Origin of the sequence: Streptomyces sp. NBC_01320, assembly GCF_035974375.1 — a bacterium.
GTDB classification, from domain to species: domain Bacteria; phylum Actinomycetota; class Actinomycetes; order Streptomycetales; family Streptomycetaceae; genus Streptomyces; species Streptomyces yanii.
In genome coordinates this window covers 8,309,744-8,367,414 of record NZ_CP108390.1, presented here as the reverse complement: position 1 = coordinate 8,367,414, position 57,671 = coordinate 8,309,744, and the positions used below count along the sequence as shown (strand labels likewise).

At 68.8% G+C, this 57,671-nt stretch carries 41 protein-coding genes and 1 tRNA gene (2 of these 42 running past the window's edge); 20 read left to right on the top strand and 22 right to left on the bottom strand.

The annotated features are described in order from the left end of the window. Both OG395_RS38040 and OG395_RS38035 read right to left on the bottom strand, forming a co-directional pair. Positions 1-694, bottom strand: partial view of a class I SAM-dependent methyltransferase gene (locus OG395_RS38040; protein ID WP_327246983.1) — the 5' portion only. The gene continues 2 nt to the left of window position 1, outside the view; the window shows 694 of its 696 coding nt (coding positions 1-694); it begins with the start codon at positions 692-694; only part of the stop codon is in view: it crosses the left edge, with 1 base visible at position 1. Between the two features lie 83 nt (positions 695-777). Next, positions 778-1,896, bottom strand: coding sequence for an ADP-ribosylglycohydrolase family protein (locus OG395_RS38035; RefSeq protein ID WP_327246982.1), 1,119 nt, complete (start codon positions 1,894-1,896; stop codon positions 778-780). A 100-nt stretch (positions 1,897-1,996) separates the two neighbouring features. Here OG395_RS38035 and OG395_RS38030 point away from each other — a divergent pair, with 100 nt between their 5' ends. Next, on the top strand, positions 1,997-2,254 hold the full coding sequence (locus OG395_RS38030) for a DUF6343 family protein (RefSeq protein ID WP_442818639.1): 258 nt from the start codon (positions 1,997-1,999) through the stop codon (positions 2,252-2,254). 200 nt (positions 2,255-2,454) lie between these two features. Here the strand turns inward: OG395_RS38030 and OG395_RS38025 are convergent, their stop codons facing one another. The 4 genes from OG395_RS38025 to OG395_RS38010 form a co-directional block, all read right to left on the bottom strand. Then, positions 2,455-2,823 (bottom strand): tetratricopeptide repeat protein, encoded by a 369-nt coding sequence (locus OG395_RS38025; RefSeq protein WP_266986854.1) that lies wholly within the window; start codon positions 2,821-2,823, stop codon positions 2,455-2,457. 91 nt (positions 2,824-2,914) lie between these two features. Further along, on the bottom strand, positions 2,915-3,529 hold the full coding sequence (gene coaE, locus OG395_RS38020) for a dephospho-CoA kinase (protein WP_327246980.1): 615 nt from the start codon (positions 3,527-3,529) through the stop codon (positions 2,915-2,917). A gap of 64 nt (positions 3,530-3,593) precedes the next feature. Further along, positions 3,594-4,532, bottom strand: coding sequence for a PAC2 family protein (locus tag OG395_RS38015; RefSeq protein WP_327246979.1), 939 nt, complete (start codon positions 4,530-4,532; stop codon positions 3,594-3,596). Between the two features lie 83 nt (positions 4,533-4,615). After that, a complete protein-coding gene (locus tag OG395_RS38010) occupies positions 4,616-6,139 on the bottom strand; it encodes a flavin monoamine oxidase family protein (protein WP_327249585.1) in 1,524 nt (507 codons plus the stop codon). A gap of 269 nt (positions 6,140-6,408) precedes the next feature. Here OG395_RS38010 and OG395_RS38005 point away from each other — a divergent pair, with 269 nt between their 5' ends. Next, on the top strand, positions 6,409-6,915 hold the full coding sequence (locus OG395_RS38005) for a right-handed parallel beta-helix repeat-containing protein (RefSeq protein WP_327246978.1): 507 nt from the start codon (positions 6,409-6,411) through the stop codon (positions 6,913-6,915). A gap of 96 nt (positions 6,916-7,011) precedes the next feature. Here OG395_RS38005 and rpsA read toward each other — a convergent pair whose 3' ends face one another. Then, the gene (gene rpsA, locus OG395_RS38000; protein WP_030919647.1) at positions 7,012-8,523 is read right to left on the bottom strand and encodes a 30S ribosomal protein S1; all 1,512 of its coding nucleotides are present in this window, start codon (positions 8,521-8,523) and stop codon (positions 7,012-7,014) included. 397 nt (positions 8,524-8,920) lie between these two features. Here rpsA and OG395_RS37995 point away from each other — a divergent pair, with 397 nt between their 5' ends. After that, positions 8,921-9,733, top strand: a complete 813-nt coding sequence (locus OG395_RS37995) for a class I SAM-dependent methyltransferase (RefSeq protein WP_266986846.1) — start codon at positions 8,921-8,923, stop codon at positions 9,731-9,733. 38 nt (positions 9,734-9,771) lie between these two features. Beyond that, entirely contained in the window at positions 9,772-12,270 is a 2,499-nt protein-coding gene (hrpB, locus tag OG395_RS37990) for an ATP-dependent helicase HrpB (protein ID WP_327246977.1), read from the top strand. On the opposite strand, the gene OG395_RS37985 is transcribed toward hrpB, so the two are convergent. From OG395_RS37985 to OG395_RS37975, 3 genes are all read right to left on the bottom strand, one after another. Beyond that, a complete protein-coding gene (locus OG395_RS37985) occupies positions 12,257-13,267 on the bottom strand; it encodes a DUF3068 domain-containing protein (protein WP_327246976.1) in 1,011 nt (336 codons plus the stop codon). The genes hrpB and OG395_RS37985 overlap by 14 nt on opposite strands. A 13-nt stretch (positions 13,268-13,280) precedes the next feature. Continuing rightward, on the bottom strand, positions 13,281-13,418 hold the full coding sequence (locus OG395_RS37980; protein WP_266986840.1) for an SPW_0924 family protein: 138 nt from the start codon (positions 13,416-13,418) through the stop codon (positions 13,281-13,283). Between the two features lie 317 nt (positions 13,419-13,735). After that, positions 13,736-15,421, bottom strand: a complete 1,686-nt coding sequence (locus OG395_RS37975) for a lytic transglycosylase domain-containing protein (protein WP_327246975.1) — start codon at positions 15,419-15,421, stop codon at positions 13,736-13,738. A 210-nt stretch (positions 15,422-15,631) separates the two neighbouring features. On the opposite strand from OG395_RS37975, the gene OG395_RS37970 reads away from it, so the two are divergent. Then, positions 15,632-16,501, top strand: a complete 870-nt coding sequence (locus OG395_RS37970) for a DUF4184 family protein (protein WP_327246974.1) — start codon at positions 15,632-15,634, stop codon at positions 16,499-16,501. 34 nt (positions 16,502-16,535) lie between these two features. Here the strand turns inward: OG395_RS37970 and polA are convergent, their stop codons facing one another. After that, entirely contained in the window at positions 16,536-19,247 is a 2,712-nt protein-coding gene (gene polA, locus OG395_RS37965) for a DNA polymerase I (protein WP_327246973.1), read from the bottom strand. 157 nt (positions 19,248-19,404) lie between these two features. On the opposite strand from polA, the gene OG395_RS37960 reads away from it, so the two are divergent. From OG395_RS37960 to OG395_RS37930, 7 genes are all read left to right on the top strand, one after another. Then, a complete protein-coding gene (locus OG395_RS37960) occupies positions 19,405-21,681 on the top strand; it encodes an FdhF/YdeP family oxidoreductase (RefSeq protein ID WP_327246972.1) in 2,277 nt (758 codons plus the stop codon). Between the two features lie 147 nt (positions 21,682-21,828). Next, positions 21,829-22,299, top strand: a complete 471-nt coding sequence (locus tag OG395_RS37955; protein ID WP_266986830.1) for a PaaI family thioesterase — start codon at positions 21,829-21,831, stop codon at positions 22,297-22,299. A 634-nt stretch (positions 22,300-22,933) separates the two neighbouring features. After that, positions 22,934-24,148 carry a branched-chain amino acid ABC transporter substrate-binding protein gene (locus tag OG395_RS37950; protein WP_327249584.1) on the top strand — a complete coding sequence of 405 codons (1,215 nt, stop codon included), beginning with the start codon at positions 22,934-22,936 and terminating at the stop codon, positions 24,146-24,148. 101 nt (positions 24,149-24,249) lie between these two features. Further along, on the top strand, positions 24,250-25,179 hold the full coding sequence (locus OG395_RS37945; protein WP_266986828.1) for a branched-chain amino acid ABC transporter permease: 930 nt from the start codon (positions 24,250-24,252) through the stop codon (positions 25,177-25,179). Positions 25,180-25,184: 5 nt separating this feature from the next. After that, on the top strand, positions 25,185-26,984 hold the full coding sequence (locus OG395_RS37940) for a branched-chain amino acid ABC transporter permease (RefSeq protein ID WP_327246971.1): 1,800 nt from the start codon (positions 25,185-25,187) through the stop codon (positions 26,982-26,984). 5 nt (positions 26,985-26,989) lie between these two features. Continuing rightward, a complete protein-coding gene (locus OG395_RS37935; RefSeq protein ID WP_327249583.1) occupies positions 26,990-27,889 on the top strand; it encodes an ABC transporter ATP-binding protein in 900 nt (299 codons plus the stop codon). Continuing rightward, on the top strand, positions 27,886-28,602 hold the full coding sequence (locus tag OG395_RS37930) for an ABC transporter ATP-binding protein (RefSeq protein ID WP_327246970.1): 717 nt from the start codon (positions 27,886-27,888) through the stop codon (positions 28,600-28,602). The genes OG395_RS37935 and OG395_RS37930 overlap by 4 nt, the downstream gene beginning before the upstream one ends. A gap of 78 nt (positions 28,603-28,680) precedes the next feature. On the opposite strand, the gene OG395_RS37925 is transcribed toward OG395_RS37930, so the two are convergent. Next, positions 28,681-29,340, bottom strand: a complete 660-nt coding sequence (locus tag OG395_RS37925) for an ANTAR domain-containing response regulator (RefSeq protein ID WP_327246969.1) — start codon at positions 29,338-29,340, stop codon at positions 28,681-28,683. Positions 29,341-29,440: 100 nt separating this feature from the next. Here OG395_RS37925 and OG395_RS37920 point away from each other — a divergent pair. Together OG395_RS37920 and OG395_RS37915 are read left to right on the top strand one after the other, a co-directional pair. Further along, positions 29,441-29,513: transfer RNA gene (locus tag OG395_RS37920), tRNA-Leu, on the top strand. A gap of 111 nt (positions 29,514-29,624) precedes the next feature. Next, positions 29,625-30,404 carry a helix-turn-helix domain-containing protein gene (locus tag OG395_RS37915; RefSeq protein WP_327246968.1) on the top strand — a complete coding sequence of 260 codons (780 nt, stop codon included), beginning with the start codon at positions 29,625-29,627 and terminating at the stop codon, positions 30,402-30,404. A gap of 8 nt (positions 30,405-30,412) precedes the next feature. Here OG395_RS37915 and pyk read toward each other — a convergent pair whose 3' ends face one another. Together pyk and OG395_RS37905 are read right to left on the bottom strand one after the other, a co-directional pair. Beyond that, complete coding sequence (gene pyk, locus OG395_RS37910) at positions 30,413-31,846, bottom strand: pyruvate kinase (RefSeq protein WP_327246967.1); 1,434 nt, start codon at positions 31,844-31,846, stop codon at positions 30,413-30,415. A gap of 125 nt (positions 31,847-31,971) precedes the next feature. Then, on the bottom strand, positions 31,972-32,676 hold the full coding sequence (locus tag OG395_RS37905; RefSeq protein ID WP_327246966.1) for an SIMPL domain-containing protein: 705 nt from the start codon (positions 32,674-32,676) through the stop codon (positions 31,972-31,974). A 134-nt stretch (positions 32,677-32,810) separates the two neighbouring features. On the opposite strand from OG395_RS37905, the gene OG395_RS37900 reads away from it, so the two are divergent. Continuing rightward, positions 32,811-34,610, top strand: a complete 1,800-nt coding sequence (locus OG395_RS37900) for a bifunctional metallophosphatase/5'-nucleotidase (RefSeq protein WP_327246965.1) — start codon at positions 32,811-32,813, stop codon at positions 34,608-34,610. An 86-nt stretch (positions 34,611-34,696) separates the two neighbouring features. On the opposite strand, the gene OG395_RS37895 is transcribed toward OG395_RS37900, so the two are convergent. The 5 genes from OG395_RS37895 to OG395_RS37875 form a co-directional block, all read right to left on the bottom strand. Further along, positions 34,697-36,106 (bottom strand): lysine N(6)-hydroxylase/L-ornithine N(5)-oxygenase family protein, encoded by a 1,410-nt coding sequence (locus tag OG395_RS37895; RefSeq protein ID WP_327246964.1) that lies wholly within the window; start codon positions 36,104-36,106, stop codon positions 34,697-34,699. Next, entirely contained in the window at positions 36,103-37,509 is a 1,407-nt protein-coding gene (locus tag OG395_RS37890) for a pyridoxal phosphate-dependent decarboxylase family protein (protein ID WP_327246963.1), read from the bottom strand. The genes OG395_RS37895 and OG395_RS37890 overlap by 4 nt, the downstream gene beginning before the upstream one ends. Positions 37,510-37,733: 224 nt before the next feature. Further along, positions 37,734-40,238 (bottom strand): aminopeptidase N, encoded by a 2,505-nt coding sequence (pepN, locus tag OG395_RS37885; protein WP_327246962.1) that lies wholly within the window; start codon positions 40,236-40,238, stop codon positions 37,734-37,736. 647 nt (positions 40,239-40,885) lie between these two features. Further along, positions 40,886-42,046, bottom strand: coding sequence for an ROK family protein (locus tag OG395_RS37880; protein WP_327246961.1), 1,161 nt, complete (start codon positions 42,044-42,046; stop codon positions 40,886-40,888). A gap of 346 nt (positions 42,047-42,392) precedes the next feature. Next, positions 42,393-44,798: an OmpL47-type beta-barrel domain-containing protein gene (locus OG395_RS37875; RefSeq protein ID WP_442818638.1), complete on the bottom strand. Its 2,406-nt coding sequence runs from the start codon at positions 44,796-44,798 to the stop codon at positions 42,393-42,395. Between the two features lie 755 nt (positions 44,799-45,553). On the opposite strand from OG395_RS37875, the gene OG395_RS37870 reads away from it, so the two are divergent. Both OG395_RS37870 and OG395_RS58515 read left to right on the top strand, forming a co-directional pair. Then, on the top strand, positions 45,554-46,531 hold the full coding sequence (locus OG395_RS37870; RefSeq protein ID WP_327246960.1) for a multicopper oxidase domain-containing protein: 978 nt from the start codon (positions 45,554-45,556) through the stop codon (positions 46,529-46,531). 283 nt (positions 46,532-46,814) lie between these two features. Continuing rightward, positions 46,815-50,858 (top strand): ThuA domain-containing protein, encoded by a 4,044-nt coding sequence (locus tag OG395_RS58515; protein ID WP_442818637.1) that lies wholly within the window; start codon positions 46,815-46,817, stop codon positions 50,856-50,858. A gap of 285 nt (positions 50,859-51,143) precedes the next feature. Here OG395_RS58515 and OG395_RS37845 read toward each other — a convergent pair whose 3' ends face one another. Further along, positions 51,144-51,479, bottom strand: coding sequence for a chorismate mutase (locus OG395_RS37845; protein WP_327246959.1), 336 nt, complete (start codon positions 51,477-51,479; stop codon positions 51,144-51,146). A gap of 11 nt (positions 51,480-51,490) precedes the next feature. Next, on the bottom strand, positions 51,491-52,390 hold the full coding sequence (locus OG395_RS37840; protein ID WP_327246958.1) for a helix-turn-helix domain-containing protein: 900 nt from the start codon (positions 52,388-52,390) through the stop codon (positions 51,491-51,493). 253 nt (positions 52,391-52,643) lie between these two features. Between OG395_RS37840 and OG395_RS37835 the strand changes: the two genes are divergently transcribed. Then, the gene (locus OG395_RS37835; RefSeq protein ID WP_327246957.1) at positions 52,644-54,458 is read left to right on the top strand and encodes a glycoside hydrolase family 35 protein; all 1,815 of its coding nucleotides are present in this window, start codon (positions 52,644-52,646) and stop codon (positions 54,456-54,458) included. 22 nt (positions 54,459-54,480) lie between these two features. Here the strand turns inward: OG395_RS37835 and OG395_RS37830 are convergent, their stop codons facing one another. Then, on the bottom strand, positions 54,481-55,257 hold the full coding sequence (locus OG395_RS37830) for a S1 family peptidase (RefSeq protein ID WP_327246956.1): 777 nt from the start codon (positions 55,255-55,257) through the stop codon (positions 54,481-54,483). A gap of 189 nt (positions 55,258-55,446) precedes the next feature. Between OG395_RS37830 and OG395_RS37825 the strand changes: the two genes are divergently transcribed. Continuing rightward, positions 55,447-56,355, top strand: coding sequence for a hypothetical protein (locus OG395_RS37825; RefSeq protein WP_327246955.1), 909 nt, complete (start codon positions 55,447-55,449; stop codon positions 56,353-56,355). A 48-nt stretch (positions 56,356-56,403) separates the two neighbouring features. After that, positions 56,404-57,671, top strand: partial view of an ankyrin repeat domain-containing protein gene (locus OG395_RS37820; protein ID WP_327246954.1) — the 5' portion only. The gene runs 235 nt beyond the window's last position; 1,268 of the gene's 1,503 nt are visible here — the first part of the coding sequence; the start codon lies at positions 56,404-56,406; the stop codon falls past the right edge of the window.

Sequence of the window (57,671 nt, the reverse complement as noted above, 5' to 3'; positions counted from 1 at the left end):
ACGTGGGCAGGGCCCGCACCCACACCCCGTCGGCCGTGAGATACCGGTCCACGGTCAGCCTCGCCGCCTCCAGATGCCCCTCGAACTGCTCCTTCGTCAGCTCTCGCGACAGGAAGGTCTGGGTCCATCGCGCATCGTCGAAGACGTACTCCGCGCGCACCGCGTTCACCTCGTCGCCGACGGGGTCCGCCGAGACGATCCGCACGATGCAGCCGGACGCATCGACACGCTCCCGCGGCAGATCGGTGTGGTAGTCGGGACCCTCACGCTGCAGCAGCACGACGCCGCCCTCCCCGACGTGCCGTCGGCAGGCGCGCAGCATTCCGTCGCGCACCCGGTGTTCGCTCGTGTGCACCAGATACGACGCCAGCATCACCACGTCGAAGGTCTCGTCGCCGAGATCGAGGGACTCGACGGGGCTCTGCACCGTACGCGCGCCCCGTACGTGTTCCAGCATCTGCGGCGACTCGTCCACGGCCGTGACCTCGAAGCCACGCTCGACCAGCGCATGGGTCACGCGGCCCGCCCCGCAGCCGAGTTCGAGAATGCTCGCACCGGCGGGCACCGCCGACGCGATCACATCCGGTTCGTCGCCGACGGAAAGCCGTCTGTACAGCTCGACCGCGCAACCGTCCGGAGTGATCGAGCCGGGTCCCGTCCCCGAATATCCCTCACGCACCCGTCGTCCGCTCATATGCAGTCGAACGAACGGCCGTTGGGCACGGTTCCCGGCACGCGACGCCCTCCCGCGCCGGGTTCCTCGACGTCCGGCGTCCGTCAGCACACCGGATAGCGCTCCTGCGGCCATGCCACGGCCTGCTCGAACTCCAGGCACAGATCATCCGCCAGCTCGGCTATCACGGCCCGTCCCTCCGTCAGCACGAGCCAGGAGGGCGGGAGTTGCACGTCACCGTGGTGGGCACCGAGCAGATTGCCGCAGACCGAGCCGGTGGAGTCGCTGTCGCCCGAGTGGTTGACCGAGAGCAACAGCGACTCCGCCACGTCGTCGGCGCCGGGCAGCACCAGGGCGCAGTACACGGCGATGGCGAGGGCCTCCTCGGCCACCCAGCCCGCCCCCAGCGACTCCACCTTCTCGGCAGTCGGCGCCCCCTGCGCGGCCAGGTCGACGGCCGCGCGCATCACCGCCGTCGTCTCCTCGTGCCCCGGGTGGCGGGCCAGCAGCTCCATGGCGCGCAGCACGGCACCCGCCATCGAGTCGCCCTCCAGCAGATGGGCGGTGATCGCGGCGAGGGCCCCGGCAGCGAACGCACCGGTCGGATGCCCATGGGTGATCTGGGCACAGCGGGCGGCGAGCGCGAAGCCGGTCGCCGCTCCCTCGCCGATCAGGCCGAAAGGCGCGGACCGCATCACCGTGCCGCACCCCTTGGACCCGGTGTTGACCGGGCCCGGCAGGCCGATCGGTCCCGTCGGGTCGGGGATGTGGCCGGCCGCGAGTCCGGTGAGGCAGGCGTTGCCGGGGGCCCGCCGGGCGTACAGGAAGGGCTGCTGCCGCAGCCACCCGGTCCGTACGAGGTCGTCCCCGCCGCGGGCGGGCGGTGCCGGATGGTTCTGGGTGTCGAGCCAGCGCAGATAGGCGTTGCGGACAATCGCGGTCTCGGCGCCGCCGATCCCCTTCGCCATGGCCCGGGAGTGCGCCCTGATCAGCCCCTCCGCGGTGAACAGGGTCATCTGCGTGTCGTCGGTGACCCGGCCGACGACCCCGTCCCCGTCCGCGACAGGTTCCCGGACGCCCTGCTCCCCGTATGTCCGGCGGATACCGGAGAGCGACAGGAATTCCACCGGGTTTCCCAGGGCGTCCCCGATCGCACCGCCGAGCAGCGACCCGCGGACCCGGGCCCGGCGGGTGGCACTGTGCCCCCATGGTGTGCCGTTCACGGACGGTCCCCCACATTCTGTCGTCGTCGTTACTCAAAACCGCCGCCGCGGGTCCATCCTGGGAGGAGAGGCGATCACTATGCGTACCGGCAATGAACCGATGACCGCACGTAGCCCGCTGCGCCTGCGGCTGTTCCTGAGTCTATGGGGCATGGCCTGGGCGCTCTTCGGCCTGACAGCCTTCAGCCTGGTCGGCCGCCCGGGCTGGGCCGCGGCCTGCGGCCTGCTGCTTCTGCTGACGCTGGTGGATCTGGCAGTGATCGTCCACCACATCCACCAGGGCCCGCACTACCAGCCGGGCCGCAACATCCCCCCGTACGAACCGGACCACGGTGGACGCGGCCGGTACGGGCACTGACCTCCGGGTCCCGACGCGGGGCTCCGTCATCGGGGACAGGAATCAGGGACCGGCCGGTAGGGGCAGACGTCGATGCCGCACAGCCCCGGCCGACCTACGGGCAGGCATGCATCACCGCTCCGCAGGACCGGGTCCGGCCCCGATCGGATCCGTGGATGGCCCGTCCTGAGAGCCGTGATCCTCATGGACGGGACCGGGCGTCAGCCGTCCGTGTCGAAGCGGGCCGCCCGCAGATACTCCGGGTTCGGATCGAGCGCGGCGGCCAGCCGGAAGTGACGCACGGCCTGCTCCGAACGGCCGGACCGCTGGAAGGTACGGGCCAGTGCGAAGTGCGCGAACGCGTTGTCCGGTTCACGCTCCAGGACGAGTTCGAATTCCAGCTCGGCCGGGCGCAGCTGGGCGGCGGCGAAGAAGGCGCGTGCGCGCAGCAGACGGGCAGCCGTGTTCTCCGGATGGGCGGCGATCACCGAGTCCAGCAGCTTGACCGCGCCGCGCGGGTCGCGCGCGGCCAGCAGGCGTTCGGCCGCGCGGAAGTCGATGACATGGGTTTCCGGGGTCCTCTCGAGCACGGTCGCATCCTTCCCTTCGTCAACCCGTTTCCAACGTCCGGCCGGGTGCAGGTATTCCGGTCGGTGGACCGGCCCGCGGCGGCCCGCCGCGTCAGTCCCGTCCGGAGGCGGCAGCGGCCCGCTGCGTCAGTTCCTCCCAGACCTTGCGGACCTGCGGCTCCAGCGCCTTGAGCGGTCCGTCGTTGTCGACGATCAGATCGGCGACGGCCCGACGCTGCTCGCGGGTGGCCTGCGCGGACATCCGGGCGCGAGCCTCGGGCTCCGTCATGCCGCGCAGCCGTACGAGCCGGTCGAGTTGGGTCCCGGGGGCGGCGTCCACGACGACGACCAGGTCGTAGAGGGGGGCGAGTCCGTTCTCGGTGAGGAGGGGGACGTCGTGGACGACGACGGAGTCGGGGCCCGCAGCCCTCTCCAGTTCGGCGGAGCGGGCGCCGACGAGCGGGTGCACGATCGCGTTGAGCGTGGCGAGCCGGTCGGCGTCGGAGAACACGATGGAGCCGAGCTTCGGCCGGTCCAGGGTGCCGTCGGCGGTGAGGATGCCGTCGCCGAAGGCCTCGACGACGGCCGCGAGCCCGGGGGTCCCGGGCTCGACGACCTCACGCGCGATCCGGTCGGCGTCGATCAGTACCGCTCCGTACGAGACGAGCAGTCGTGACACTTCGCTCTTGCCGGCGCCGATTCCGCCGGTCAGGCCCACTTTCAGCATGGTCGAGAGATTAGCCCCGCCTCCGGGCGCGGTCATGGCCCGGTCACGCCGTCCGCGCCGACGGTCAGCCGTCGCCCTCCCGCTCGGCGAGGAATCGTTCGAATTCGAGGCCGATCTCGTCGGCGGACGGCAGGTCGACCGGCTCCGCGACCAGGTTGCCTCGCGTCTCGGAGCCCGCGAGCGCGTCGTACTGGTGCTCAAGCCCCTCGACGAGCGAGACGAGCTCCTCGTCTCCCTGATCGATCTGGCGGTCGATCTCCGTCTGCGTGCGGTGGGCCTCCGTGCGCAGGGAGTGCGCGATGCCCGGCAGAACCAGGCCGGTCGCGGCCGTGATCGCCTCCAGTGCCGTGAGCGCGGCATCCGGGTACGCGGAGCGGGCGACGTAGTGCGGCACATGGGCGGCGACGCCGAGGACGTCGTGCCCGGCCTCCATCAGCCGGTACTCCACCAGTGCCTCGGCGGAGCCGGGGACCTGTGCCTCGTCGAAGGGGCTGCGGTGGCCGGGCATCAGGTCCGTGCGGTTGCCGTGCGGCGTGATGCCGACCGGCCGGGTGTGTGGGACGCCCATCGGGATGCCGTGGAAGTTGACGGCGAGACGCACCCCCAGCCGCTCGACGATCTGCTCGACGGCGGAGGCGAACCTCTCCCACTCCACGTCCGGCTCGGGCCCGGACAGCAGCAGGAAGGGCGCCCCGGTGGCGTCCTGGACCACCCGGACGTCCAGCGTCGGGGTCTCGTACGCCGCCCAGCGGTCACGCCGGAAGGTCAGCAGCGGGCGCCGTGCGCGGTAGTCGACGAGCCGGTCGTGGTCGAAGCGGGCCACGACCTGGTGCGGCAGAGTCTCGAGGAGGCCGTCCACGATCTGCTCGCCGGCCTCACCCGCGTCGATGTACCCCTCGAAGTGGTAGAGCATGACCAGGCCGGCCGACTCCTGGGCGAGCGCCATGTCGACGACGGCCAGGCCCTTCGGCTCCCATTCGTACAAACTCTGCGGATCAGGCACGGTTACCGCTCCTCCTCGTGTTCCTGGGGGACAACGCCCGGCGGGGCACAGGCATTCCCAGCCTGTGCCCTTTCACAGGGTGGTTACGCCAGGACGCGCGCGTGCAGTGCGGTGACCGCCTTCCTCGCGGAGGTGAACGCTCCGTGCTGCCAGGCATCGGTGTGGCTGAGGTAGTCACCGGCGAAGTAGACGCGGCCCGCAGCCTGGTTGAGGGGTGCGAAGGCAGGGGCGTCGGGGCCGTCGGACAGGGAGTGCCAGGCGGCCTCGAGGTGCGGGGTCTGGCGCCAGTGGTGGGAGAACGACGAGGCGAGTTCCGTACGGTACTTCTCGCCGTGGATCTTCACGCCCTGGGCGACGGCGCGCGCCTCCCGCTCGCGCGGGGTGAGCGCCGCGTACGCGTCGGCCTGCGCGCCGTAGTTGTAGTACCCGATGACGGTGCCACGCTCCCCGTGGTGCCCGTACGACGGGTACCAGATGTGTGCGAGGTCCATGTCCGTCTCGGTGATGCCGCCGTAGATCCGATGATCGGTCTCCCACCAGCGGCTGCGGTACTCCAGACCGATCTTGCCGGCGGAGGACGGCTTGCACGCCTCCAGGGCGGCCTGTACGGCGGGGCCGAGGTTGTGGGCGGTCTTGGCGAGGATGTTGGGCGGCAGGGCGGCGATGCAGTAGTCGGCATCGATGGTGCGGGTGCGCCCGCCCTGGGTGTACGTGACGGTGACACCGTGGGCCGTGTCGGTGATGTCGCCGACGACGGCTCCGGTACGGATCCGGCGCTCGCCTGTCGCCCGGGTGAGCGCGGCGGGTATCCGGTCCATGCCGCCGACCGGCTGGAACATCAGCATCGCCTGGTCGTACTCGAACTCGAAGGAGAAGTAGCGTCCGACGCCGCTGGCGAAGACCTCGGAGGCGGACGGTACGGATCCGAGTTCCTCGCCGGGGGTTCCGGCGGCCGCGGGGTCGATGCGGTAGCCACGCCGGGCGCTGCCGGTGTAGTCGAGGGTGTCGCCGATGTCGCCGAAGTCCTTGAGGAATTCCAGGAGTCGCTCCTGGTCCTCGGCGGTGATCTGCCGGTCGAGGGCGCCCTTGTCGGTGGCCTTGGCGAGGAGTTCGGCGACGTAGCCGTACACATCGGCCTTCGCGGTGCGGTAGCGCACCGGGGCCTTCATGCCGGCCTTCTCGTTGAAGATATACGCATGGGCGTTCACATTGGTGAACACCTCAATGGGGACGCCGAGTTCGCGGCAGTAGTCGAGGGTGACCATCCACTGCGGGATCCGGGCGGGACCCGCGTTCATGTACTGCCCGTCGGTGAACCGGGCGGTCTGCGTGTTGCCGTAGGCATCGGTGGTGGAATCGCCGCCGCGCACGGTGAAGTTACGGCCGCCGGTACGACTCCGGGCCTCCAGGACCGTACAGTCGTAGCCGCCCTTGCCCAGTTCGTACGCGGCGGCCAGTCCGGCGATGCCACCTCCCACGACGACGACCTTGGCCGCGGCCTTCCCCTTCAGCGTGAAGTCGCCCTTACTGGGGGCATGGAAAGCGGGTTCGCGCTGTGCGGCCCGGGCGGTGGGGGCGAGGCCGAGGGCCCCCATGGTCGCGAACATCGCGCCCGCCCCACCGGTGATCCCGACCTGACGGAGAAAGCTGCGACGGCTCGCGCCCGTGACGACGGGCGGGTTGTACGACGTGTGCGTCATGTCCCTGCTCCCCTTCGGATCTTGAGGTTGCCGGGATCCTGGCAAGCGTGTGTTACGGCCCGTCAGTTACTCGTGTATCTCGCACGTTTCTCTCCGTTCACGGCAGCGCGGCCACCGGAGACCGGTGGTTCAGACCTTGACCGGGGCACACCCCATCCCTACCGCCACAAGGTGACATGTCCACACATGCACCCCGCATTCACGTACGAGAACGACTCGAACCCTTCGACGGGAAGGCACCCGCACGCCGCTCCCCGCCCTGCCGGCCACGGCGCTCGGCCGGGGCGGTCCTCACCGCAGGCGGCGGCTACGGACTCCGCCTCAACGGCGCGTCCCACTGGACCGCCCAGGGCGTCACCGTCACCGACGGCCAGAAGGGCATCGTGGCCGACGCCGACGACGACGTCGTCATCGACTCCGTGACCGTGCACGACCTGGATATGGAGGGCGAGCACTTCCGCACGTCCAGTGCGAACGGCGTCACCAGGAACTCGCGGATCCACGAGACCGGGCGCGACGGCCGCGGCATGGGCGAGGGCGTCTCGGACCTGACCGGCTCCACCGGCGACAAGCAGATCGCGTTCAACGTCACCAGCTACAGCGCGAGCTGCCCGTCCACCGTCCACAGCAGCAACACCGTCATCGATGGCAGGGGCCTGACCAACATCACGGTCACCCCGTAGAACCGGACCCCGGACGCAAGTGAGGCCCGCTCCCCGAAGGGAGCGGGCCTCACTTGTCAGCTACTGCAGTCGATGACCGACCGGAGGGTCAGAGCGTCAGCTCTGGCCGCCCGCCAGCTTCTCGCGCAGGGCAGCCAGGGCCTCGTCCGACGCCAGGGCGCCGGAGTTGTCCGCGGACTCCGAGGAGTACGAACCGCCACCGGTGCCGCCGGAGGCAGCCGGGGCACCGCCGGCCGGGGCAGCAGCGCCCTCGGCCGCAGCGGCCTCGTCGGCCTCGCGGGACTTGATGACCTGGGCCTGGTGCTGCTCGAAGCGCTGCTGCGCCTCGGCGTACTGCGTCTCCCACGCCTCGCGCTGGGTCTCGTAGCCCTCGAGCCAGTCGTTGGTCTCGGGGTCGAAGCCCTCGGGGTAGATGTAGTTGCCCTGGTCGTCGTAGGACGCGGCCATGCCGTACAGGGTCGGGTCGAACTCGACCGAGGCCGGGTCGGCACCGAAGGACTCGTTGGCCTGCTTCAGCGAGAGGCTGATGCGACGGCGCTCGAGGTCGATGTCGATGACCTTGACGAAGATCTCGTCGTTGACCTGGACGACCTGCTCCGGGATCTCCACGTGGCGCTCGGCCAGCTCGGAGATGTGGACCAGACCCTCGATGCCCTCGTCGACGCGCACGAACGCACCGAACGGAACGAGCTTCGTGACCTTACCGGGAACGACCTGCCCGATCTGGTGCGTACGGGCGAACTGCTGCCACGGGTCTTCCTGCGTCGCCTTGAGCGACAGCGAGACGCGCTCGCGGTCCATGTCGACGTCGAGGACCTCGACGGTGACTTCCTGGCCGACCTCGACAACCTCGGAGGGGTGGTCGATGTGCTTCCAGGACAGCTCGGAGACGTGCACGAGACCGTCGACGCCACCGAGGTCCACGAAGGCACCGAAGTTGACGATCGAGGAGACGACGCCGGAGCGGACCTGACCCTTCTGCAGGGTCGTGAGGAAGGTCTGACGGACCTCGCTCTGGGTCTGCTCGAGCCAGGCACGGCGGGACAGGACCACGTTGTTGCGGTTCTTGTCCAGCTCGATGATCTTGGCCTCGAGCTCCTTGCCCACGTAGGGCTGGAGGTCGCGGACACGACGCATCTCGACGAGCGACGCCGGGAGGAAGCCGCGGAGGCCGATGTCGAGGATGAGACCACCCTTGACGACCTCGATGACGGTACCGGTGACGATGCCGTCTTCTTCCTTGATCTTCTCGATGGTGCCCCAGGCACGCTCGTACTGAGCGCGCTTCTTCGAGAGGATCAGGCGGCCTTCCTTGTCCTCCTTCTGGAGAACCAGGGCCTCGATCTCGTCGCCGACCTTGACGACCTCGTTCGGGTCGACGTCGTGCTTGATCGAGAGCTCGCGGCTCGGGATGACACCTTCGGTCTTGTAACCGATGTCGAGGAGAACCTCGTCCCGGTCAACCTTGACGATGACACCGTCAACGATGTCGCCGTCGTTGAAGTACTTGATCGTCTCGTCGATCGCCGCGAGGAACGCGTCCGCGTCGCCGATGTCGTTGACCGCAACCTGCGGAGTGGTGGCGGTGGTCTCGGTGCTGCTCGTCATGTGGGAAAGGGCTCCGGTACGGACAGTGAGTCGTAGGTACTGCTACGCCGAGAGCCCGTATCGCCTCTGCAGAAGCCGGACAGCCTGGGAAGCACCCGACCCGCGGAACGGGAGGCACCTCGTGAACCGAGGGGACATGCAACAGATGCAAGCGCGGCCTGCTAGGTCTGAGGCGCGCAGGCTCGCAGCGCAACTTGTAGCATACGGGGGCAGCCGGGCAGGGTCAATGCGCGAAGGCGCACACGGGGGACATAAGGGCCCAAACCCGGCACAGTTCATGTTCTCCGAGGCCACATCGGTCCCGGCCGTGTTGCGTGACTACGGTTCCGTACTCACAGGTGCCCCTAGGTACGTACCGCGTGCAGTGGGGTGAAGGCAAACTACAACGACGGACACGATGAGCCAAGAGATCTACACCACCGAACCGGAAGCGACCCGCCGCAGCGCCGGGGAAGCGGAGAGCAGCCGGGCAAGTCGCGGCTGGTGGGACCGGAACGCCGACGAGTACCAGAGCGACCACGGCGCGTTTCTCGGCGACGACCGTTTCGTCTGGGGCCCGGAGGGTCTCGACGAGGCCGAGGCCGGCCTGCTCGGCCCCGCGGAGTCGCTGAGCGGCCTGGACATCCTGGAGATCGGTGCGGGCGCGGCGCAGTGCTCGCGCTGGCTGGCCGCCCAGGGCGCCCGTCCCGTCGCCCTCGACCTCTCCCACCGCCAGCTCCAGCACGCGCTGCGGATCGGCGACGAGGTCCCGCTGGTGGAGGCGGACGCCGGGGTGCTGCCGTTCCGGGACGGCTCCTTCGACCTGGCCTGCTCCGCCTATGGCGCGGTGCCGTTCGTCGCCGACCCCGTGCAGGTCTTCCGGGAGGTGCACCGGGTGCTGCGCCCGGGGGGCCGCTGGGTCTTCTCGGTGACGCATCCGATCCGCTGGGCGTTCCCGGACGAGCCCGGGCCCGAGGGCCTGTCCGTCGCGGCCTCCTACTTCGACCGCACCCCGTACGTCGAGCAGGACGAGCAGGGCAACGCCGTGTACGTCGAGCACCACCGGACCGTGGGCGACCGGGTGCGGGACGTGGTGGCCGGCGGGTTCCGCCTGGTCGACCTGGTCGAGCCGGAGTGGCCCGCCTGGAACAACCAGGAGTGGGGCGGCTGGTCCCCGCTGCGCGGAAACCTGATTCCGGGCACGGCGATCTTCGTCTGCGTGCGGGACTGAGCGCGGGCCCGAAGGACCGGAGTACGACACTGGGGGGCGTGATCCGTACCGACGCCCTCGACCGGCTGCCCGTCCGTACCGCCGTGCCCGCGCTCCGGCAGGCGCTCGACGACCGGGGTGTCGCGGTGCTCTGCGCACCGCCCGGCACCGGCAAGACGACGCTGGTCCCGCTGGTCCTCGCCGGCCTGGTCGGCGACGGCCCCGCGCGCCGCGTGGTGGTCGCCGAACCGCGCCGGATCGCGGCCCGCGCGGCGGCCCGGCGCATGGCGTGGCTCCTCGGGGAGCGGACCGGGGAGCGTGTGGGGTTCACGGTCCGCGGGGAGCGTGTGGTGGGGCGCGACACGGTGGTGGAGGTGGTGACCACCGGTGTGCTCCTGCAACGGCTCCAGCGCGACCAGGAGCTCGCCGGGGTCGATGCGGTGATCATCGACGAGTGTCATGAACGGCATCTGGACGCGGACACGGTCGCCGCCTTCCTCCTCGACGTACGGGAGGCGATCCGGCCCGATCTGCGGCTGGTCGCCGCGTCGGCGACGACGGACGCGGAGGGGTGGGCGCGACTGCTCGGCGATGCGCCGGTGGTCGAGGCGCAGGGCGTGTCGCACTCGGTGGAGGTGGTGTGGGCGCCGCCGGTGAGACCGGTCGGGCCGCCGCACGGGATGCGGGTCGACCCGGCGCTGCTGACGCATGTCGCCTCGATGGTGCGCCGGGCGCTCGCCGAGCGGGACGGCGACGTGCTCTGCTTCCTGCCGGGCGTCGGTGAGATCGGCCGGGTGGCGGGACAGCTGGCGGGGGTGCCCGCGGAGGTGCTGCAGGTGCACGGGCGGGCACCGGCGGCAGTGCAGGACGCCGTGCTGGCGGGCTCGTCCGAGGGGCGCCGGGTGGTGCTGGCGACCTCCGTCGCGGAGTCGTCGCTGACGGTGCCGGGGGTGCGGATCGTCGTCGACTCGGGCCTGGCCAGGGAGCCGCGTACCGATCATGCCCGCGGACTGAGTGCGCTGACGACCGTGCGGGCCTCGCAGGCCACCGGGAGGCAGCGGGCGGGCCGGGCGGGGCGTGAGGCCCCGGGCGCGGTGTACCGGTGCTGGGAGCAGGCGGAGGACGGGCGGCTCGCCCGGTTCCCGTCGCCGGAGATCAAGGTGGCCGATCTGGCGGCGTTCGCCCTGCAGGCGGCCTGCTGGGGCGATCCGGACGCGTCGGGGCTGGCGCTGCTCGACCCGCCACCCGCCGGGGCGATGGGGGCGGCCCGCGAGGTCCTGACGGCCGTCGGCGCGGTGGACGCGGTCGGCCGGGTGACCGACCGGGGCGTACGGATGTCGCGTCTCGGCCTGCATCCCCGGCTCGCCCGTGCGCTGCTGGACGGCGCGGACGAGGTGGGCGGGCGCCGGGCGGCGGAGGTGGTGGCGCTGCTGAGCGAGGAGCCGCCCCGGGAGTACGGGGACGACCTGGCGGCGGCGCTGCGTACCGCCCGGCGGGGCGGCGACGGCTACGCGGCGCGCTGGCGGCAGGAGGTACGGCGGCTGTCGTCGTCCCTGGAAGGCGCCCGCGAGGGTTCCGGCACGGATGATGCCGCCGTCGGCCTGGTGGCCGCGCTGGCGTTCCCGGAGCGGGTGGCACGGGCCCGCGGCGAAGGAGCGTTCCTGATGGCGTCGGGGACGGGCGCGCAGCTGCGTGACGGATCGCGGCTGCGCAGCGCACCCTGGCTGGCCGTCGCGGTCGCTGACCGCCCGGCGCACGCGGCGTCCGCACGGGTGCGGCTCGCAGCCGTCATCGACGAGGACACGGCGCGGCTGGCCGCCGGGCATCTGCGGTTCGCGGGCGAGGAGGTCCGGTGGGACGGCCAGGACGTGGTGGCCCGCTCCGTGGAACGCCTGGGCGCTGTCGAACTGTCCGTGCGGGCGCTGAAGCAGCCGGACCCCACGCTGGTGCGGGCAGCGCTCGTCGACGGGTTGCGGCGCGAGGGACTCGGCCTGCTGCGCTGGACCCGGGAGACCGGGCAGCTGCGTGCGCGGCTCACCTTCCTGCACCGGGAGCTGGGGCTCCCGTGGCCCGATGTGTCGGACGATGCGCTGCTGTCGCGTACCGAGGAATGGCTGGAGCCCGAGTTGTCACGGGCCCGCCGCCGCTCCGACCTGGCCCGCATCGACGCCGGGCAGGCGTTGCGGCGGCTCCTGCCGTGGGCGACGGGCGAGGCCGCCCGGCTGGACGAGCTGGCGCCCGAGCGGATCGAGGTGCCGAGCGGGTCCCGGATCCGGGTCGAGTACGGCGGGGCGCAGCCCGTACTCGCGGTGAAACTCCAGGAACTGTTCGGTCTCACCGAGACGCCGGAGGTGGCCGGGATGCCGGTTCTCGTGCACCTGCTCTCCCCCGCCGGCCGCCCGGCGGCGGTCACCGCCGATCTGGCGTCGTTCTGGCAGGACGGATACCGGGCGGTGCGGGCGGAGCTGCGCGGCCGCTATCCGAAGCATCCGTGGCCGGAGGACCCGACGACGGTCGCGGCGACCCGGTACACCTCGGCGCGGCTCAGGCGGGAGTAGGCGCCGGATCCGGCGCGGGTGCGGTCGCCGCCTCCGGCTCCCGGCCGCCCGGCCGCCGGGACCGTGCCTCCAGCCACAGTGCGAGCGCCAGCAGCCCGACGGCAAGGATCAGGAATCCCCGAGGCAGGTACGAGGTGAGCAGCAGGATCAGCACACGCTGGGACGTGACCAGCGCGACGGTGGACTCGATGTAGTCCTCGCGCATCTTCACGTGTCCGGCGAACGCGGTGACCGTGTCCTCGGGCATGCCCATCGCCTTCGCGTTGCGCAACTCCTCCTTGTGGATCTCCTCGCCGTTGACGGGCGCGCCGGTGACCGGGTCGACCCAGAACATCCGCTTGGTGGTGTACCAGCGGGTCATGCCCGTCTTGGCGACCTGCGCGGCGGTCACGCCCGCGATCGGCATCTTCTTCGGCATCGGGACCTTGGTCCACGGGATCGTCTGCTCGAAGTAGTACACGTCCATGCCGCGGAACGTCCGGGTGCCCCTGTAGTGGATCGGTGAGCTGGTACGGGTCTGGGCGTCGAAGTACTCGTAGTCGCGCTTCTCGGTGAGGAACGGCCATTTGAACTCGATGCCCTCGCGCTCGACGGGGTCGCCGTCGACACTCTCGCCGGTGGCGTGGACGGGGGCCTGGCTGTGCGCGTCGAAGATGTAGCGCTCGGGGATCTGCGAGACCATCGCGCCGTTCGGGTCGACCACGTAGCTGAGGGCGTCCCAGACGACGACGTCGCGGCCGGCGCTGCGCTCGATCTTCTCGGACTCCTCCACATTGCCCTTGAGGGTCTGCACGATGGTGACCTCGGGGACCTGCTTGACCTTCATGCCGTCGTTGTAGTCGAGGAGCGTGGCGGGCTTCGCCTCCAGAACCACCTCCTGGTACTGGCTCGGCGGGATCTTCGCCAGCCTCGGGAAGGCGTACCAACGCAGCAGTGGCGACAGGGCGGCGAAGAAGACGGCGAAGGCCAGGAGTACGAGTCCGGCTCGGCGGCGCATGGTGTCCTCCCCACTACTTCTTGGGTCCGGGGACGGTGGTCAGCAGGGGTTTGGGCGAGGTCTCGCCGGGTGGTGCGCCGATCGCGGTGACCGTGAACACGAGGGCGAGGGCCGCGGCCAGCCCGATGGCGGCGGCGATGACGGCACGCATGCTCGGCCTCCCGGAGAGCGCGGATCTGACAGGTCGTCAGGGTTGGGGCACCGTAGCAATGGAGACGCGAGATGAGAACACGTAGGACCGACCGGCCATTGGGGGGTGGGTGAAGGAGCGGGGCCGGGGTACGTGCATCGCAAGGCGGAGGGTCGTCCTCGTACTGGACGTACTCGGGCGAGCCCGACAACGCAGCGAGCGTGCGTGCCAGGCGTCGCGGGGCAGGCGTGACTTCCGACACACGCCCTGAAGCAGCCCCTGTGCCGGGTGGTGGCACAGGGGCTGCTTGAGAGCGCGGTACGGCTCCGGGGCTGCCGTCAGGCGGCGGGCGCCTCGACCTCGAGCTCGATGACGACGGTGGCGCCGCCCTCGGTGGTCAGGCGGAGCCTGTACGTGCCCGTGGTGTCGTCGGCGTAGATCTTCGGGAGCGTCAGCGTGCCGTCGGCGCCGGTCTTCAGGTCCGTCAGGGTGCGGACCGTGTTGCCGTCCGCGTCCTTGAAGTACGGGCCCTTGTCGTTCTCCACCGGCGTGTCCCCGTCGGTGATCATTGTCGCGGTGACGGCGACACCGGACGCGACCGCACCCCCGTACGTGGCCTTGACCGCGACGGTGTCGGCGAACTCGGCGCCGGGGGCGGCGGTCAGTGCCTTGTCATCGGTCCTGGCGATCGCGTCGGCCTGCCGGGCCGTCACGGTCGCGGTGTACGGGACAGCCGGCAGCGAACGTCCGGTGGCGATGGCGCGGACCATGAACCGGCCCGTCTTCTCGCCCGCTTGCAGCACCGGAGTCGTCACCGTGCCGTCGGCACCGGTGGCCAGGGTGACCGAGTTCTTCCCGCCCTCGAAGCGGGTGTCGGTGTCACCGGCGATGGTGAATGTGACGGACACCTTGGCGAGCGGGCCGCCCAGACTGTTCTTCGCCCGCACCTTGATCCGTTCGGCGAACGCGTCGCCCGCGGTGGCGGTCAGCTTGCCGGTGCCCGCGTCCTCCACGGCGCCGAGGGTCTGCGCCGGCTTCGGCTTGGGAGTCGGCTCGGGGCTCGTCGAACCGCCGCCCGGCTTCGAAGGCTTCGGGTCCGGCTTCGGGTCCGGCTTCGGCTTCGGACTCGGACTCGGACTCGCCGGCGGGGTCGGAGACGGCGAGGTGCCGGGGTTCCTGCTCGAATCCGTACCACCGTCGAGGGGCGGCGGGACGGCGCCGCTGCCGTCGGGGACCTCGTGCGTGCCGCGCCTGTAGTAGTCGAACCAGGAACGGACCGTACGGAGGTATTCGTTCGAGTGGTTGTAGCTGAGGACCGCCCGGTCGAGATCGGCTGCCACCGACAGGTCGCGCGAGCCGGCGCAGAGATAGCGCCCGGCGGCGAGCGCCGCGTCGTAGATGTTGTTGGGGTCCTTGCGGCCGTCGCCGTTGCCGTCCTGGCCCCACGTCGCCCACGTCGACGGGATGAACTGCATCGGGCCGACCGCACGGTCGTGCGTCGAATCCCCGTCGTACGCCCCGTTGTCGGTGTCCTTGATCATGGCGAAGCCCTGACCGTTGAGGACCGGGCCGAGAATCGGGGAGAACGTGGTGCCGTTCGCGTCGACCCGGCCACCGCGGGCCTGGCCGGACTCGACCTTCCCGATCGCGGCGAGGAGCTGCCACGGCAGCCTGCAGGCCGCGTCGGTGTCCGCGAGAGACCGCTCGGCCTTCTTGTACGCGGCCAGTACCGAAGCCGGTATGCCCGATTGCGCACTGCCGGTGATCGGCAGATTCGTCGACGTACCGGGCTTGTTGGGGCTGACCAGCGGGGGCAGGTCCGTGTAGTACGGCGAGTTGCCGGTGGCCACTGAGTCGTCGGACGGTGTGGAACCGGCGGCCGGCTGGTCACCACCGGCGCCGCCGCCGTCCGATGCGAGGACCGCGCCGGGGCCCTGCGAGGCGGCGAGCGCCGCCACAGCAACTGCGGCCACCGCAGTGGTGGTCGCCCCTCGGCGCAGTCGGCGGCCGAATTGCGCTGCCATACGTCTGGTCCCTCCCCGTCGACGGCTGCCCGCGCTCCCCAGCGCGAGGACTCAGGCGACCCTACGGCAACTTGTGCCGCTCGAACACAGGGACCTGACCGCTTCTCACCGGTATTTCACGTTGCAGACCGCAAGTTGTACAGGGGGCGTCGACTGTGCATCGGACGAGCACCGGATCTTCGTCCGGCGCACTGGCGCATACTTGCCGCCATGCCGTTCACCCTGAGCCATGCCGCCGCCGTCCTCCCGGTGATCCGCCGGAACGGCACCGGGCGCGGGCCGCTCCTCGCCTCGGCGCTGGTCGCCGGTTCGTTCGCCCCCGACATGACGTACTACGCGGACACGGCGATCCCCGGCGCGATGGAGTTCGGGGAGGTCACCCATGCCGTGTGGGGTGTTTTCACGGTGGACGTGCTCATCACGGCGGCACTCGTGGCGCTGTGGCTGCTGCTGCGCGAACCACTGGTGGCACTGCTCCCGCAGCCCTGGCAGGGGCGCGTGCACACCTTCGTACGGGGAGAGCGGCAGGGCCCCCGGGGCGCACGGGACATTGCCTGGTTCGTCCTGTCGGCGGTCCTCGGGGCGGGCAGCCATGTGGTGTGGGACGCGTTCACCCATCACGACCGGTGGGGCACCCGGCTGGTACCGGTACTCAGTGGGAGCGCCGGCGGATTCCCGGTGTTCCAGCTGGTGCAGTACGGCAGTTCGGCCGTGGCACTGACCGTCCTCGGCTGGTTCACCGTGTCGGGGCTGCGGCGGACCGGGACCCGGCCCGCCCCGCGGTCCGTACCCGTCCTCGACCACCGGGACCGGTGGTACGCGGGCGCCCTGCTGAGCCTCTGCGTGCTGCTCGGCATCGTCCACCGGTGCGCCCGCTGGTATGCGTACTTCGGGCACATCGACACACCACTGGACATCATCCCCACCGCCTGCTTCGGCGCCGGAGCAGGGCTCGCCGTCGGACTGGTGCTGTACGCGGCGTGGATTCGGCTGCGGGAACGGAAGCAGAACCGGCCGCCGACCGGGACCGGGGAGCCCGGCCGCCGGACGGGCCTGGTGTCGAGCCCGCCCGGCGACTGAGCCCCGTACGACCGCCGGGACCGCCCCGCTCACGTCAGTGCGCGGCGGACTCCCAGTCCGCACCCACACCGACCGACACATCCAGCGGGGCGCGCAGCTGCACCGCCGTCGACATCTCGTGGCGCAGGATCTCCTCCACCTGCTTCCGCTCGCCCTTGGCGATCTCCAGCACGATTTCGTCATGGACCTGGAGCAGCATCCGGGACTTCAGCCGCGCCTTCGTCAGCGCCCGGTCGACCTGGAGCATGGCGACCTTGACGATGTCCGCCGCCGTGCCCTGGATCGGTGCGTTCAGCGCCATCCGCTCGGCCATCTCACGGCGCTGCCGGTTGTCGCTGTTCAGGTCCGGGAGGTAACGGCGGCGCCCGAACACCGTCTCCGTGTAACCGGTGGAACGCGCCTCCTCCACCACCCGGTGCAGATAGTCACGGACCCCGCCGAACCGCTCGAAGTACGTGTCCATCAGACCGCGCGCCTCGCCCGCCTCGATGTTCAGCTGCTGCGACAGACCGAACGCGGACAGCCCGTACGCGAGCCCGTAACTCATCGCCTTGATCTTGCGGCGCATCTCCGCGTCCACCGCGGACTTGTCGACACCGAAGACCTGCGAAGCGACCGTGGTGTGCAGGTCCTCACCGGACGTGAACGCCTCGATCAGCCCCGCGTCCTCCGACAGGTGGGCCATCACGCGCAGTTCGATCTGGCTGTAGTCGGCCGTCATCAGCGTCTCGAACCCGTCGCCGACGACGAAACCGCGGCGGATCGCCCGGCCCTCGTCCGTCCGGACCGGAATGTTCTGCAGATTGGGGTCGGTCGACGACAGCCGGCCGGTCGCCGCGACCGTCTGGTTGAACGTGGTGTGGATACGGCCGTCCGCCGCGATCGTCTTGACCAAACCCTCGACCGTGACCCGCAGCTTCGCCTGCTCGCGATGGCGCAGCATGATGATCGGCAGCTCGTGCTCCGTCTGCACCGCCAGCCACGCCAGCGCATCCGCGTCCGTCGTGTAACCCGTCTTCGTCTTCTTCGTCTTCGGCAGCCCCAGCTCACCGAAGAGAACCTCCTGAAGCTGCTTGGGCGACCCGAGGTTGAACTCCCGGCCCACCGCGGCGTGCGCCTCCTTCACCGCCTGCTGCACCGCACCGGCGAACTGCTGCTCCATGCCTTCCAGATGCTCCCGGTCCGCTGCGATGCCGTACCGCTCCAGGCGGGCCAGCAGCGCGGACGTCGGCAGCTCCATGTCGTGCAGCAGCTCCGCGGCGCCGACCTCCTGCAGCCGCACGGTGAACGCCTCGCCCAGATCCAGGACCGCACGGGCCTGCGCCATCAGCGCCTCGGCCTCCGCCTGATCGTCCGCACCGAACGCCAGCTGCCCGTCGGACGCCGCCGCGGGGGCCAGCTCACGGCCCAGATACTCCACCGACAGGGCGTCCAGCGCGAAGGAACGGCGGCCGGGCTTGACCAGATACGCGGCCAGCGCCGTGTCCATCGCGACGCCGTCGACCTGCCAGCCGTGCTCGGGGAAGACCCGCATCACACTCTTCGCGTTGTGCATGACCTTCGGCCGCCCGGCGTCCGCGATCCACGCGGCGAACGCCCGCTCGTCCGCCTCGTCGAGCCGCGCCGGGTCGAACCACGCCGCCGCCCCGCCGCCTGCGGCCAGTGCGACCTCCGTGACACTGCCGGTGCCCAGCGCCCAGGTGTCCACCGTGGCGACACCCAGCGGCTGCCCGCCGTGCTCGGCCAGCCACGGCGCGAGCTCGCCCGCACCCAGCACCGCACCGTCCAGCTCGATGCCCGCGGCCGGCGCCGGGGCCTCGGCCTCCGCAGCACCCGGGTCCACGGCGAGCAGCCGCTCGCGCAGGCTCGGGTTACGGATCTCCAGAACATCGAGCACACCCGTGACCGCCGAGCGGTCGTACGGTGCACGCTCCAGGTCCTGCGGAGTCTTCGGCAGCTCCACGTCGCGGACCATCTCGGTCAGCCGGCGGTTCAGCTTCACCGACTCCAGATGGTCCCGGAAATTCTGCCCGGCCTTCCCCTTGACCTCGTCGGCACGCGAGACAAGGTCGTCGAACGAACCGAACTGGTTGATCCACTTCGCGGCCGTCTTCTCCCCGACGCCCGGAATTCCCGGCAGATTGTCCGACGGGTCCCCGCGCAGCGCCGCGAAGTCCGGGTACTGCTGCGGCGTCAGCCCGTACTTCTCCTCGACCTTCTCCGGAGTGAACCGCGTGAGCTCCGACACACCCTTCGTCGGGTACAGCACCGTGACGTTGTCCGTGATCAGCTGGAACGAATCCCGGTCACCGGTGACGATCAGCACCTCGAACCCGGCCGCCTCCGCCTGCGTCGCCAGCGTGGCGATCACATCGTCCGCCTCGAAACCGTCGACCGCGAAACGCTCGGCACGCATCGCGTCCAGCAGCTCGCCGATCAGCTCGACCTGCCCCTTGAACTCGTCCGGCGTCTTCGAACGGGTCGCCTTGTACTCCGGGAACTCCTGCGAACGCCACGTCTTGCGCGAGACATCGAAAGCCACCGCGAAATGCGTGGGCGCCTCGTCGCGCAGCGTGTTCGCCAGCATCGACGCGAAGCCGTACACCGCGTTCGTCGGCTGCCCCGCTCCTGTCGTGAAATTCTCCGCAGGCAGCGCAAAGAACGCCCGGTACGCCAGGGAGTGCCCGTCCATCAGGAGCAGGCGCGGTCGGTTGTCTGCCGTCTTCTTCGATGCCGTCTCAGCCACGCACCCGATCCTGCCACGGACCACCGACAATCCGGACCGCAGACCACTCGCCCGGCACACGCCCGGCGCCGCGTGACACGATCGACGGCAGGAACAACCACAGGAACGCATGCCGCGGCACCGCGCAGGTTCGCCGCCGGCTCAAAGGGGAGCAGACATGGCCACCAAGCCGCCCACCGGTGACCCGGTCCAGGACGCACCACACGTCGAACCGGCCCAGCACGCCGCCGCCGGACTGCCCGCCGTCGCCCACAGCCTGCGCATCGCCCAACAGCAGATGGGCGTCCGCCGCACAGCCCGGACCCTCCTCAAGGTCAACCAGAAGGACGGCTTCGACTGCCCCGGCTGCGCCTGGCCCGAGGGCGACAAACGACACACTGCCGAATTCTGCGAGAACGGCGCCAAGGCCGTCGCCGAAGAAGCCACCCTGCGCCGCGTCACCCCCGACTTCTTCGCCGCCCACCCCGTGGCCGACCTGGCCACCCGCAGCGGCTACTGGCTCGGCCAGCAGGGCCGCATCACCCAGCCGATGTACCTGCCCGAAGGCGCCGACCGGTACGAGGCAGTGAGCTGGGAGCACGCCTTCGAGATCATCGCCGGGGAACTGCGCGCCCTCGACTCCCCCGACGAAGCGCTCTTCTACACCTCGGGCCGCACCAGCAACGAAGCCGCGTTCCTGCTACAGCTGTTCGCCCGCGAATTCGGCACCAACAACCTGCCGGACTGCTCCAACATGTGCCACGAGTCCTCCGGCTCCGCCCTCACGGAGACTATCGGCATCGGCAAGGGCAGCGTCTCCCTCGAAGACCTCCACCAGGCCGACCTGATCATCGTCGCCGGGCAGAACCCCGGCACCAACCACCCCCGGATGCTCTCCGCCCTGGAGAAGGCCAAATCCGCAGGCGCCAGGATCATCTCGGTGAACCCGCTGCCCGAAGCCGGCCTGGAGCGCTTCAAGAACCCGCAGACACCCCAGGGAATGATCAGGGGCAGCGCCCTCAACGACCTCTTCCTGCAGATCCGCATCGGCGGCGACCAGGCCCTCTTCCGGCTCCTCAACAAGATGATCCTGGAGACCGAAGGCGCCGTCGACGACGCCTTCGTACGCGAACACACCCATGGATACGAGGAATTCGCCGCCGCCGCCCGCGCCGCCGACTGGGACGAGACCCTCACCGCCACCGGGCTCGACCGCGCCGCCATCGAGCAGGCCCTCACCATGATCCTCGCCTCGAAGCGCACCATCGTCTGCTGGGCCATGGGCCTCACCCAGCACAAACACTCCGTCCCCACCATCCGCGAAGTCGTCAACTTCCTCCTGCTCCGCGGCAACATCGGACGGCCCGGCGCCGGAGTCTGCCCCGTCCGCGGTCACTCCAACGTCCAGGGCGACCGCACGATGGGGATCTTCGAACGACCCGCCCCCGAATTCCTCGACGCCCTCGACAAGGAATTCGACATCACCTCACCACGCCACCACGGCTACGACGTCGTCCGCTCCATCCAGGCCCTCCGCGACGGCGACGCCAAGATCTTCTTCGCCATGGGCGGCAACTTCGTCGCGGCCACCCCCGACACCACCGTCACCGAGGCCGCCATGCGCCGCGCCCGCCTCACCGTCCACGTATCGACCAAGCTCAACCGCTCGCACGCCGTCACCGGCACCCGCGCCCTGATCCTGCCCACCCTCGGCCGCACCGACAAGGACGTCCAGGCAAGCGGCAAGCAGTTCGTCACCGTCGAGGACTCCATGAGCATGGTCCACGCCTCCCGCGGCAACCTCACTCCCGCAAGCCCCCACCTGCTCTCCGAACCCGCCATCGTCGCCCGCCTCGCCCGCGCCGTCCTCGGCCCCGGATCCACCACCCCCTGGGAAGAGTTCGAGAAGGACTACGCGACGATCCGCGACCGCATCTCCCGCGTCGTCCCCGGCTTCGAGAACTTCAACGCCCGCGTCGCCCGCCCCGGCGGATTCACCCTCCCGCACGCCCCGCGCGACTCCCGCCGCTTCCCCACCGCCACCGGCAGGGCCAACTTCACCGCGGCACCCGTCGAATACCCCGAACTCCCCGAAGGCAGACTGCTGTTGCAGACTCTGCGCTCCCACGACCAGTACAACACCACGGTCTACGGCCTCGACGACCGCTACCGCGGAATCAAGGGCGGCCGCCGCATCGTCATGGTCAACCCCGACGACGCCCGCGCCCTCGGCCTCACCGACGGCGCCTACACCGACCTCGTCAGCGAATGGAAGGACGGCGTCGAGCGCCGCGCCGCCGGCTTCCGCATCGTCCACTACCCCACCGCCCGGGGCTGCGCCGCCGCCTACTACCCCGAGACCAATGTGCTGGTCCCGCTCGACTCCACCGCCGACACCAGCAACACCCCCGCCAGCAAGTCCGTCGTCGTCCGCTTCGAGAACATCAAGGGGTAGAACGTCCGGAGGCGGAACGTCCGGGAGCAGGGCATCCGGAGACAATCCGCACACCCAACCCACTAAGCGTTCGCTCAGTCGTCTGATAAGAACGATGCGCACAGCAAGAGAACGACGAACCACCGCAGACGATCGGAGCCGGACCCCATGGGCGAGCACACCGCACCCAAGTTCCCCCAGGAGATCATCGACGAGTACGCCACCCTCGGCGTCGACCTGCCCGCACTCTTCTCCGCCGGACACCTCGGCGAACGCATGGGCATCCAGATCGTCGAAGCCTCCGCGGACCGCGTCGTCGGCACCATGCCCGTCGAAGGCAACACCCAGCCCTACGGACTCCTGCACGGCGGCGCCTCCGCCGTCCTCGCCGAAACCCTCGGCTCCGTCGGCACCATGCTCCACGGCGGCGCCACCAAGCTCGCCGTCGGCGTCGACCTGAACTGCACCCATCACCGAGGGGTACGAAGCGGACTCGTCACGGGCACCGCCACCCCCGTACACCGCGGCCGCTCCACCGCCACCTACGAGATCGTCATCACCGACGAACAGGACAAGAGGGTCTGCACCGCCCGCCTCACCTGCCTGCTCCGCGACGCCCCCAAGGCTGCCGCCGCCTGACCCACCGACACCGAAACACACCCCTGCCCGGCCGGACCACAAATCCGGTCGGGCAGAGCCATATCCGCCCACAACAACCCGCCCACACAAGACCGTTGAAGAACATTCACAGCCAACACCCTTGACCCCGCAACCCCTTGCATGGCCCACTCAGCAGCCATACGAAGCCCACGGACACCACAGGGCGTGGACCACACACCCCCTCGGCGTAACACTGCGTAACTTGCGCGCAATGCCGGAGCGCCGCAGGGCACCCACAGAGCCCGGCCCCGCAGACACCGGGCACCCCGTCGCGCCCTCACACCCCCCACCGCGTGACAGCACCAAGATCGCTTCAAGCCCCTTAGCAGAGCTGCGCGTTCTCAGAATGCGGTCACTTCACCGTCCGGCAAAAAGCCGTACATGTCCCCACAGCCACCTCAAGCCTTCCTCAACGGCATAACAAGACAGTCACATCCTCCGCCGACCCATCCCCGACCCCGCCACCTGCGCCTAGAGTCACGGCCAGTCACCGCGCCGCCGGGCGCGTCTGCAGCACGGCCCTGTACCAACCCAGTACGGCCCGGCGAACGACACGGCACCTCAAGCAGAGGAGGCCGCGCCAGGGAAAGGACTTTTCGTGCGACACCGTTCTTTGCTCATCCTCACCACAGTGCTCACCACCGGAGCACTGACGCTCACCGCCTGCGGGTCGCGCGACGACAGCAAGAACAGCAGCGGCGGCGGCGACAACCAGACCGTCGTCATCGGCGTCGACGCGCCCCTGACCGGCGACCTCTCCGCCCTCGGCCTCGGCATCAAGAACTCCGCCGACCTCGCCGCCAAGACGGCCAACAAGGACAAGACCGTCCCCGGCATCACCTTCGAGGTCCAGCCGCTCGACGACCAGGCGCAGCCCTCCGTCGGCCAGCAGAACGCCACCAAGTTCATCGACAACAAGAAGGTCGTCGGCGTCGTCGGCCCCCTGAACTCGGGCGTCTCCCAGTCGATGCAGAAGCCGCTCAACGACGCCGGCCTCACCCAGATCTCCCCCGCCAACACGGGCACCGAGCTGACCCAGGGCGACAACTGGAAGACCGGCGACAAGAAGCGCCCCTACAAGACCTACTTCCGCACCGCCACCACGGACCAGATCCAGGGCGCCTTCGCGGCGAAGTACCTCTTCAACAACGCGAAGATCAAGCAGGTCTACCTGATCGACGACCAGAAGCCCTACGGCGCCGGTCTCGCCGCCTCCTTCAAGGCGACGTTCACCGAACTCGGCGGCAAGATCGCCGGTTCCGACCACGTCAACCCCGACGACCGCGACTTCAACGCCGTCGTCACCAAGGTCAAGAAGTCCGGCGCCAAGGCCGTCTACTACGGCGGTGAGTACCCCGCCGGCGCACCCCTGAGCCAGCAGCTCAAGGACAGCGTCCAGATCCCCCTCATGGGCGGCGACGGCATGTACAGCGCCGACTTCATCAAGCTCAACAAGAAGGCCCAGGGCGACATCGCCACCTCCGTCGGCAAGCCCGTCGAGGAACTCGACTCCGCCAAGAAGTTCATCGCGGACTACAAGACGGCCGGCTACAAGGACGCCTACGAGGCCTACGGCGGCGGTACCTACGACGCCACCTGGGCCATCATCGAGGCCGTCAAAGCCGTCGTCGCGGCCAACGACGGCAAGCTCCCCGCCGACGCCCGCGCCAAGGTCCTCGAGGCCGTCGGCAAGGTCAGCTTCGACGGCGTCACCGGCCCCGTCTCCTTCGACGAATTCGGCGACACCACCAACACCATGATGACCGCCTACCAGGTCGACGGCGGCAAGTGGGTCTCCAAGCTCAGCGAGACCTACAAGAAGGACTGACCAAGCCCTCCCGGTCAGAACAGAGAAAACCAGACCGCGCGGGAGCGCTACCAGCGCTCCCGCGCGGTGCCATATCCGAACCACTCCACGGAGGCCCTGCGGTGAACGAACTGCCGCAACAGCTGGCCAATGGACTCATCCTCGGCGCGATGTACGGTCTCATCGCGATCGGCTACACGATGGTCTACGGAATCATCCAGCTCATCAACTTCGCCCACGGCGAGATCTTCATGATCGGAGGCTTCGGAGCTCTCACCGTGTACCTCTGGATGCCGGCCGGCTCCAACCTCCTCGCAATCGTCCCCCTCATGATCATCGGCGGCGTCATATGCTCCGTCGCCATCAGCGTCGCAGCCGAACGCTTCGCCTACCGGCCCCTGCGCACCGCACCCAGACTCGCCCCGCTGATCACCGCGATCGGACTCTCCCTCGCACTCCAGCAGGCCATCTGGAAGTGGTACCCCAACGCCACGAAGGACCACCCCTTCCCCCAGTTCAAGGGCGACGCCTTCGACATCCTCGGCGCCAACATCCAGCGCGGTGACCTCTTCGTCCTCATCGCCGCACCCGTCTGCATGATCGCCCTCGGCCTCTTCGTCTCCAAGACCCGCTCCGGCCGCGGCATGCAGGCAACCTCGCAGGACCCGGACACCGCCAAGCTCATGGGCATCAACACCGACCGCATCATCGTCATGGCCTTCGCCATCGGCGCCGCGTTCGCAGCCGTCGCAGCCGTCGCCTACGGACTCAAGAACGGCCAGATCGGCTTCCGCATGGGCTTCATCATGGGCCTCAAGGCGTTCACCGCAGCCGTACTCGGCGGCATCGGCAACATCTACGGCGCCATGCTCGGCGGAGTCGTACTCGGCGTCGCCGAATCCCTCGCCACCGGCTACATGAGCGACGTCCCCGGCATGGACCTCTTCGGCGGCGGCGCCTGGAAGGACGTGTGGGCCTTCGTCCTCCTCATCATCGTCCTGCTGCTCCGGCCCCAGGGCCTGCTCGGCGAACGCGTCGCGGATCGGGCGTGATACGGATGACCACCCACACCACACCGGCCCGGGACACGCTCATCCCGCTGCCCGCCCCCGTCGCCCGCGCCCTCACCGCCGCAGGCGCCGCCATCGCCCTCGCCGGCACCTTCCTCGCCTGGACCTGGACCACCGACTTCCCCGGCGACCTCACCGTCACCGGCTACCCCGGCGGCCTCCAGATCCTCACCCTCACCAGCGCCGCCCTCACCCTCCTCTTCGTACTCAGCGGATACGGAATCCGAGGACTCGGCTGGCTCACCCCCGGCGGCACCAACAGCCCCGTCCGGCTCCTCGCCCTCGGCACCCTCGGCACCACCGGCTACACCATGGGAGCCATCGCCTACGAGCTCGGCGGCGTCGTCAACCTCGAACCCGGCGCATGGGTCAGCGGCATCGGCGCACTCATCTCCACCATCGCCGCACTCGCACTCCCCAGCGACGATCCACTCCCCCAGCACGACCCCCGGCCCGGCGCCTGGCAGCGCTTCCGCAACAGCCTCACCGCACCCGCAGCACCCCGCGCCAAAACACTCCCCGCCTGGGCCGAAATCCTCATCATCACCGCGGCCTTCGGCGCCATGCTGTACGTCTTCACCTACGGCATCGACATCCCCACCGAAGAATCCGAACAGTTCATCGGGTTCCTCATCACCGCAGCCTTCGCGTTCACCGCAATCACCCGCGCCGGACTCATCTCCCGCATCACCGCGCTGACCACGAAACACCGCAACGTCACCCTCACCGCAGCCCTGGTCGCAGCACTCTGCTTCCCCTTCACCCAGGACACCGCGGAATACGCCCTCATCGGCGTCAACATCCTCATCTTCGCGACCGTCGCCCTCGGCCTCAACGTCGTCGTCGGCCTCGCCGGCCTCCTCGACCTCGGCTACGTCGCCTTCCTCGGCGTCGGCGCCTACGCCGCGGCCCTCGTCTCCGGCGCACCACTCTCCGCCATCGGCGTCCACTTCCCCTTCTGGGCCGCCGTCCTCACCGGAGCCGCTGTCTCACTCGTCTTCGGCGTCCTCATCGGCGCCCCCACACTCCGACTGCGCGGCGACTACCTCGCCATCGTCACCCTCGGCTTCGGAGAGATCTTCCGCGTCACCGTCAACAACCTCAACGGCAACAGCGGACCCGACCTCACCAACGGCTCCCAAGGCATCCCCAGCATCCCCGACCTCAACATCTTCGGGATCGACTTCGGACTCAGCCACGACATCGGCCCCTTCACCCTCAGCAGGCCCGCCAACTACTACCTGCTGATGCTCGTCGTCACCGCCGTCGTCGTCCTCGTCTTCCGCCGCTCCGGAGACTCCCGCATCGGCCGCGCCTGGGTCGCCATCCGCGAAGACGAAACCGCCGCCACCGCCATGGGCATCAACGCCTTCCGGCTCAAGCTCCTGGCTTTCGCCCTCGGCGCCACCCTCGCCGGCCTCGCCGGCACCGTCCAGGCACACGTCAACTACACCGTGACACCCGAGCAGTACCAGTTCGCCGGCTCCGTACCCCCCAACTCCGCCTTCCTGCTCGCCGCCGTCATCCTCGGCGGCATGGGCACCCTCAGCGGACCCTTCGTCGGCGCGGCACTGCTCTACCTGATCCCGGCCAAACTGCAGTTCATGAAGGACTACCAGCTGTTCCTCTTCGGCGTCGCGCTCATCCTCCTGATGCGCTTCCGCCCCGAAGGCCTCGTCGCCGACCGCAGGAAACAGCTCGAATTCCACGAGAACGACCCGATCGACGTACCGGAACCACGGCAGTCCGAAGAAACCGGCGCCGGCATCGCCAAGGCGGGGGCGTGACCACCATGACCACCACCACGAAAACCGCCACCACCGTCCTCGACGCAAGCGGCGTCACCATGCGCTTCGGCGGCCTCACCGCCGTACGCAACGTCGACCTCACCGTCAACACAGGCGAAATCGTCGGCCTCATCGGACCCAACGGCGCCGGCAAAACCACCTTCTTCAACTGCCTCACCGGGCTCTACGTCCCCACCGAAGGCAAAGTCAGCTACAAAGGCACCGTCCTGCCGCCCAAGCCCCACCTCGTCACCCAGGCAGGCATCGCCCGCACCTTCCAGAACATCCGGCTCTTCGCCAACATGACCGTCCTGGAAAACGTCCTCGTCGGACGCCACACCCGCACCAAAGAAGGCCTCTGGTCCGCCCTCCTGCGCCTCCCCGGCTTCACCAAGGCCGAGAACGCCAGCCGGGAACGCGCCATGGAACTCCTGGAATTCATCGGCCTCCACACCAAGGCCGACCACCTCGCGCGCAACCTCCCCTACGGAGACCAGCGCAAGCTGGAAATCACCCGCGCCCTCGCCAGCGACCCCGGACTTCTCCTCCTCGACGAGCCCACCGCCGGCATGAACCCCCAGGAAACCCGCGTCACCGAAGAACTCATCTTCGCCATCCGCGACCAAGGCATCGCCGTCCTCGTCATCGAGCACGACATGCGGTTCATCTTCAACCTCTGCGACCGCGTCGCCGTCCTCGTACAGGGCGAAAAGCTCGTCGAAGGCACCTCCGACGTCGTCCAGAGCGACGAACGCGTCGTCGCCGCCTACCTCGGCACCCCCTTCGAAGGCGCCCCCGGCGCCGAAGAAGTCGCCGAAGTCGAAGCAGCGGAAGCCGAAGCACACGCCGAAGCCCCCGCCGACGACACCAGCACCACCCGCACCGAAGAGGAGGACACCCGATGACCGCACTGCTCCAGGTCGAAGACCTCCGCGTCGCCTACGGCAAGATCGAAGCCGTCAAAGGCATCTCCTTCACCGTCGAAGCCGGCCAGGTCGTCACCCTCATCGGCACCAACGGCGCAGGCAAAACCACCACCCTGCGCACCCTCTCCGGCCTCCTCAAGCCCATCGGCGGCCAGATCCTCTTCGAGGGCAAACCACTCACCAACATCCCCGCCCACAAGATCGTCTCCCTGGGCCTCGCCCACTCCCCCGAGGGACGCCACATCTTCCCCCGGCTGACGATCACCGAGAACCTCCTCCTCGGCGCCTACCTCCGCAACGACAAAGCAGGCATCGAAAAGGACATCCAGCGCGCCTACGACCTCTTCCCCATCCTCGGAGAACGCCGGAAGCAGGCCGCAGGAACCCTCTCGGGCGGCGAGCAGCAAATGCTCGCCATGGGCCGCGCCCTCATGTCCCAGCCCAAACTGCTCATGCTCGACGAGCCCTCCATGGGCCTCTCCCCGATCATGATGCAGAAGATCATGCAGACCATCGTCGAGCTGAAGGCCCAGGGCACCACCATCCTGCTCGTCGAGCAGAACGCCCAGGCCGCACTCTCACTCGCCGACCAGGGCCACGTCATGGAGGTCGGCAAGATCGTCCTCTCCGGCACCGGCCAGAACCTCCTCCACGACGAATCCGTCCGCAAGGCGTACCTCGGCGAGGACTGACCCGTACCGCTTCACACGGATGAGGCCCGCACCCCGATCAATCCGGGGTGCGGGCCTCATCCGTACCTACCTACGCGGCTACTCGCCGTCCTTCGCCGCCCGCTTCTTCTCCTCGGCATCCTCGATCAACGCCTCGGCAAGCTGCTGCATCGACAGCCGACGATCCATCGACGTCTTCTGGATCCACCGGAACGCCGCCGGCTCCGACAGCCCGTAATCCGTCTGCAGAATGCTCTTCGCCCGGTCCACCAGCTTCCGCGTCTCCAGCCGCTGCGCGAGGTCCGCGACCTCGTTCTCCAGCGCCTTCAGCTCCGCGAACCGGGACACGGCCATCTCGATGGCCGGCACCACGTCGCTCTTGCTGAACGGCTTCACGAGGTACGCCATCGCCCCGGCGTCCCGGGCCCGCTCGACCAGGTCGCGCTGCGAGAACGCGGTGAGCATCAGGACGGGCGCGATGGACTCCTCGGAGATGCGCTCGGCGGCGGAGATGCCGTCGAGAATCGGCATCTTCACATCGAGGATGACGAGGTCGGGCCGGTGCTCACGGGCGAGCTCGACCGCCTTCTCGCCGTCACCGGCTTCGCCGACGACCGCGTAGCCCTCTTCTTCGAGCATTTCCTTGAGGTCGAGACGGATGAGAGCCTCGTCCTCGGCGATGACGACGCGGGTCGTCAGCGGCGGGACGTGCGACTTGTCGTCGTCGGCGACGGGCTGGGGCGACTCGGGCGTGGTCACGGGGCTCCTCGTTCAAGACAGGGGTACTGCTGCCAAGAGCCTACCTAGTTACGGTATGTTTGAGGCACGGAGGTTCTTCGAGGTCCTTCGTTTCGAAGGGGCCCCGGTAGCCCAGCGGTAGAGGCCATGGATTCAAAACCCATCCAGCGTCGGTTCGAATCCGACTCGGGGCACTTCTCCTTCGATTCCAAGGCGGAACAACCTGTTGGTGATCTTCACCCTTGATGGTGAACGAACCTTCGATCCGAGCACGCGCCAGCGAAGCATGGACGAAACTCCGCCCCATGGCACAGCACAACCCTTCAATACGTGAAGAAGCTCTCGTCCTGTTGCGGCGTGGAGCAACCAATAGAGCGGCTGCAGAGCAGCTGAACGTGCCCCGCGGGACGGTCGGCTGGTGGCGTCACGAAGATCGCAAGAAGCGCGGGGAAAAGTACGAGCAGCCCACGGACTGCCCGATATGCACGGGCCGGGCCTTCGACCACGCCGCCTACGCATACCTACTGGGGCTGTACCTCGGCGACGGGCACATCATCTCGAAGCCCAAGCAACACCACTTGTCGATCTTCTGCGCAGACGCCTGGCCCGGTCTGCTCGATGAGGCCGAATCGGCAATGCGCAAGGTGATGCCCTTGCCCCGGACCGGACAACGCCAAAAGAAGGGCTGCGTCGAGGTCAAGTCCTATACAAGGCACTGGACTTGCATGTTCCCCCAGCACGGCCCCGGAAAGAAGCACGACCGCCCGATCATCCTCGAAGACTGGCAGCAGGAGATCGTGGACGCGTACCCCTGGGAACTCATCCGCGGCCTCATCCACTCGGACGGATGCCGGAACATGAACTGGACAACCCGTCTCGTAGGCGGCGAGCGGAAGCGGTACGAGTACCCGAGGTACTGGTTCACCAACGTCTCGAACGACATCAGGCAGCTCTACACCGACACGCTCGACAAACTCGGCATCGAGTGGACGCACTGCACCCGCGCCGGCAAGAAGTACAACATCTCCGTCGCCCGACGGGCGTCCGTCGCGCTCATGGACGCTCACGTCGGGCCGAAGTACTGACGACCGATCTACCGGGGGCTGTCGTCCTCGCCGATGTGGTGCACGCGCACCAGGTTCGTCGACCCCGCGACGCCCGGCGGTGAGCCGGCCGTGATGACCACGATGTCGCCCTTCTCGCAGCGGCCGATCCGCAGGAGCTCCTCGTCGACCTGGGCGACCATCGCGTCCGTGGAGTCGACGTGCGGGCCGAGGAAGGTCTCGACGCCCCATGTGAGGTTCAGCTGGGAGCGGGTGGCCGGGTCCGGGGTGAAGGCCAGGAGCGGGATGGGTGAGCGGTAGCGGGAGAGGCGCTTGACCGTGTCGCCGCTCTGGGTGAAGGCGACGAGGAACTTCGCGCCGAGGAAGTCGCCCATCTCGGCGGCTGCGCGGGCGACCGCGCCGCCCTGGGTGCGGGGCTTGTTGCGGTCGGTGAGCGGGGGCAGGCCCTTGGCGAGGATGTCTTCCTCGGCTGCTTCGACGATGCGGGACATCGTGCGGACCGTTTCGATGGGGTATTTGCCGACGCTGGTCTCGCCGGAGAGCATCACCGCGTCGGTGCCGTCGATGACGGCGTTGGCGACGTCGGATGCTTCGGCTCGGGTGGGCCGGGAGTTGTCGATCATCGAGTCGAGCATCTGGGTGGCGACGATGACCGGTTTGGCGTTGCGCTTGGCCAGTTTGATGGCGCGCTTCTGGACGATGGGGACTTGTTCGAGGGGCATTTCGACGCCGAGGTCGCCGCGGGCGACCATGATGCCGTCGAATGCGGCGACGATGTCGTCGATGTTCTCGACGGCCTGGGGTTTTTCGACTTTGGCGATGACGGGGAGGCGGCGGCCTTCTTCCTCCATGATGCGGTGGACGTCGTCGATGTCGCGTCCGCTGCGTACGAAGGAGAGGGCGATGACGTCGGCGCCGGTGCGCAGGGCCCAGCGGAGGTCTTCGATGTCCTTTTCGGAGAGTGCGGGGACGGAGACGGCGACGCCGGGGAGGTTGAGGCCTTTGTTGTCGGAGACCATGCCTCCTTCGATGACGGTGGTGTGGACGCGGGGGCCGTCGACGTCGGTGACTTCGAGGGTGACGCGGCCGTCGTCGACGAGGATGCGTTCGCCCGTGGTGACGTCGGTGTGGAGGCCTTCGTAGGTGGTGCCGCAGCTGTTGCGGTCGCCTTCGATGGGTTCGACGGTGATCGTGAAGCTGTCGCCGCGTTCAAGGAGTACGGGGCCCTCGCGGAAGCGGCCCAGGCGGATCTTCGGGCCTTGAAGGTCGGCGAGGATCCCGACGCTGCGTCCGGTTTCGTCGGAGGCTTTGCGTACGTGGCGGTAGCGCTGTTCGTGTTCGACGTAGGAGCCGTGGCTGAGGTTGAAGCGGGCGATGTCCATTCCGGCTTCGACGAGTGCCTTGATCTGCTCGTATGTGTCGGTGGCTGGGCCCAGGGTGCAGACGATTTTTGCTCGGCGCATGGTTTGAGCCTAGACCTTACCTACGGGTAGCGAATTGGGTCTGCGTGTCGTCTCAACAACCTTTGGGTGAAGGGTTATTGACAAGTGTTTAATTGTGCAGCGGGGTGCTCTGATGAGCATTGTTTTCAGAGTTTTGGGGGTTCCATGGTGAAGCGGGCGTTCACCTGGGCGTAGACGGTCTGTCGTTGGGGTTCGAGGTCGAGGGCGGGGGGCGTTTCGGGTTCTGCTCCGCCGTATGCGGCGCGGCCGCGGAAGCTGCCGGGTGCGGCGGGCATGGACGGGAGGGGGGCGGTGTTCTCGGCGCCGAGGTCGGCGATCTCGAGGAGGGCGGTGAGGTGGGTGCCGAGGGCGTCGGCGTATTCGCGGGCGCGTTTGAGGGCTTCTTGTACGGCTTGGCGGCGGGCTTGGGCGTGGGCGGGTGAGTCGGGGCGGAGGTTCCACCAGGGGCCGTTGATGCGGGTCATGTCGAGGTCGGCGATGCGGGTGGTGAGTTCGCCGAGTGCGGTGAAGTCGCTCAGTACGGCGGTGATGTGGACGCGGCCGTGGTAGGCGCGGATTTTTTCGTCGCGTCCGCGTGAGGTGAGTTCGGGGGTGATGGAGAGGGCGCCGGTTTCGAGTTTCTCGACAGCTTGTCCGTAGGTGCGTGCGAGTTCGAGGACGTTGGTGTTGCGTCGTGTGAGGTCTTCGAGGGCTGTTCGGCGGTCTTTGCCCCGGGCGGTGACGGTGATGGTGATATGGGCGGTTTCGGGGTCGACTTCGAGGCGGGCTTCGCCGCGGACGGCGACGCGGGGGTGGTCGGGGGTGCCGTAGGGGGCTGGTGTGTGGGTCATGGGTTCACTGTCGCATCGGGGTCTGACCCGTGTGGTCATCAGATAGAAACCTGCAAGGGGTGTTGCGGGGCGCGCCGGGTGAGTCATTATCTACGCGCGTTGTGCACTACGAGATCTGATCTGTGGGAGACGAGATGCCGCTGAACCGTAGGACGTTTCTGGGCACATCGGCTGCGGCCGGGGCCGGTGTGGCGATGGCTGGGGGTGTGGCTGTGCCTGCCGAGGCCCAGGGTCGTGGGTCCGGGCGTCCGCCGAAGCGGTACTCGTTCACGGTGATGGGTACGACCGATCTACATGGGAATGTCTTCAACTGGGACTACTTCACGGACAAGGAGTTCGACGACAAGGCGCACAACGATGTGGGTCTGGCGAAGATCTCGACGCTGGTGGAGCAGGTCCGTGCGGAGAAGGGCCGTCACAACACCCTGATGATCGATGCGGGTGACACGATCCAGGGCACTCAGCTTTCGTATTACTACGCGAAGATCGATCCGATCACGGCGCAGCGTGGTCCGGTGCATCCGATGGCGCAGGCGATGAACGCGATCGGGTATGACGCGGCGGCGCTGGGCAACCATGAGTTCAACTACGGCATTCCGGTGCTGCGGAAGTTCGAGGAGCAGTGTGATTTTCCGCTGCTGGGTGCGAACGCCCTGGATGCGAAGACGTTGCAGCCGGCGTTCACCCCGTATGTGATCAAGCAGATGCGTACGCCGCACGGTCGGGATGTGAAGGTGGCGATTCTGGGTCTGACGAACCCGGGGATCGCGATCTGGGACAAGGCGAATGTCAGCGGCAGGATGGTGTTCCCGGGGTTGGAGGAGCAGGCGGCGAAGTTTGTGCCGCGGCTTCGGTCCATGGGGGCGGATGTCGTGATCGTGTCGGCGCATTCGGGGACCAGTGGGACGTCTTCGTACGGTGATCAGGTTCCGTACGTGGAGAACGCGGCGGCTCTGGTGGCGGAGCAGGTGCCGGGTATCGATGCGATTCTTGTCGGTCATGCTCACCTGGAGATCCCCGAGTACTTCGTGGAGAACAAGGAGACGGGCAAGAAGGTGGTGCTCTCCGAGCCGTTGAAGTGGGGGCAGCGGTTGACGCTGTTCGACTTCGATCTGGTGTGGGAGAAGGGCCGCTGGGTGGTGGAGAGTGCGGGTTCGCGGGTGTTGAACTCGAACGTGGTGGCGGAGGACCCGAAGATCACGGGGTTGCTGGCGGATGAGCACAAGAAGGTTGTGGCGTACGTCAATCAGGTGATCGGTACGTCGACGGCGGCGATGACGACGGCGGAGGCGGCCTGGAAGGACGAGCCGATCATTGATCTGATCAATGTGGTTCAGGCGGAGACGGTGAAGGCGGCTCTGGCGGGTGGCGCGTACGCGTCGTTGCCTGTGCTGTCGCAGGCGTCGTGTTTCTCCCGTACGGCGCAGATTCCGGCGGGGAATGTCACGATCAAGGATGCGGCGGGGCTGTATCCGTTCGAGAACACGCTTGAGGCACGGTTGCTGACGGGTGCGCAGATCAAGGATTATCTGGAGTTCTCGGCTCGGTATTACGTGCAGACGGCTGCGGGTGCTCCGGTGGATACGGCGAAGTTGACGAATGCGGACAACACGCCGGACTACAACTATGACGCGGTGTCGGGTCTGACGTATGAGATCGATATTGCGAAGCCGAATGGTTCGCGGATTGTGAATCTGTCGTTCGAGGGCAAGGCGATCGATCCGGCGGCGGAGTTCGTGCTGGCGGTGAACAATTATCGGGCGAGCGGTGGGGGTAACTTCCCGCATGTGCCGGGTGCGAAGCAGCTGTGGGCGAATTCGGAGGAGATCCGGAACACGATCATTGGCTGGGTGCAGGCGAAGGGTTCGGTGGATGGTACGCAGTTCGCTTCGGTGGACTGGCGGCTGACGCGTGATGGTGTGCCGGTGTTCTAGTGCCCCTGTCGGCATGAGCGGTTGGGTGGGTGTGGCGGCCGTCTCCTCTTTGAGGGGGCGGCCGCCTTTTGTTGTGGGTGCGGGGGTCAGTTGCCTTGGACGAGGGGGATGAGGGCGGGGTGCTGGTGGGGGATGTGGGGGGTGTTCTGGGGGGTGAGGCCGAAGGTGGTGAAGGCGGTGCGTTGCGGGAGGGGGTAGGCGTTGGTCCGGGTGAGGTTGTTGAGGATGGTGGCGCTGCGCCAGGCGGCGAGTCCGAGGTCGGGGGCGCCGACGCCGTGGGTGTGGCGTTCGGCGTTCTGTACGTAGATGTTGCCGGTGACGATGGGGTCGAGTTCGAGGCGGAACTGGGCGTCGATGCGGGGTCGTCCGGCGGCGTCGCGGCGGATGTGGGGGGTGAGGCCGGTGAGGAGGCGGTCGAGGGGGCGTTCGCGGTAGCCGGTGGCGAGGACGACGGCGTCGGTGGTGAGGCGGGTGCGGGTGTTCTGTTGGGCGTGTTCGAGGTGGAGTTCGACGCGGGTGTTGGCGAGGCGGCCGGCGGTGCGTACGTGGACGCCGGGGGTGAGGGTGGTGTCGGGCCAGCCGCCGTGGAGGGTGCGTCGGTAGAGCTCGTCGTGGATGGCGGCGATGGTGTCGGCGTCGATGCCTTTGTGGAGTTGCCATTGGTGGGGGATGAGTTCGTCGCGTACGGATTCGGGGAGTGCGTGGAAGTAGCGGCTGTAGTCGGGGGTGAAGTGTTCGAGGCCGAGTTTTGAGTACTCCATGGGGGCGAAGGCGCCGGTGCGGGCGAGCCAGTGGAGTTTTTCGTGTCCGGCGGGGCGGGCGCGGAGGAGGTCGAGGAAGATTTCTGCGCCTGATTGGCCGGATCCGATGACGGTGATGTGTTCGGCCTGGAGCAGTTGTTCGCGGTGGTGGAGGTAGTCGGCGGAGTGGATGACGGGGACGGATTCGGCTTGGGCGAGGGGTTTGAGGGGTTCGGGGATGAAGGGTTCGGTGCCGATACCGAGGGCGATGTGGCGGGTGTAGGCGCGGCCGAGGGCTTCGACTTCGCCGTGGGTGTCGAGTTGGGTGAAGTCGACTTCATAGAGGGTGCGTTCGGGGTTCCAGCGGATGGCGTCGACTTGGTGGCTGAAGTGGAGTCCGGGGAGTTGGTCGGTGACCCAGCGGCAGTAGGCGTCGTATTCGGCGCGTTGGATGTGGAAGCGCTCGGCGAAGTAGAAGGGGAAGAGGCGGTCGCGGCTGCGTAGGTAGTTGAGGAAGGTCCAGGGGCTTGAGGGGTCCGCCAGGGTGACGAGGTCGGCGAGGAAAGGGACTTGGAGGCTGGAGCCGTCGATGAGGAGTCCGGGGTGCCAGTGGAAGGCGGGGCGTTGTTCGTAGAAGGTCGCGGCGAGGGGGTGGATGCCGTGGGCGAGGGCGGCGAGGGAGAGGTTGAAGGGGCCGATGCCGATGCCGACGAGGTCGTGTGGCTGGCCGGGGTCGGGGGTGGGTCGGTCGGTCATCGGGGTGGGTTGCCCTTCTGGACTGTGTGGGTGAGGTGGGTGATGAGGTCGAGGAGGGTTTGGAGGTCGTGGCGGGTGGTGTGGGGGTTGAGGAGGGTGGCTTTGAGCCAGAGGTGGTTGTCGGCGTGGGCGCGGCCGAGGACGGCTTGGCCGGTGGTGAGGAGGGTGCGGCGGACGGTGGCGACGGTGTGGTCGGTGGCGTTGGTGGGGCGGAAGAGGACGGTGGTGATGGTGGGTGGTTGGTAGAGGTCGAGGGTGGGGTTGTGGGTGATGAGGTCGGCGAGTTGGTGGGCGGTGTTGATGGTGTGGTCGATGAGGTCGGCGAGTCCGGTGCGGCCGAGGGCTTGGAGGGTGACGGCGATTTTGAGTGCGTCGGGTCGGCGGGTGGTGCGCAGTGAGCGGCCGAGGAGGTCGGGGAGGCCGGCTTGGGTGTCGTCGTGGGCGTTGAGGTAGGGGGCGTGGTGGTGGAGCGGGTGGAGGTGGTGGTGGTCGGGGACGGCGAGGATGCCGGCTGATGCGGGCTGCCAGCCGAGTTTGTGGAGGTCGAGGGTGACGCTGTGGGCGCGGTCGAGGCCGTGGATTTTGGTGCGGTGGGTGGGGCTGAAGAGGAGTGGTCCGCCGTAGGCGGCGTCGATGTGGAGTTCGGCGCCGTGGGTGGTGCAGAGGTCGGCGATGTCGTCGAGGGGGTCGATCTGGCCGGTGTCGGTGGTGCCTGCGGTGGCGGTGACGAAGAGGGCGCGGTGGGGGCTGTGGAGCCGGGTGAGGGCTTCTTCGAGTGCCGTGAGGTCCATGACGCCGGTGGGGGCGGGGATGGTGTGGGGTTCGGGGAGGCCGAGGAGCCAGGCGGCGCGGGTGATGCTGTGGTGGGCGTTGGCGCCGGTGAGGGTCTGTACGGCGCCGTGGCGTTCGCGGGCGAGGAGGAGGGCGAGCTGGTTGGCTTCGGTGCCGCCGGTGGTGATGAGGGCGTCGGGGTGGGGTTGGTGGGGGTAGATCTCGGCGGCGAGTGCGGTGGTGGTGTCGGTTTCGAGGGTTGAGGCTGCGGGTGCTTGGTCCCAGGAGTCCATGGAGGGGTTGAGGGCGGAGGCAGCGAGGTCGGCGGCTGCGGCGAGGGCGAGGGGTGGGGTGTGGAGGTGGGCGGTGCAGTGGGGGTGTGCGGGGTCTGCGGCGCCTTGGGTGAGTGCGGTGATGAGGGTGCGGAGGGCGTGGTGGGGGCCGGTGCCGTGGTCGGGGATGAGGGGGTGGGTGGCGTGGTGTATGTGGTCGGTGACGGTTTGGGGTCCGCCGGCGGGTAGCGGGCCGTGGCGTTGTTGGGCTCCGTCGTGGAGTGCGGCGAGGACGGTGTCGAGGAGGGGCCGTAGGGCGGCGGGGCCGGTGGTGCCTCCGGCGAGGGGTGGGGTGGGCATGGTGGTGGGGTCCTTCGGGCGCGCGTGGGTGGACGTGTCAGCTTGTCCGGGTTTCTGGTGTCGCGGCCGGTGAGCTCGGTGATCTGAACTCGAAAGGGGGACGGGTGGTGGCTGTGGGGGTGGTGGTGGGGGGCGGTGGTGGTATGGGTGTGCCCGGCTTCCCCTCGGTGGTGAGGGTGGGCCGGGCACGGATGGTGCGGTGTGTGGTGGTGGGGGTGGTGGGGTCAGTGGGCGTTGCGTACGGCGAGGGCGCGGCGGAGGTCGTCGATCTGGTCGGCGAGCCTGCGGCGCAGGGCGGGGATGAGGGTGTTGCCGTCCAGTACTTGTTCGCCGAGCTGGAGGTTGTCGGCGGTGATCGCGTAGGTGGGGAAGGCGTGGCGTCCGGCGGCTTCGGCGATGGCGGGGCCTCGGCGGGTGGCGAGTTGGGTGGCGTCCGGGTAGTAGCGCGGGACGTAGTCGCTGGTGAGGTCGGTCTGTTCGGCTTGCCAGAAGCCTTGTGCGGTGGCGATGAAGAGGTAGTTGGAGAGGGTGTCGTCGTTGAACAGGGTGTCCCAGGCGGCGGCTTTGGCTTCGGGGGTGGGGAGGGCGGCGCGGCAGCGGGCGGCGCCTTCCTGTCCGGTGGCGCTGGGGTCGTTCTCGAGTTCGGTGGCGATGGTGCTTTCGTCGATGGCGCCGAGGGTGGCGAGGCGGGTGAGGATGCGCCAGCGGAGTTCGGGGTCGAGTTCGGGTCCGCCGGGGACGGTGCCGTCGGTGAGCCAGGTCTGGATGGTGTCGGGTTGGGTGGCGGCGTCGATGAGGTGGCGTACGGCGGTGAGGCGGAGGCCGGGGTTGGTGCCGTCTTCTGTGCGGCGGATGAGGTCGCGGCAGAGGGAGGTGAGGGTGGCGAGGGCTGCGGGGCGGTTTTCGGGGGTGACGTAGCGTGCGGCGATCTGCGTGCCGGCGAAGCCCAGGACGCCTTGGAGGAGGGCGAGGTCGGTTTCGTACGGGAGGTGGGTGCGGGCGGTTTCGAGGTAGGTGGCGGGGTCGAGTTCGCCGTCGCGGACCATGTCGCGGGCGCTGTTCCAGATGACGGCTCGGGTGAGGGCGTCGGGGATGCCGGAGAGGCTGCGTACGGCGGTGTTCCAGGAGGGTGCGTCGGGGCGGATCTTGGCGTAGGTGAGGTCGCCGTCGTTGAGGACGAGGAGGGCGGGGCGGCGGCCGGGGCGGGTGGTGGGGGTGCCGTCCTGGGGGATGTCGAGTTCGAAGCGGTCGCGGAGGACGAGCTGGTCGGGGCCCGGCTGGGTGTCGAGGGTGTGGTCGTAGGCGCCGACGGCGATGCGGTGGGGGCGGGTGCCGTGGTGGTCGACGGTGAGTGACCAGGTGGTGTCGGTTTCTTCGACGTGGGGGGTGAGGGTGTCGACGCCGGTGGTGCGGAGCCATTGGTCGGCCCAGGCGTGGACGTCGCGGTCGGTGGCGGAGGCGAGGTTGTCGATGAAGTCGGCAAGGGTGGCGTTGCCGAATTTGTGGCGGGCGAAGTGGGTGTTGATGCCGGCGAGGAAGTCCTTTTCGCCGAGCCAGGTGACGAGCTGGCGGAGGGCGGATGCGCCCTTGGCGTAGGAGATGCCGTCGAAGTTGAGCATCGCGGATGCGGTGTCGGGGACGGCGGCGGGGTCGGGGGCGACGGGGTGGGTGGTGGGACGCTGGTCGGCGTCGTATCCCCAGCCCTTGCGGGCGACGCCGAAGTCGACCCAGGTGTCGGTGAAGCGGGTGGCTTCGGCGAGGGTCTGGTAGCCCATGTATTCGGCGAATGACTCGTTGAGCCAGATGTCGTCCCACCAGGCGAGGGTGACGAGGTCGCCGAACCACATGTGGGCCATTTCGTGGGCGATGACCATGCCGCGGGTCTGGCGTTCGGTGTCGGTGACGGCGGAGCGGTAGATGAATTCGTCGCGGAAGGTGACGAGTCCGGGGTTCTCCATGGCGCCGGCGTTGAATTCGGGGACGAATGCCTGGTCGTAGGAGTCGAAGGGGTAGGGCTCGTCGAATTTTTCGTGGAAGCGGTCGAAGCAGGCGCGGGTGATGTCGAGGATTTCGTCGGCGTCGGCGTCGAGGTGGGGGGCGAGGGAGCGGCGGCAGTGTATGCCGAAGGGCAGTCCGGCGTGCTCGGTGGTGACGGAGTGCCAGGGTCCGGCGGCGATGGCGACGAGGTAGGTGGAGATCAGTGGGGTGGGAGCGATGGTCCACTGGCCGTTGCCGGTGTGTTGGGCGATGCCGTTGCCGAGGACGGTCGAGTTTTCGGGGGCGGTGACGGTGAGCGAGAAGACGGACTTGAGGTCGGGCTGGTCGAATGCGGCGAAGACGCGTTGGACGTCTTCCATGAAGAGCTGGGTGTAGAGGTAGGTTTCGCCGTCGGTGGGGTCGGTGAAGCGGTGCATGCCTTCGCCGGTGCGGGAGTAGCGCATGGCGGCGTCGATGCGAAGTTCGTGTGCGCCGGGGGTGAGTGCGGTGAGGGGGAACCGGTTCTCGGTGAGGTCGGCGGGGTCGAGGGGCTGTCCGTCGAGGGTGATGGAGCGCAGGGTGGCGGGCTTGAGCTCGACGAAGGTGTCTCCGGCCGCGAGTGCGGTGAATTGGATGACGGTGCGGGAGTCGAAGGTGTCGTCTCCCGTGGTCAGATCGAGGTCGATCGTGTACTTGTCCACGTCGAGGAACTGGGCTCGGGTCTGCGCTTCGTCGCGCGTCAGTACGGACATGGATCCACTCTGCCGCATGGGATGCGGGGGTGCACAGGTGGGTTCTCGCAGGGCTGAGCCGGTGCGTGTGCGCGGGGTGTGTACGCGGGGCGGGGTCGGCGGGGCGGGTTCGCGGGGCGGTTCCACGCGGCGGGTCCGCGGGGTCAGTGGCGCAGCGCGCGCCGAGCAGCAGTCCGACGCCGCCGGTGGCCCGGTAGAGGCCGAGGGTGGCCGCCGAGAGCCCGAGTTCGCGGACGATGAGCACCGGCATCATGGTGTTGAGGATCTGCGAGCCGAGGGGGGTGAGGGCCGCGAAGAGGGCGAGGGCCCGCAGTTCCCCGCCCCCGTGGACAGCCGTACGCCCGCGGCGACCTGGACGCGCAGCGGCTCCCTCGCCGGTGCCCGGCCGGCCGGTGCGGTCCGCTCCCGTAGCCACAGGAGGCGTGCCGCCGAGGTCAGGTACGAGGCCGCCGCCGGCGCCGCGCCCGGCGGCATTGGCGGCGGCCATGAAAGACCTCCACCGGCAAGATCCAGAAGTTCGTCCTGCGCGACCGGGCGTGGGCCGGGGCGGAACGCAGGATTCAGTAGCGCTCCGGTCGGCCCCGCTTTCAAGGCGCGGTACGTCGCGGGGCCCGCCTCACCACGGGTTCCGGCCGCGTATCGAAGCGTCAGGCCGGTGAGAAGATGTGGTTGCTGATCAGCCGGGCGGCGCCGACGACGCCGGCGACCTGGCCGAGTTCGCCGAGCACGATCCGCAGGTTGCCGGTCGCCAACGGCAGCGACTGACGGTAGACCTGGGTGCGGATGCTCGCCAGGAGGTTGTGGCCGAGTCCGGTGAGCCCTCCTCCGATGACCACCAGGCCGGGGTTGAAGAAGCTGACCAGGCCGGCGATGACCTGACCGGTACGGTTGCCTCCCCAGCGGATCAGATCCAGGGCCGCGGCGTCCCCGGCGGCCGCGGCGGCCGACACGTCCTCGGGGGTCAGCGTCCCGGCAGATGCGAGCCGTCCGGCCAGCTCCGTCGAGCGGCCGGACTGGGCGAACGCGGTCGCGTCGCGTACGAGGGCGTTCCCGCCGAAGTAGGCCTCCAGGCAACCGGTGTTGCCGCAGGCGCACCGCGGCCCGTCCGGGTCCACCTGGATGTGGCCGATGTCGCCGGCACTGCCGGTGATACCGCGGTGGACTTCGCCGCCGACGACGATGCCGCAGCCGATGCCGGTGCCGAGCTTCACGCACAAGAAGTCACGTACGGACCGGGCGACGCCGGCCTGCTGCTCGCCCAGGGCCATCAGGTTCACGTCGTTGTCGACGAGGACGGGGCAACCGAGCTCCTGGCTCATCGCCTCGCGGACGGGGAAGCCGTTCCACCCGGGCATGATCGGCGGCGCGACGGGGACACCCTCCGGGAACCGGACAGGTCCCGGCACGCCGATCCCGGCACCGTCGAAGTGTTCCGCCGACGTCACCTCGCGCAGCTTGGCGACCAACGCCAGCACCCGCTCGAAGACCGCGACCGGGCCGTCGCGCACGTCCAGCGGCTCGGCCACGTGGCCGAGGACCTCCAACTCGGCGTTGGTGACCGCGACATCCACGGAGGTGGCGCCGATGTCCACGCCGAGGAACCGCAGCGACGGGGCGACCCGGACGTTGTGCGAGCGGCGGCCGCCGCGGGAGGCGGCGAGGCCGTCCGGGACGACCAGACCGGTTTCCAGCAGCCGGTCGATCTCGAACGCGAGCTTGGAGCGCGACAGCTCGACCAGGTCCCCCAGGGCGACCCGGGACTGCGGGCCGAGGTCGCGCAGGAGGTGCAGCAGCCGGGCCTGATGCATATTGGCCGGTCGAACCGTCGTACTCCTCACGCCGCCCCCGTCGTGGTCAAGCCGTTCGCATGCCCGGTGCTTGGGGCGCGAATTCTACCGGACCGTAGCACCGTGCCGTCGACGGCAAAAGAAACCGAGTCACAGGACTTTCATCAGCAGTTGGACAGAGCCGGTTCGAAGCAGAACAGTCTCGTTGCCGCCCCGGCTCTTGCAGAGGCGGCCAGGCCCGATGGGGTGGAGCACGTCCAGCTCTCCACCCCATCGGTTTTGGTGCGTTGTCCGGTTCGCTCGGCAGGCCGCCGCCGCAGCCGGCCGAGGCACACGGCTCAGGCGGCGTCACCGCCCGGCCGTGAACTCAGCGACCGGCGAGACTGTGGTTCGGCATGCCGACGTCGGACTGGCCGGCCGCCTTCTTGATCAGGGCGGCCTCCCGCTGGTCCAGGACTCCCTCCTTCCGCAGCGTCGTGACGATCTCCCCGACGTGTGAGACGAACGCGCCGTGGTTCTTCCAGGCCCGGTGATCCTCGATCAGCTCGTTGACCGTGCAGCCGTTGGTCGTGACGCGGTTCGCGACACCGGTGTTGATCGAGCCGGTGAACACGGTGGAGCGGTCGTCCGTTTCAGGACAGTCGGTCGGCGGCTTGCTGTCGACGATGGTGAGGGACAGCGACTGCGGCGTGGAGGTGTTACCGGCCTTGTCGCTGGCCCGGTAGAGCAAGGTGTGGCTCCCGGCTCTGCCGATCGCCACCGGGGCGGAGTACTGCAGGTAGGGGCCACCGTCGAGGGAGTACTCGATCCTGGCCACACCCGACTCCGCGTCCGAAGCCGTCACCGTCACCGTCGCGCTGCCGACGTAGTCACCGGAGTCGTTCTTCGTGCCGGATACGGAGGCCGACACCTGCGGCGGCGTCCTGTCCGCGGGCGGAGCCGCCACGACGGTGAACTCCACCGACTGCGCCGACGAGGTGTTGCCCGCCTTGTCCGTCGCTCGGTAGGTCAGCGTGTGCCGGCCCAGGGCGTCGACGGCAACGGGCGCCGTGTAGTTGCGATAGGACGCGCCGTCGAGCGAGTACTCGATTCCCGCCACGCCCGAATCGGCATCGGAAGCGGTCACTGTGACCGTCGCGCTGGACACGTAATTCCCGGCGGAGTCCTTGGTTCCGGACACGGTCGCGGAAGTGTCGGGCGGCGTGGTGTCCTTCGGCGGCTCCGGTGCCACGACCGTGAAGTCGACCGACTTCACCGGCGAGGTGTTGCCCGCCTTGTCCGTCGCTCGATAGGCGAGTCTGTGCTGGCCTACGCTTTTGACTTCAACCGGCGCCGTGTAGCTGCTGTACGACGCGCCATCGAGGGAGTACTCGATTCCCGCCACACCCGACTCGGCATCGGAAGCGGTCACTGTGACCGTCGCGCTGGACACGTAATTCCCGGCGGAGTCCTTGGTTCCGGACACGGTCGCGGAAGTGTCGGGCGGCGTGGTGTCCTTCGGCGGCTCCGGTGCCACGACCGTGAAGTCGACCGACTTCACCGGCGAGGTGTTGCCCGCCTTGTCCGTCGCTCGATAGGCGAGTCTGTGCTGGCCTACGCTTTTGACTTCAACCGGCGCCGTGTAGCTGCTGTACGACGCGCCATCGAGGGAGTACTCGATTCCCGCCACACCCGAATCGGCATCGGAAGCGGTCACTGTGACCGTCGCGCTGGACACGTAATTCCCGGCGGAGTCCTTGGTTCCGGACACGGTCGCGGAAGTGTCGGGCGGCGTGGTGTCCTTCGGCGGCTCCGGTGCCACGACCGTGAAGTCGACCGACTTCACCGGCGAGGTGTTGCCCGCCTTGTCCGTCGCTCGATAGGCGAGTCTGTGCTGGCCTACGCTTTTGACTTCAACCGGCGCCGTGTAGCTGCTGTACGACGCGCCATCGAGGGAGTACTCGATTCCCGCCACACCCGACTCGGCATCGGAAGCGGTCACTGTGACCGTCGCGCTGGACACGTAATTCCCGGCGGAGTCCTTGGTTCCGGACACGGTCGCGGAAGTGTCGGGCGGCGTGGTGTCCTTCGGCGGCTCCGGTGCCACGACCGTGAAGTCGACCGACTTCACCGGCGAGGTGTTGCCCGCCTTGTCCGTCGCTCGATAGGCGAGTCTGTGCTGGCCTACGCTTTTGACTTCAACCGGCGCCGTGTAGCTGCTGTACGACGCGCCATCGAGGGAGTACTCGATTCCCGCCACACCCGAATCCGCGTCCGAAGCGGTCACTGTGACCGTCGCGCTGGACACGTAATTCCCGGCGGAGTCCTTCGTCCCCGACACCGTCGCCGACGTGTCCGGCGCAGTGGTGTCGTCGCCGGGCGCTGCGGTGACAATGAGCTCACCCGTCATCATCTGATGGCCCGGCATCGCGCAGAAATAGCGGTAGATACCAGGTTTGAGGGTGACTTCGGCCGTGTGCCTGCCTCCCTCGGAATCGAAGGGGCTCGCCAGGATGTTGAGGCTGACGTCGTTGTTGTAGTCGGGGTTCGAGACGTCGAACGTCAGGGTGTGCGTCAACCCCGTCGTGTTGCCGGTCGCCGCGCTGCTCTCGAACACAATGGTCGTCTTGCCCGCCACCGCGGTGGTGGGGGCTGACGTGTACTTCATGTAATCGTCGCCGGCCGTCCAGGTGAGCACCTGGGTCGCTGCGGTCTCCTCCGCGCGATTCGCCGCCGCGTACGCGGCCGGAACGGCCAATGCGAAAGCTGTGAAGACAACGGCCATCAGCGCCATCAGCACCGGATGCTCGCTGAATCGGTCACGTAGCGCGGATCTTGAGGGGGGCGGATCCGTCTGGGCATGGAGCAGTCTTCTGAACACCGCTGCACCTTTCGGGAATTCGCTTGTGCGGCACCGCGCAGGACTCGCGGTCCCGCCGGGTGGACGATCAGCCGCCGGGATGAGCGCGTTCGAGACGCGAGTACTCCGCTCACCGGACCGGCGCCCTGGACGGAACGGGGCGGGTGCCGCGCTTCGGTAGTCGCCCGCGCGCGACGACGGCGGAGGCCGCCGTCACTCACGCACAGGCGGCATCCACCCCTGTCGCTGCGAGGCCGCTGGCATCGCGAACCCGAGGGCGGGGTTCACGCAACCTCATTCAATGCGGCAACGAGGGGAAGTTAGCGGTTCTTTTGACTATCCGCCAAGACCTATGACGAGAATCCAACCAACTTTGACCTGAGTCTGGAAAAACTGGATGCGTGCTCGCTACGGTGTCCAGGTCCCGAGGCGAATCCCCTTCGCCCAGCCGATCCGATCCCGGCCGTAGCCGGCACATCGAGCCAAGCCGGACCGCGTCCACCGGGTCCGGCCAAGTCGGACCGTCTCCACCGGAGTTCGGTCCGGCGACCGCCCCGCCTGTCTCGCGGGGCCGAACGCCCGGCGCACCACCGCGTACCGCCGTGACGGGACAGCTGCCGTCGGCGGCGACTCACACCACGACGACGAAACGCCTTCGGGCACCTTCGCGTTTCGAGGATTGGAGAGCGATGACCGACTCAGGCGCAGGCACGAGACACCTCTTCTCCCGGCGAGCGTTCGCCACCGGCGCGGCCGCCGCGGCGGTCGTTCCCACGGTGCTCGGCACCTCCGCCGCCGCACCGAAGGACAAGCCCGGTGAAGGAAGCGGTCAAGGAAACGGCAAGGGCACCGTCCGTGAGCTGACGCTGTACATGGAGAACCTGCCGAACGGGCAAATGGGTTACGGCCTGGAGCCCGGTAAGGCGTCGATTCCCGGCCCGCTCATCGAGCTGACCGAGGGCGACACGATGCGCATCGAGGTCGTCAACAACCTGGACGTCGCCGCGAGTCTGCACGTGCACGGTGTGGACTACGACGTCGCCAGCGACGGCACCAAGATGAATGACAGCGTTGTCGAGCCGGGCGCCCGGCGGACCTATGTCTGGCGCACCCACGCCCCGGGGCCGAATCACGACGGGACGTGGGAGGCCGGCAGCGCCGGCTACTGGCACTATCACGATCACAACGTGGGGACCGAACACGGCACGGGCGGCCTCAAGAAGGGCCTGTACGGCCCCGTGATCGTGCGCCGCAAGGGCGACGTGCTGCCCGACAAGCAGTTCACGGTCGTGTTCAACGACATGACGATCAACAACAAGGCCCACCACGACACCCCCACCTTCACGGCCGTCCGCGGCGAGCGGGTGGAGTTCATCGTCATCACCCACGGGGATTTCTTCCACACCTTCCATGTGCACGGCCACCGCTGGGTGGACAACCGCACCGGGATCCTGCAGGGTCCGCAGGACGTGAGCCGGGTCATCGACACCAAGACCGTCGGCCCCGCGGACTCCTTCGGGTTCCAGGTGATCGCGGGTGCCCGGGTCGGCGCAGGTGCCTGGATGTACCACTGTCACGTCCAGAGCCACGCGGACATGGGCATGGCCGGGATCTTCCTCGTGACCGAGGCCGACGGCACGGTCCCCGGCGGCATGCCCCACCACTAGAAGGCAGCGGCGGGGTCCTGATATGGGCTCCGCCCCCGAAGCCACGCCCGTCAGGCCTGCCTGACGGCCTGACGGGCGTGTACCAACCTGCCGCCGGTCGGTCCTCGCCCGCCGGGACCGGAGGCGAACCTGACCTCCCTGCTCCGGCACCCCGTCCTTCCCGGGCAGCGTGACCGCCCGCGAAAGCCGTCGCGCCCGGCGCATGCCGGGCGGGGCACCTGCGGCAGCCCTCGCTCCATCCCCTGATCACTCTTCCGTCTCCGGATCGAGTCAAGGAGCAAGCATGGGCAAGAGAGACCGGTTGGCCCTGTCAAGACGAAGCGGATCGCCGCCGTCGCGTCCTGCGCTGACCTCTCGTCACGCGTGGCCCTGGCGCCGCGCGGTCGTTCTGCTGTCCAGCGCCGCACTGACCGTGGGGCTGTCCGCGCTGCCTTCCGTGCAGGCACAGGCGCAGCCGCCCGTCGAAAGAGTCAGCCAGGACCAGGGCGCCGCCACCGAAACCCAAGTGAACGTCCTGGTCTTCCACGGACCGGCCGCCAAGCAGGACGACCCGGTCAACAAGGCCACGGCGGCGATCGAGAACCTCGGCGAGAAGAACGGGTTCAAGGTCGTCGAGTCCGAGGACGCGAGCGTGTTCAACACCTCCGACCTCGCCAAGTACCGAGGGGTGGTGTTCCTGTCGGCCGATGGAGTGACGCTCAACGCCGAGCAGGAGGCCGCGTTCCAGTCGTACATCAACAACGGAGGCGGCTTCGTCGGCGTCCACGACGCCGCCCGGGCCCAGTCCGACTCCTCCTGGTTCACCGGGCTGATCGGCACCCGCCCGGCCCTGGGCCTTCCCGACCCCGAGAAGGTCGTCGAGAGCGCGGTCAACGGGGACAACCCGCCGAACGAAACCAAGGACAAGCTGTTCGACGGCAAGAACGACACCAAGTGGCTGGCCCGTACGCCGACCGGCTGGGTCACCATGAAGCTGGACAAGCCCGTCGCGGTGGTCAACTACGCGTTGACCTCCGCCAACGACTCCTCGGGACGGGACCCGAAGGACTGGAAGCTGCAGGGCTCGGAGGACGGCGAGACCTGGAAGACCCTGGACACCCGGACCGGCGAGACCTTCTCGTCGCGTTTCCAGACCAGGCAGTTCCAGTTCACCAACAGCACGGCCTACCAGCACTACCGGCTGGAGATCACCGCCAACAGCGGTGAGCCGCTTACCCAGTTGGCCGAGCTGCGGCTCTTCAGCGCCAAACCGACGCCCCCGCAGGATTCCAAGGTCCAGCAGGCCGTCGTTGATGTGACGGATCGTCAACATCCCGCGAACAAGGGACTTCCGCTCAACTGGACCCGCTCCGACCAGTGGATCAACTGGGACCCCAATCCGATCGGCAAGGTCCACACCATTGCCCAGGTCGAGGAGGGGAAGTACAAGCCGGGTCTCAGCGCCAACGGCCCGTTCCACCCGATCTCGTGGTGCCGGGACTACGAGGGCGGCCGGTCCTTCTACACCGGAATGGGCCGCACCGAGGAGAGCTACACCACCGACACGAAGTTCCAGAGCCACCTCCTCGGCGCCATCCAGTGGACCACCGGCATGGTCCGTGGCGACTGCCAGGCGACCATCGCGTCCAACTACAAGACCGAGCGGCTGACCGCCCAGAACCAGGCGGGGCAGCTCGACCAGATCGGTGAGCCGCACGGCCTCACCATGGCCCCCGACGGCAAGGCCTTCTACATCGGCAAGGCCGCCTGCCCGTCCGGCCCGATCAGTTCCTGGAACGACCCCAAGGTCGGCCTGGGCTGCGGCACCATCCACCAGTGGGACTCCAAGACCAAGCAGGTCAAGCTGCTCACCACACTCGATGTGATGGGCAACCGGGGCAGCGGTGACGAACTGGTCAAGAACGAGGAAGGCCTCGTCGGCATCACCCTCGACCCGAAGTTCGAGAAGAACGGGTGGATCTACATCTACTGGATGCCGCACGAGTCGATCGACCGCGACAAGCGGATCGGCCAGCGGACGGTCTCCCGGCTGACCTACGACTTCGCGACCGAGTCCATCGACCGGTCCACCCGCAAGGACCTGCTGCACTGGGACACCCAGATCCACAGCTGCTGCCACGCCGGCGGCGGCATGTCCTTCGACAAGGACGGCAACCTCTACATCGGCTCCGGTGACAGCAACTCCTCCGGCGGCTCCAGCGGATACTCCGGGAACAACTGGACCCAGGACTACAAGGGTGTCTCCTTCCAGGACGCCCGCCGCACCGCCGGCAACACCAACGACCTCAACGGCAAGATCATCCGTATCCACCCCGAGTCCGACGGCACCTACACCATCCCCAAGGGCAACCTCTTCGCGCCGGGCACGGCCAAGACCCGCCCGGAGATCTACGTGATGGGTGTCCGCAACATCGCTCGGCTCTCCGTCGACCCGGTGCACAACTGGCTGAACGCCGGCTGGGTCGGGCCGGACGCGGGAGCGTCGAGTCCGGAGCTGGGCCCGGCCAAGTACGAGACGGCCACCATCATCACCTCCGCGGGCAACCAGGGCTGGCCGTACTGCATGGGCAACCGGCAGCCGTACCGTGACCGCAGCAACACCGACGCCAGTGTCCTCACCGGCTGGTACGACTGCGACAACCTCAAGAACGAGTCGCCGCGCAACACCGGCCTGGTGGACATCCCGCCGGCCCGCGACAACATGATCTGGTACTCACCCCAGGGCGGCGGCCCCGTCTTCCCCAAGCGCTCCGACGGCAGCGGTGTCCCGAGCTACGTCGACAGCGAGGCCACCTACACCCAGCCGTACCTCAAGGGCGGCGGCCAGGCCATCATGTCCGGTCCGACCTACCACCGCTCCCAGGTGGACACCAAGAGCGGTGTCGCCTGGCCGGCGTACTGGGAGGACAAGTGGTTCATCGGTGACGAGTCCAACTCCAACAACCGGGTCGCGGTGACCGTCGACCCCGACCAGGTCAAGGACGCGGGCGCGCCGGCCTTCGGCGAGGACCTGCGCAGCATCATCGCGCCCGGCAGCGGCGGCACCCAGCTGCAGAGCTGGATGGACGCCAAGTTCGGTCCCGACGGTGCGCTGTACATGCTCGACTACGCGGGCGGTTTCTTCAGCCTGCACTCCAACCAGAAGCTCATCCGCATCACCTACCAGGGTGGCCCGGCCACCCCGAAGCCGCAGGACGCCGGAGCACGGGTGGTCACCCAGAGCAAGCCCAAGACGGTGGCGTTCTCCGGTGCCAAGGTCGGCGGTGTGGCCTGGGAGTGGGACTTCGGTGACGGCAGCGCGCCGTCGCACGAGACCAACCCCACGCACACCTACGCCGACTACGGCACGTACCACGCGAAGCTGACGGTCACCTACGCCGACGGTGAGAAGGCCACAGCGACGTTCGACGCCAAGGCCGGCTGCCCTGCGCCCGACGCCCGTCCGACCGTCAAGCTGCTCGACACCGACACCGGCGTGGCCAACCACCGCGCGGGTGGCGGCTGCACCGTCAACGACCTGATCGACGACGAGGCGTCCTGGCGGAACCACGGCGAGTTCGTCAGCCACGTCAACGGCGTGGTCAACGACCTCCGCAAGGAGGACGTCCTCGACAACCGCGAGTCGGCGGCGATCAGCAAGGCGGCGGCGCAGAGCGAGATCGGCAAGGTCGCCGGGTACCGGCCCCTCTTCGACGGGACCGCGGCGAGCCTCGCCGACTGGCGGCAGGCCGGCCCCGGGAAGTTCTCCCTCCAGCCCGACGGCACCATCCGCAGTTCAGGTGGCCTGGGCATGCTGTGGTACGCCAAGCAGGAGCTCGGAGACTTCTCGGTCAGGCTCCAGTTCCGGGACATGGCTCCGGGTACCGGCAACGCCAACAGCGGTGTCTTCATCCGGTTCCCGGATCCGCGGACGCCGCTGGCCGACCGCCCGGCCGGTAGTTGCGGGACGGTCGGTTCGGCTCGCACCGCCCCCGAGTGGCTCGCGATCTACTGCGGTCAGGAGATCCAGATCTACGACGGGGCCACGGGCGAGGTCCAGAAGACCGGCTCGGTGTACAACTTCAAGCCGGTGGGCCTGGACAAGGCAGGGGTGACCCCGAAGGGCCAGTGGAACGACTACGAGATCCGCGCGGTCGGGCAGCACTACACGATCATCCGCAACGGCGTGGTGATCAACGAGTTCGACAACACGCCCGGCAAGTCGTCGTCCCGGGCGGGTGACCCGCCCACGGACCTGCGTCAGTTCCTCAGCGGGTACGTGGGGTTGCAGAACCACAGCAACAACGACCTGATCGACTTCCGCAACATCCGGGTGCGGAACCTGTAGTCGCGAGCGGTCAACCCGAAGCGTGACTCCGGGGGAGGCATACCCCTCGGACACTCGCTGTAACGGCACGGAAGCGAGGGCCGCGGCCTTGAGGTCGCGGCCCTCGCTGCGTGTTCGTACCTGACTGATGTTCGTCAGGGCTTCGTGGAGTGGGTGATCTCCGTGGACGTCGCCGGCTCAGGACGTGATGGAGGCCCGGAAGTGGTGCTGCAGCAATGACGGCCCCGTGCCCGCGGGGCCCCGGGGCGCGCGCTCGGCTCGCCGTACGGCGCAGGGTGCAGAGGATCAGTTCTCGGGGGCTGCGTCGCCGGCCGGGGGGTCACCGGCAATCCGCTCATGGTGCCTGATCACCTCGGCGATGATGAAGTTCAGGAGCTTCTCGGCGAAGGCGGGGTCGAGTTTCGCGTTCTCGGCGAGGCGGCGCAGGCGGGCGATCTGTTCGGTTTCGCGGGTCGGGTCGGCCGGGGGCAGTTTGTGGTTCGCCTTGAGGTGGCCGACCTGCTGGGTGCACTTGAAGCGCTCGGCGAGCATGTGGACAACAGCAGCGTCGATGTTGTCGATGCTCTCGCGGAGCCGGTTCAGTTCCGCGCGTACGGACTCGTCGATGTCGCTGGGGGTCATGGTCGTCGAGCTTAGACGCCCGGGGTCCACGCGGTGATCGTCGGTGGGTGTTCGGGGTCGGGGACCCGGTCGCTCCAGCCGCCGGGAACGGCGCGGCCCTGTTGTTCGCGGAAGCGGACGGGGGCGGTGCCGACGCGGCGGGCGAAGAGGCGGGAGAAGTAGGCGGGGTCGTCGTAGCCGACGCGGCGGGCGACTGCGGCGACCGGCAGGTCGGTTGCGGCGAGGAGCTCTTTGGCTCGGCCGAGGCGGATGCCGAGGAGGTAGTCCTTGGGGCTGCAGCCGGCGCCGCGGCGCACGGCGGTGCGCAGTTCGGCGGGGGTCATGCTGTGGCGGGCCGCGTGTTCGGCGACGGAGAGGGGCTGGAATGCGTCGCGGGCGAGCGCCTGCAGGACGGGGTCGCCGTCGGGGCTGACATCGGCACGGGCGCGGCGCAGGGCGACGAGGAGTTCGTGGACGGCGGCGCCGGTCTCGACTTCGAGGAGGGGATTGCCGCGTCTGGCGGCGCGCACCATGCGGCTGACGGCGGCGCGTGCTCCTGCGGTGTCGGCGAGGGGGACGAGGGGGCGGTCGGGTTCGATGTAGCCGAGTTCGGTGTAGGTGGTGGTGGCGGGGCCGGTGAAGTCGACGAATGCTTCGTCCCAGCCGGTGCCGGGGTCGGCGCCGTAGTGGTGCGGGGTGCCGGGGGTGAGCCAGATGAGGCTGGGGGCGGTGACGGGTATGCGGCGGCCGTCGGGGCCGCTGAACCAGCCGCTGCCGGAGTTGATGACGACGGCGACGTGGTGGTCGAGGGTGCGGGGGCCCACGGTGGGCAGGGCGCCGTGTTGCAGGCCGACGCCCAGGCAGACGAGGCCGAGGCGGTGGTGGAGCGGGCTGGGCGTGAAGAATCGCATCCAGGTGTGGTACGTCGGCATCGGCTTTCCTTCCTCCGCTCGGCTCGGCCGGGCTCGACTCCGCCGGGCTCGCTTCGGCTCGGTCGGCCGCGGTGATCTGCGCATTGTGTCCAAACAGCAGTGATCTTTGTCCATGGACCGGCTGCACGCCAGGGGGCGAGGCTGGATGGAACATTCCTCCCGGGTTCGCCCGCTCCGTGGTGCGTGCCGTTGTGCGGCCCCGGGGTGTGCGGGCCCGGGGGTGGGACCGGCGCAACAGGAGAGTACGAGCACGATGGCTGATTTCACCGTGGGGGACGACCACTTCCGGCTCGACGGGAAGCCCGTACGCCTGCTGTCGGGGGCGCTGCACTATTTCCGGGTGCACGAGGCGCAGTGGGATCACCGGCTGTCGATGCTGCGGGCGATGGGCCTGAACTGTGTGGAGACGTATGTTCCGTGGAATCTGCATGAGCCGGAGCCCAGGGTGTTCCGGGAGGTGGCGGCGCTCGGCCGGTTCCTGGATGCGGCGCACCGGGCGGGGCTGTGGGCGATCGTGCGCCCGGGTCCGTACATCTGTGCCGAGTGGGAGAACGGCGGGTTGCCCGCGTGGGTGACGGGCCGGTTCGGGCGGCGGGTTCGGACGCGTGACGCCGGGTATCTGGAGGCGGTCGAGCGGTGGTTCGCCGAGTTGTTGCCGCAGGTGGTGGAGCGGCAGATCGACCGCGGCGGCCCGGTGGTCATGGTTCAGGTGGAGAACGAGTACGGGAGCTACGGCACCGATCAGGTCTATCTGGGGCGGCTGGCGGAGGTGCTGCGTGGGCACGGGGTGAGTGTGCCGCTGTTCACGTCGGACGGGCCGGAGGACCACATGCTGACGGGTGGTTCCGTGCCGGGGTTGCTGGCGACGGTGAATTTCGGCTCGGGGGCGCGTGAGGCGTTCGAGGTGCTGCGCCGGCATCAGCCGGAGGGTCCGCTGATGTGTATGGAGTTCTGGTGCGGCTGGTTCGAGCACTGGGGTGCCGCGTCGGTGGTTCGGGATCCGGCGGAGGCCGCGGAGGCCCTGCGGGAGATTCTGGAGTGCGGGGCGTCGGTGAATGTCTACATGGCGCACGGGGGGACGAATTTTGCGGGCTGGGCGGGAGCGAACCGCTCGGGTCCGGTGCAGGACCAGGATCTTCAGCCGACGGTGACGTCGTACGACTACGATGCGCCGATCGACGAGTACGGGCGGCCGACCGAGAAGTTCTGGCTGTTCCGGAAGGTCCTGGCGGAGTTCGCGGACGGTCCGCTTCCGGAGCTGCCGCCGGAGCCGTCCGGGCTTGCGGCGCCGGTTCGTGCGGAGCTGACCGGGTGGGCGCCGCTGTCCGTGGTGCTGGAGGTGCTGGGCGACCCCGAACGGGCGGAGTCCGGTGTACCGCCGACGTTCGAGGAGCTGGGCGTGGACCGGGGGCTGGTGCGGTACGAGGTCGCCGTTCCGGGTTTGCGACGCCCGTATGCGCTGGGTGTGACCGGGCTCCGGGACCGGGCGGTGGTGTATGTGAACGGGGTCCGGGCGGGCGTGCTCAGCGGCGAGAACGCCACCCTCGACGAGCCGGTGGCCGGGCCCGCGTGGGTCGAGCTGTGGGTGGAGTCGCTGGGCCGGGTCAATTACGGGCCGCGGCTGGGTGAGCCGAAGGGCATCACGGGCGGCGTCCGGCACGAGCGGCAGTATCTGCACGGGGTGAGCGCGCGGGCGCTGCGGCTGGCCGCTTTCGAGGAGCCGGGTGCGGTGGACGCGGTGCCGTTCGGAGCTGTCGCCGAGAGGGGTCGTGCCGGGCTGTACCGGGGTTGGTTCGAGTCGGCGATTTCGGCGGACGCGGGTCTTCCGGATCACGCGGGGATCGAACTTCCGGGCTGGACACGCGGGTTCGTCTGGGTGAACGGTTTCTGTCTGGGCCGGTACTGGTCGGCGGGCCCGCAGCGGACACTGTATGTACCGGGTCCGGTGCTGCGGGAGGGCGTCAACGAGGTGTGGGTGCTGGAGGTGGAGGGCGCCGGGGATCCGTGGGTGGAGCTGGGTCCGGGTGTGCCCGTCCGGACGGGCACACCCGGGGGTGCTCAGGGCTGATGCGGTGGGGCCGGCCGGGGCGTCAGAGTGTGGCTGCCGCGGAGGCGATGTTCGCGGCGAAGGTCGATACCTCGCTGTACACCCCGGGGTAGCCGGGTTCGGCGCAGCCCTGGCCCCAGCTGACGATGCCGACCTGGATCCAGGCCCCGGCGTCGTCCTTGCGGAACATGGGGCCGCCGGAGTCGCCCTGGCAGGTGTCGACGCCGCCGGTGTCGATGTATCCGGCGCAGATCTCCTCGCCGGGTACGAGGTCGCTGCCGTATGCGTCCTGGCAGTCGGCGTCGGAGACGTACGGGACGGTGGCCTTCAGCAGGTAGCGCTGCTGGCCGCCGCCCTCGGCGGCGGCGCCCCAGCCTGCGATGGTGAAGGTACCGGTGTTGTACGTGGTGTTGGTGGCGATCTTCAGGGTCGGCAGGTCGATGGGCTTGGCGAGCTTGATGAGCGCCCAGTCCTTGCCCACGCCGGTGTAGCCGGGTGCCTGGAGGACCTTGGTCGATCTGACCTTGATGGCGCCGGCGGACTGCAGGTCGACGACGCCCGCGGTGGCGGTGATGGAGGTGTTCTTGCCCGAGCCGTTCACGCAGTGTGCGGCGGTGAGGACGATGTTCTTGGCGTAGAGGGCACCGCCGCAGCCCATGGAGAGCCGGACCATGAAGGGGAACTCGCCCTGGGCGGCGCGGGTGCCGCCGACGACGGGGGCGGGTGCCGCGGATGCTCCGGCGGGCTGGAGACTGACGGCGGCGAGGACCACCGCCGCTATGACGGAACATCTTTTCAGGGCGCGCAGAAGCTGCTTCAACGGGGTGCCTTCTTTCGTGGGGGGTCGTTTGGGCATGTGCCTGACAAAGGCATGGGCCGGATTATCGGGAAGCGCTCCCAGTCCTCACAAGGTCCGCATTTCGGCCAAGATCGCGAGCGATGTACGGGGCTGTTCTCGCCGCTGTTGCGCTCGCATCCGCTTACAGTGGAAGCCGGTTGAGCGTCACGGATGGGGGGTGCGGACGTGCCGGACGGCAGCCCGGTGGTGCATGGCTTCCCTCATCTGGACATCGTCCGGTCCGCGATCACGGCGCTGTACCGGAGGCTGTCGTACGACGGTGTGCTCAGGTACGCCCCGAGCCTGCTGCCCGCCGACGCGGCCTTCTCCGACCAGGACGATCTATATCTGGGGGCGCAGCGCGTGGCGCGGGCGATGGTCCGGCATCTGCATCTGCCGGATGCCCGCGTGATCGTCGGGTTCCGGACGATGGAGCATGCGGGGAGTGTCGAACTCGCGGCGGGGCCCGAGTACTTCATCGAGCTGAACGACCGCTTCCGCACTCATCGCAGGGACATCGGTGCCGCGCTGTCGCACGAGGTGATGCATGTGCTGTTGCACCGGCTGGGTCTGGAGTTCCCCGGTACGCGGGACAACGAGATCCTGACCGACACGGCGGCGGCGTATCTGGGGGCGGGCTGGCTGCTGCTCGACGCGTTCCGGGAGGACGCCGCCTCCAGTCAGAAGCTCGGCTATCTCACCCCGGAGGAGTTCGGGTACGTCCTGGCCAAGCGGGCGTTGGTGTTCGACGAGGATCCGTCGCCGTGGTTCACGAGTCCGCAGGCGTATACGGCGTACGTGAAGGGACGGACGCTGGCGCTGCGCGACGCGCAGCAGCCTCCGCTGGCGGCGACGGGCTGGGCCGGCCGGCACCGTTACGCGAAGGACCGGCGGTACGCCCAGGACCATGCAGGGGCCGCCGCGCACCCCGGGGTCCCGTACCGGTTCGAAGGGGGTCCGGGGGGTTGGCGGGTCTCGTTCGCCTGCCCGACCTGCCACCAGCGCATCCGAGTACCGGTCCGCGGCCGGGTGCGGGCGCGGTGCGGGTTGTGCCGCACCGTACTGGACTGCAATACCTGAGCCCGTCGGGGCCCTCCGTCGTAGAGTCGATGGGTGGCAGAAGATCCGGTGACGGACACACGGAACCTGTTCGGGGCCGTGCACGAGGGTGAGGACGCCGTCGTGCGGCTGCTGCGCGCGGGGGCTCCCGCCGAGGCGGTCGACGAGGACGGTACGACGGCGCTCTATCTGGCGGCGGTGTCGGACCGGCCGGGTGTGGTGCGGCTGCTGCTGGCGGCGGGCGCCGATCCGGACCGGGCGTGCGGGCCCGAGGCCGGCGATCTGCCGATCTGCGGGGCGGTGTGCGGCGGGCACACGGAGGTCGTCGAGGCGCTGCTGGCGGCCGGGGCGCAGCCCGATCTGCGGGAGCAGTTCCGGTTCACGGCGCTGCGATGGGCGGTGGGTCTGGGTCATGCGCGGATCGCGGAGGCGCTGCTCGCCCATGGTGCGGACCCCGATCTGCCGGGACCGGGGCCGGGCCATGAACCGCCGCTGGTGTTCGCGGTACGGCGCGGGTCTCTGGAGACCGTGCGGGCGCTGCTGCGGTACGGGGCGGGTGCGCGGGCCGGGTCGTTGGACGAAGCGCTGCGGGAGGCGCAAGGGATGCTTGCGCTGGATGTGGAGCAGGAGATGCGGCGCGCGCTCCGGGAGATGTACGGGGACGGGCCGGGGATGGTGGTGCGTCGCACGGCGGTGGACGGCGGGGAGACGGTGACCGTCGAACTGGTACGGGACGGGGAGCCGTTCGCGGGGCAGGAGCAACAGACGGGGCACGGTGCGATCGCCACGGTCCTGGAGGGGGAGCTGGGTCTGCGGACGCCGTACGCGGAGCTGGCGGCGCGGGCGCTGCGCGGCGGGAACCCGGAACTGGACAACTGGCACGAGGCGGTCGAGGTGCTGTGGCGGCGGGGCGACGAGGAGACGTTCCAGGCGGGCGCCGCATGGTGCGCGAGCGACGGTGAGCCGTTGCGGCAGGCGTTCGGTGCGGATGTGCTGGCCCAGCTCGGTTTCCGCACCGGGTCGAAGCCTTTTGCCGCCCGTTCGGTTCCGCTGCTGCGGAGGCTGGCGCGGGAGGCGGCGGACACGGAGCTGATCCGGTCGGTGGTGCTGGGGCTGGGGCACCATGGCGATCCGGTGGCCCTGCCGGAGGTGCTGCGGCATGCGCGGAATCCGGAGCGAGTGGTGCGCCGTGCGGTGACGCTGGCGCTGTTCGACCTGGTCTCCGGTGACCATGCGGAGGGGGTCGCGGCACTGGTGGGGCTGAGCCGGGACACCGATGCGGAGGTGCGGGACTGGGCGACGACGGCGCTCGCCGCGCTGGACGCGGACACGCCGGT

Coding starts and splice junctions, on each gene's coding strand:
- OG395_RS37870 (WP_327246960.1), top strand. CDS start 45,554: ATGACCGACTCAGGCGCAGGCACGAGACACCTCTTCTCCCGGCGAGCG.
- OG395_RS37980 (WP_266986840.1), bottom strand. CDS start 13,418: ATGCGTGCCGTCATCGCCGCCGCCATCGGGCTGGCCGCGGCCCTCGCC.
- OG395_RS37900 (WP_327246965.1), top strand. CDS start 32,811: ATGCCGCTGAACCGTAGGACGTTTCTGGGCACATCGGCTGCGGCCGGG.
- OG395_RS37940 (WP_327246971.1), top strand. CDS start 25,185: ATGACCACCCACACCACACCGGCCCGGGACACGCTCATCCCGCTGCCC.
- OG395_RS37915 (WP_327246968.1), top strand. CDS start 29,625: ATGGCACAGCACAACCCTTCAATACGTGAAGAAGCTCTCGTCCTGTTG.
- OG395_RS37890 (WP_327246963.1), bottom strand. CDS start 37,509: ATGCCCACCCCACCCCTCGCCGGAGGCACCACCGGCCCCGCCGCCCTA.
- OG395_RS37875 (WP_442818638.1), bottom strand. CDS start 44,798: ATGGCGCTGATGGCCGTTGTCTTCACAGCTTTCGCATTGGCCGTTCCG.
- OG395_RS38030 (WP_442818639.1), top strand. CDS start 1,997: ATGACCGCACGTAGCCCGCTGCGCCTGCGGCTGTTCCTGAGTCTATGG.
- OG395_RS37905 (WP_327246966.1), bottom strand. CDS start 32,676: ATGACCCACACACCAGCCCCCTACGGCACCCCCGACCACCCCCGCGTC.
- OG395_RS37835 (WP_327246957.1), top strand. CDS start 52,644: ATGGCTGATTTCACCGTGGGGGACGACCACTTCCGGCTCGACGGGAAG.
- OG395_RS37985 (WP_327246976.1), bottom strand. CDS start 13,267: ATGCGCCGCCGAGCCGGACTCGTACTCCTGGCCTTCGCCGTCTTCTTC.
- OG395_RS37955 (WP_266986830.1), top strand. CDS start 21,829: ATGGGCGAGCACACCGCACCCAAGTTCCCCCAGGAGATCATCGACGAG.
- OG395_RS38010 (WP_327249585.1), bottom strand. CDS start 6,139: ATGTTCGCGACCATGGGGGCCCTCGGCCTCGCCCCCACCGCCCGGGCC.
- rpsA (WP_030919647.1), bottom strand. CDS start 8,523: ATGACGAGCAGCACCGAGACCACCGCCACCACTCCGCAGGTTGCGGTC.
- OG395_RS37825 (WP_327246955.1), top strand. CDS start 55,447: ATGGGGGGTGCGGACGTGCCGGACGGCAGCCCGGTGGTGCATGGCTTC.
- OG395_RS37970 (WP_327246974.1), top strand. CDS start 15,632: ATGCCGTTCACCCTGAGCCATGCCGCCGCCGTCCTCCCGGTGATCCGC.
- OG395_RS37960 (WP_327246972.1), top strand. CDS start 19,405: ATGGCCACCAAGCCGCCCACCGGTGACCCGGTCCAGGACGCACCACAC.
- OG395_RS58515 (WP_442818637.1), top strand. CDS start 46,815: ATGGGCAAGAGAGACCGGTTGGCCCTGTCAAGACGAAGCGGATCGCCG.
- OG395_RS37895 (WP_327246964.1), bottom strand. CDS start 36,106: ATGACCGACCGACCCACCCCCGACCCCGGCCAGCCACACGACCTCGTC.
- pyk (WP_327246967.1), bottom strand. CDS start 31,846: ATGCGCCGAGCAAAAATCGTCTGCACCCTGGGCCCAGCCACCGACACA.
- pepN (WP_327246962.1), bottom strand. CDS start 40,238: ATGTCCGTACTGACGCGCGACGAAGCGCAGACCCGAGCCCAGTTCCTC.
- OG395_RS37840 (WP_327246958.1), bottom strand. CDS start 52,390: ATGCCGACGTACCACACCTGGATGCGATTCTTCACGCCCAGCCCGCTC.
- coaE (WP_327246980.1), bottom strand. CDS start 3,529: ATGCTGAAAGTGGGCCTGACCGGCGGAATCGGCGCCGGCAAGAGCGAA.
- OG395_RS37880 (WP_327246961.1), bottom strand. CDS start 42,046: ATGCATCAGGCCCGGCTGCTGCACCTCCTGCGCGACCTCGGCCCGCAG.
- OG395_RS38005 (WP_327246978.1), top strand. CDS start 6,409: ATGTCCACACATGCACCCCGCATTCACGTACGAGAACGACTCGAACCC.
- OG395_RS37935 (WP_327249583.1), top strand. CDS start 26,990: ATGACCACCACCACGAAAACCGCCACCACCGTCCTCGACGCAAGCGGC.
- OG395_RS37845 (WP_327246959.1), bottom strand. CDS start 51,479: ATGACCCCCAGCGACATCGACGAGTCCGTACGCGCGGAACTGAACCGG.
- OG395_RS37930 (WP_327246970.1), top strand. CDS start 27,886: ATGACCGCACTGCTCCAGGTCGAAGACCTCCGCGTCGCCTACGGCAAG.
- OG395_RS37995 (WP_266986846.1), top strand. CDS start 8,921: ATGAGCCAAGAGATCTACACCACCGAACCGGAAGCGACCCGCCGCAGC.
- OG395_RS37975 (WP_327246975.1), bottom strand. CDS start 15,421: ATGGCAGCGCAATTCGGCCGCCGACTGCGCCGAGGGGCGACCACCACT.